Genomic DNA, 57,671 nt, shown 5'->3' on the forward strand with positions numbered 1-57,671 from the left:
AATGAGAAAAAAAATTAAAAATAAACGTTAACTTCAGCACCAAAATGAGTCGATCTCGTGCACTTGATTTGCACTGCTCACTTTCATCCGCCGCAGGTGGTATACATTGACCGCCCTATCCACCTTGCGGCCTTATCGATATTTCTGACTTCCCGTATATCGCATAGCACCGGCATCGATTTACCTTCTTGTAATTCCATCCGATCCTTGACTATGAGTTGTGCCGCCTTACGGTTGATACACGGCACTTTCTTGTAGATAATATGTAAAAGATCATCAGTCAACAGATATATGGCATAGCTGTTTTCATGTGTTTTTTTCATCTCCGGAAAACTGGTTAGCGCAATCAATTTACAAAATTACTGCAATTGATTTTTTTACAGGAGAGCTATTGACGTTAATAAAAGGATTTTGGTTATCTGAAAAGGAGTATTTGTTATCTGAAAGGGATTAAATAGAATAAGTATGATTTATCAACTTACAAAATCCGTTTCTTTTTATCACAAATAATATCAAATAAAATGGCCAAGATCAAACACCACAATTTTTTGAACACTGTACATGAGGTATTCACTGATGCAAAACAAGCTGGGGTATTGCACCTTTATGCCGGCGGAAAGTCTTTTTCGGGAAGGACGATAGAAGTTGGCGGAAGGGAACTGTACCATTTTGGGACCACGGGTTATTTAGGGTTGGAACTGGATCCCAGATTGAAAAAGGCCGCCAAGGAGGCCATTGATAGCTATGGGACGCAATTTCCCTTATCCAAATCCTATATCTCCAATCCGTTATATGAGAAATTGGAAAACTCGATTTCCGAAATGTATGGCTATCCCATTGTCATTACCAAAAACAGTACCCTTGGGCACTTAGGTGTCATTCCAAGTGCCGTGGATGATGACGACGTAATCATTCTGGACCACCAGGTCCATTGGAGTGTACAGAATGCGGCCAAAATGCTAAAGACCCGGAGTGTTCCCATCGAAATGATCCGGCATAACCATTTGGAAATGTTGGAGGACAAGATCAAAAAGTACCAACATTCCAAAGGCAGGATTTGGTATATGGCCGATGGCATTTATTCCATGTACGGGGATTATGCCCCGGTTAAGGAACTGATGGGGTTGGCAAAGAAATATTCCCAATTGCATTTTTATTTCGATGATGTTCATGGCATGAGTTGGGTGGGAAGGAATGGTACCGGATATGTGTTGGACCAATTGGGGGAATTGCCCGAAAATGTATTGCTCTTCGGTACCCTGAGCAAGACTTTTGGGGCCAGTGGTGCAGTATTGGCCTGTTCCAACCCACAACTATATGATAAGATCAAGACCTTTGGTGGACCGTTGACCTTTTCTGCCCAATTGGAACCAGCCTCGGTAGCTGCTGCCATGGCCTCGGCACAAATCCATCTATCCCCGGAGATTTATGTGCTTCAACAAGAATTGAGGGAACGTATCGATTATTTCAATGATTGCCTTTTGATAACGGAACTTCCCTTGATCGATAGAAATGAATCACCGGTGTTCTATATCGGGACCGGTATGCCCAAGACCGGGTACAATTTTGTGAACCGTTTGATGGGGGAGGGCTTCTTTGTCAATCTCGGTATCTTTCCAGCAGTACCTGTAAAGAATACAGGTGTAAGGATTACGATTTCAAGGCATAACCAAAAAGAGGAAATCAAAGCATTGGTGGACGCCATGGAATATCATTTTCCAAAGGCATTGGAAGATACCCAGACAGATGCCCAAAGGGTATTCCACGCCTTTAAAATGGAACCAAGGACCCTAAGTGGACCGAAAGTATCCTCTGAACTTACCGTTGAAGTATTCGATACCATTGATCAAGTTGAAAAGGAAGAATGGAACCAAAGTTTAGGTGGGCAGGGGGTTTACGATTGGGAGGGGCTGAAGTTTTTGGAAGAGGTATTCCAGGGTAACCCAAGAAAGGAACATAATTGGTTGTTTCGATATGTGGTCATCAAGGATGCTGATGGGGTACCAGTATTGATGACCTTTGTGACGCTTTCCCTTTGGAAGGATGATATGTTGGCACAAGCACAAATTTCTGCTGCCATTGAGGAGGAAAGGAAAACAAATCCCTACCATTTGTCATCCATGGTCCTGTCCCTCGGTTGTCTGTTCACTGAAGGTGATCACCTGTATTGGAATGCATCACATAGGTTGGGCAAGGAGGCCAGGGACAAGCTATTGGCAACCATGGAAAAACTGGAACAGCAGTTTGGAGCCAAAATGACCGTGTTACGTGACTTTGGTGAAGATACTTCATGGAACGAACCGCTTTACGGGCAGGGATTTTTAAGGGTGCAAATGCCCAACTCCTGTTATGTTGTCCTGGACGAGGTGGATTCCATGGAAGATTATTTGCAAAGATTGTCCTCCAGAAACAGAAGACATTTTCGAAAGGATGTCCAACCCTATCTCGATAGGGCAAAGACAGTTGTTCTCCCATCCATGTCAACAAATCAAATTGAACAGGTCAAATCCTTGTTCGGGGAAGTACAGTCCAGAAATTTGGGGCTCAATACCTTTTCCTTTCCGGACTCCCTGTTTGAAAAGATGAACGAAAACCATTTGTGGGAGTTTATTGTCCTTTGTTCATTATACCAACCTGAAAAGATAGTGGGTGTAATGTTCTGCTATACCAACTTGAAGCAAGTCTATGTGCCGGCCTTTGTGGGTATGGATTATGACGGTCTGGAAGAGTTTGCCATTTATCGCCAGTTGCTCTACCGGACCATTGAACGGGCCATTGGATTGGGCATTCCCAAAATCGATTTTGGGTTGACCGCTGCCTTTGAGAAACGGAAACTCGGTGCAACGGTAGAGAAAAAATATGCCTATCTCCAGACCAATGACAATTTCATCCTGGAATTGCTCGGAATCATGGAAGGCCAGCATTAATGGAAAATCGTCATGAAATACCAAAAGCTGCTATCAGAATTTGAAGGCCAATTGGATTCGTTGGAAAGCGGGAACGGGGATATCCTTTTCAAAGCGGAAAAGGGAATCGTACTTGTGGAGAAGAGCATCCGAAAACTACAAAAACAGATTACGGGCAAGACCTTTGATACCCAAGCAGACGAAATCTACTTCTTTAAGCATGTCAAACCCCAAATTTTTAGTAAGCTGATCTATTATGTAAAATTGTTCAATATCGAGAGCAAGCGGCCTAGGGGAAATGATACGGCACAGATCAAGTACCTACAACTTCAGATTGACAAGTTCCAGACCTTTTTTAACGATAATCTGGAGTTTTATAATTATTACCGTCGTGGGGCGATGTCCCTGGACGAACAATATTTTGTTAGGGGGAACCGAGATCTAAGGCTTCCCCTTGAATCCTTCCACTTTTTGATCGATGACCAGTTTTCCACCTGTCAGGATGGTACCGTGGCCACGATTATGGCCTATGACATGCTCATCGTGTACCTGAGAAAGGAGGTGGATGACCTACAAAACAATTTAGAACCCCAAAAGAACATGACCATGGAAAAACCTTCAAAACTCTTCTGGACCGGAAACAAGACCGATTTGATCGAACTTTTATATGCACTCCAATCCAGCAAATGCATCAATAGCGGTACCACGGACATCAAGGAGTTGGCCTCGCATTTTGAACATTTTTACAATGTGGACCTCGGTAACTACTACCACACTTTTATTGATATCCGGTCCCGAAAGACCAGTAAGACCCGCTTTTTGGACAAGCTCATTGAGATGCTCAACCAACGGATGGATTCCCTGGATGAATGAGTTTTAGTTTTTCCCAAGTTGGTACCAACTTGGGAATTTGCATTTTGATGGGCCATAGTGCCAGGATTATGGGTTTTCTGAGGTTTTCAATAGGTTTACAAAGGTCAAATTCAACCAAATACCATCAAATCCTATGCATTGAAAAAAACACCCACCTTGGTACCAACTTGGGAAGTTTTTTCAATTTTGTTTTTGAGTTTTGTCCCAGAAAGTCAAATCAGTGGATGGGTCACCAAATGACATGAAAATCATGTAGTGGCCCTTCCTATTAAATCACAAAACACATGGGAGCGACCATCATTACCACCGAAGATTTAAGGGAGTTCAAGATAGAACTGTTGGAGGACATCAAGGACCTTTTGCAGAACGAAAAGGGACAACGCAACAAAAAATGGCTCAAATCAAATGAGGTGCGGGACCTCTTGGGCATATCCCCGGGCACCCTTCAAAACCTAAGGATCAATGGGACCCTGCCCTATACAAAGATAGGAGGGGTGCTCTATTACGAATACCATGAGATCATGGAAGTACTGGAGCAGAACAAGGTCCATAACCGCATCTAAGATGGAGGACATCAATTATATCAAACACCTGAACGGGGTGTTTGTCCAGTTTGCCAAGGACAACCGGTTGAACCCGACCCATATCAGCCTGTACATCGGACTGTTCCAATTATGGAACCAAAATTATTTTGTGGCCGAGTTCTTTATCAGTAGGGAAGAGGCCATGGCTTATGCCAAGATCGGGTCCAAATCGACTTATCACCGTTGCATCCGCGAGCTCAGTCACTGGAACTATATTCTGTATACTCCATCCCATAACCCCTACAAGGGCAGCCGGATCAAGATGTTCGATTTTGGGACAAGTACTGGACAAGCTATGGACAACCACCGTACCAAATTCGGGACAAGCAATGGACAAGCATTGGTACCTATAAACAAACATATACAAACAACTAAAAACAATACAAACGGGAAGAAACAAAAGAAAATGAAAAAGAAAGTTTTTGAGATCGAAGAAAACAATGCCAAACGCACCCCCACTGTCCCATATCTGGACAACTTGCGGACCAGCAAAGACAAGGACTACAATGAGCCGTTATGAATTTTAAGGCCCCACATATCATCACCGAAGGTGACATAAGTTATGAACTGGGCTCCCTGAAGGGCAGGGAGATCAAATACGATTTCGAGAAGATACTGGTCTATCTCGATGCCAAGGGAAAACTCCTGTTCGGCAAAAAGTTCAGGATCCATAGGGAGGACCGGGAAATGCTGTACAAGCTCAGTCTCTACTTTATCCGGGACAGGGAACGTTGCAAACAGTTGGGCATCGATGTGGATAAGGGCCTTCTCCTTTCAGGTCCGGTAGGCTGTGGGAAGACCAGTTTGATGAAACTGTTCAAGTTCATGGTGCCCCACCAAAGGCCTTATGAAGTCATTCCCTCCAGGAACATTGTCTTTGGCTTCAACCATTTGGGCTATAAGATTATTGGGGACTATGGAAACACCCAATCCTTTTGTTTTGACGACCTGGGTGTGGAACCTGATGGGGTCCATTTTGGAAAGGAGTGCAATGTCATGGGGGAGATCTTATTGTCCCGCTATGAGCTGTTCACTGACCATAAGATCAAGACCCATGCCACCACCAATCTCAATGCACAGGAACTCGAATTAAGGTATGGGAACCGAGTAAGGTCAAGAATGCGGGAACTCTTTAACCTAGTGGGATTCGATAAGGACAGTAAGGACAAAAGAAAATAAGGTTTTGTGGCGGTGTAGTATGTAGCTTTGAATTTTGGCGAATTGCAACACTTTTTGATGGGCCGATCAGCCACTTTTGACGTTTTTGGGCTGGAGGGATTGGAACCAGATGGCACTTATCAACAGGGAGTGTTCGCTTTTTCATTAAATCTGCATGGATTCCAGACCAATTGAACCTGTTTCAATGCAACTATAATGATATTCACAAATAACTGATTATCAATTATTTGTGATGTGTATTCCATTAATTTTCACATATCAATAATCGTCTAACCCTTAAACGTTTACGATATGCGAAAATCTTTCTTCATCACCTTAATGTTGCTTTTTACCTCCAGTGCCCTTTTGGCCCAGATCGGGGGTATTGAGGATTCGGTCAACGATATTTCAGACACCATTCGGGCCATATTTCCCATCATATTGGGGGTCATCTTTTTAGTGGGCTTCCTTTTTAATGCCGGACATTTCTTTGGAGAGAATGCTGACCTAAAAAGGGGCATTACCCGGGTCTTGGTCTTTGTGTTGATTGCCGGGGCCGTTGTGGGCATCTTTACCTATCTCATCGGAATTGTGGTCTGATGAAACAGTTCGAGGTCTATAGAAATATACGAAAACGGGCCATGATCATGGGACTGTCCATTTCCCTGTTTGCCTTGATGATGGTTGCTGTCATCGGTTCGCTTTTGATCATCATTTTTTCTTTTCATTTTGGTGTCATCGTGTGCCTACTGCTCTTCAATGCCCTGCTCTATGGGGCATTGTTGCAGTGGGTGAAGAAACCCTTCCAATTCAAGGTAGTGCAAACCTTTCCCAAGATTATAAGCCTCAAACAATTGAATCCCATTGACTATGTCTAAGCTCAATTTCAATGCATATCACCCAATCCTGGATATCCAGAACCATGTGGTTTTTGGGAGCAATGGCGATGTGGTGTTGTGTTATCAAGTGGAATTACCTGAGATATACTCCCTTTCTGAGACGGATTTTGAGGAGCTGCACGGGATGTGGTTCCAGGCCTTTAAATCCTTGCCCGTGGGTGCTATTATCCATAAGCAGGATAGGTATCAAAAGAAAGGTTATGATGCTAGGAACCTTCCAAAGGAAACCTTTCTGGCCAAGGCCACCCATGATTATTTTGTGGGTAGGGAGCATTTGGACCATCAGAGTTATCTCTTCTTTGTACTTCCTCTTGATAAAGCCCTTAATGCCACCAAATATGTCAATCCCTTTCGAAAAGTAGAGAAAGGGTTGCACCGGAAACTGGATGTGCAGGTAGCGGAATTTGTGACCGCCGTCAACGATGCGGTATCCTATATCAACAACTCCAAAAGCGTGTCCATGGTACCCATGGAACCTGAAGCCATATTGGAGCATACCCATGCTTATTTCAATGGATACAATCTTGATTTTGATACGGATATCCAGTTTGGGAAAGGCCCCATAGAAATTGGTGACCATTATTTTGATGTGATGGCCATCAACCATGAAGAATGTTTTGGAGAAACCGTGCAAAGCAGTGTGCCCAACGGGAAATTCAGTTCGGACGGATTCAGTTTTCATAAAGGTTTTTTGGACGGTCTGGGACTGGAATTGGGGGAGAACCATATCATCAACCAAATCCTATATCTAGATGATACCCATCAATGGCGTAAACTATTGGATAAAAAAATTGAGGAACTCTCCAAGAGCTCCAATTTTGGTTCCCAGAACAAAGTGGTCCGCAACAAGGTCCAACATATCTTGGACAGGATCAATGGGGATGATACCGCACGAATAATTCGTGGCCATGTGAATATTGTTTATTGGCATACGGAAGTTGGGGTGTTGAAGCGAATTGCTTCTGGCATCAAGGCGCAATTGAAGGAACTGGATATACGACCCTATCATCCCCATGGGGAGGAGCGCAAACATTATTTTTTGAACTCCTATCCCAGTTATGCTTCCAACTTTTCCAATGAAGATCTTTTTGTGATGGACCTGAAGGCAGCCCTTTGTCTGTATATCAACAATACCAATTATCGCTCTGATGAAACAGGAATCGTTTTTAATGATAGACAGTACAATATTCCTGTGGTCAAGGATGTATGGGACGAGGGGAAAAGGCGTATCAAGGCCCGGAACTTTGCCATTTTTGCCCCGACAGGAGAAGGGAAATCCTTCTTGGCCAATAATATCCTACGTCAATACTTTGAGGCGGATGTACGACTGGTCATTATCGATTTAGGGGGTTCTTATGCCAAATTTGCCCAATTGTATCCCGATGATCACGTGGTCCTTCGCTATGAGCAAGGCAAGAATTTGGGTATTAATCCCTTTTATATCGCCGATCCGTCCGATTTGACCCCTGAACGACTGGAAGATCTGGCCCTCTTTCTTTTGGAGCTCTTGGCTGAAAACCAGGTGACCAAATCCAAGGAAGTGGCCTTGAAAAAAGTGTTGTTGCACTATTATGATGCTGTCAGGGCGGGGCATTCCTTGGCTTCCCTATATCAGTTTGTTGATAAGCACAAGGATACCTTGATCGAGGAGACCCGAGTTCATGAATCCGATTTCAATGTCTATGGATTTTTGCACATTCTTTCCGAATATGTGGATGGGGGACTGTACAGTTTTCTGTTCCATGTGGCAGAAGACCAGACCTATAAAATAGAGGACAAGCGCCTGATTGTCTTTGAACTGGACGAAGTGCGAGACAATAAGGAAATCCTGTCCGTAATGCTCAAATTGATCAAGTCCGCCATCCAACGCACCATTTGGAGGAACAGGTCGGAACGGGGCATTATTCTTTTCGATGAGTTTGCCAAGCAGCTTAAATTTCCCCATGTATTGGAGAGTGTGGAGTTCTATTACCAGGCCATCCGAAAGCAAAACGGGGCCATTGGTATCATCCTGCAATCCATCAACCAATTACCGGAAAATGCCACTTCGGCAAGTATCCTGGAGAATACGCAGGTCGTGTACAGTTTACGGAACGAGAAGGGCTATGATGAATTGGTTAGACGGTTGCACCTCTCCAACCATGATCTCAATCAATTGAAGTCCCTTAGAAACAACCTTACCGGGGTGCGCAAATACACCGAAATCTTTATCAAAATCGGGAAGGAAAGCAATGTCTTTCGCTTGGAGGTGCCCCCAGAGGTCTATGCCGCCTATCTCACCGATGGGGTGGAACATGGCCAGCTTATGGAGCTCTTTGAACAGTTTGGGAATATGGAACGGGCCATTACTGAATTTATAAATCAACAAAAGAAAATGATATGAGAGTAACAATAAAACAAACCCTTTGGAAGAATCCCAAGACTTTGATATTTGCACTGATCTTGGCCATTTCCTTGCCCGGCCGTGCTACGGCCCAGGGGATGCCGGTGTATGACAATACGAACTTTATCAGTATGACCAAGTCCTTGTTGGAATCGGCCAAACAGACCTCGGAATTATTGAAGACCGTGGAGTTTTTAAAGGAACAGAAGGACAATATTGTCAAGGTCAACAATACCATCAAACAATTGAAGGCAGTCCGGGAACTGGCCCGTAACAATGAGATTTTGTTTCGGACGGTGCAAAATGATCTAAGTGACATTTTGAACTCCCCCTATATCAAGGCAGGAGAGGTGGAACAGGTATCCAAAGCCTTTGAACAGATTATGGATACGGCCATTGATGACCTGGATTTTGTGAACCAGATCTTGTCCAGTGATTTTTTGAAGATGACCGATGCGGAGCGTACCGCCATTTTGATGGAAAAGAAAGTCCAGTCCCAGGAAATGGTGGCCGAGCTTGAGGTCAAGACCCGTCGCTATCGAGAGATCATCTCCTTTCGGAGGATGCAGGATATTATCAATAATCGGGAAACGGAATACTGATGGCGGGATACTTTTTGGGCATAGGATTGGAATATGTGGATGCGGTCTTTCAGACCATCAAGGACAGTGATTTCTCCCAATATACCATTGTGGGGATGAAGACCTTGGCCGTCCTGTTCTTTTTGATAAATATATTGAAGAAATACAATGAGGGCATCGCCACCATCGATGGCCATACCTGGGGATTGACCCCAACGGAACTGGCCAAGAATTTTTTGGTGGTGCTGCTGGTCATTTTCTCCACAGAGGTATTGGGAGTCTTCGATGGCATTTTGGTGGCCATTGAGGTCCAATACCGGGACACGGCTCCGGCACTCCTCCCATTGCAGCTGCAGGATGTAGATCTGGAACGGGATGTGGGTGCCTTGGAAGCCGCCAAAAAGGCCATGGCACTGTTGTATGAGGCCCTGGTGACCCCTTTGTACGGTTTGAAGGTCTTGGCCTTTATCATCGGGGTCATTCTTTGGTTGATGGACCTGTTCATCTATCCTTTGTTCCTTGCGGAGCGGTATTTCCTGTTGGGAATCCTACAGGCCTTTTTTCCCTTGGTCATCAGTTTGGCCGTCTTTGAGAAATTCAGGCCCTTGGCCTATCAGTTTTTTAAGTTGTATGCAGCTGTATATATGCTGGTGCCCGCCTTCTTTTTGGTCAATGTCTTCGTCAACAACCTTTATACGGAGATCAGTACCAACTTCTGGGGGAACCTCTTTGGTTTTGATTTTGGGAGTGAATTCTTTGCCCCGATCATTGAACTCGGGACCATTGGCTTTATTGTCTTGCTCAAATTTAAATTGTACCGAAGGGCGACCAGTTTTACCCTTCGATTGTTCACCGGTTAAATTGAAGTCTATGAAAACACCTTTTAAAAGTATTGTTCATGTGCTGCGGCTCAACCGTTTTGTGGTTCTTGCCGTGGTTATCGCCTCGGTTTTGGTCTGTATGGTTGCTATGGTCCTAGTGGGCAGGATATACCGTGAATCGTTGAACGGGGCCTTCGTGGTCAATGGGGAAGGGGAGGTCATACCGCTTTCCTGGGCCGAACAACGGGATCATCTGGAAGTGGAGGCCCTGGCCCATTTGGAACAGTTTCATAGGTGGTTTTATGGGGTGGATGCCGGCAGTTATGAGAAGAACATGGAAAGGGCCCTTTGGTTGGGCAATGCCTCCGTTGGTGCTGTCTTTCAACAGAAAAAGGCAGACGGTTTCTATAACCGGTTGTTGCAATATTCCCTTGTGCAAGAGGTCATCCGAATCGATACAGAGCTGGATTGGGATGGGTCTTCCTTTGCGTTTAGGACCCAATTGCATATACGGATCAATCGGGGAACCGTCACCGATACCTATGAACTGGTGACCTCGGGACATTTGATCCAGGTGGAACGGAATTTTCCCCATAATCCTCATGGATTGTTGATCACTGATTTTTTTGAAAACTCACTTCGTAAACTAGAAACTCATGAAAACACAGAAGAATAAAATAGTTTTTGTGCTGGTACTGGCATGTATGGTACTCTTTATCACCATATATAGCATCGTCACTTTTGGTAAGCCAAAAAAGGAAAGCCTTGATGTAGGGAGGATCCCCATGCCGGATCTGGAGGACACTTCGGTGGAGTTTGAAACCAAACTGGAAGCCGTGGAAGCCATCAAGGTGGAAAAACAATCCACGGCACCACAAGTGTATCCCGACCACATGGTGGATGATAAAGGGTATTTCAATCCCGATTATATGGAATATGAAAAGCAGCGTATCATAGACAGTGTCTTTGATACCAATGCCTTTACTGCGAAAAAAGTTTCTGTGTCGGATGCAGGCGTAATGCCCAGGTTGGGGACTGTAAAGAAGGTAAAGGTAGACGATGAAAAGTTGACAATGGGTTCCCCAAGGACGGAAACGGAGCTAGGATTGGTACATCAACTGTTCTTTGCCTCCAATCCAAAAAGGAACCGTTCCGATGGAAATTTACCAACTACTGCTGTGGCCAAGGTGTATGTGGATGGGGACCAGACCCTTCGGGATGGACAACGATTGGACTTGCGACTCGCCCATGACTATGTTGTGGATGGGAAAAGGATGCCAGGAGGTACCCGCCTCTATGGCTTTGTAAAGATAAGGCCCAACCGGGTGATGGTGGAACTTACCCGATTGGGGACAACCCTTATGGATATGCAAGCCTATGATGCCCAGGATGGGCAGGAAGGGATTTATGTGAAGAACCATCTGCGGGGTGAAGTGGTGGATCGGTCTTTGGATGAGGGCCTTGGAGAGATCAATGTGCCGGGTGTGCCCCAGTTCAATGGGATCAAACGCATATTTCAGCGTGATCAACGTACCGTTAAAGTTCAGATTTCCGACCATTATCAATTTTTCTTAATACCTAGATCATGAAAACACTAAACGTCATCATTGCAGTAATGCTAATGGCCTATGGGCACACCGTATCGGGCCAAAAGGTTTTGGACACCATCCAAGCCAATTCACAAATGAACGTGGCCCTCTTTTTTCCCAGTCCCATCAAACAGGCTATAACGGGAAACACTAAAGCGATCTTTACCTATAACCGGGAAGAAGCTCAATATTTTGGGCTATTGCAGTCCACAGCCAACACCATTACCAACCTTTTGGTGGTCACCATGGACGGACAAGCATATGAATTTAAGGTGGCCTATAGGGAAAACGTTGCCCAAACCCATTTTTTTGTGGACAAGGCGCATAGCATTGGTCCAGTACAGCCATTACCTGGTAAAAAAGGGGATTCCTTGGCTTCCCACACAGCTCGATTTGCTTTTTTAAGTGGATTGCCATCAAGTGATGGGAATGGTGCCTTGGCATCGGTGCGAAGAAAGGGAATCCGATTGCTGTTGAAAAGGTTGGTCTACCGAAACGCTCAAGTATTTATGGTTGTAGAGGTGCGCAACCGATCAGGCATTGATTTTGAAGTAGGCACCCTTGAGGCCCTAAGGATAAATGGCAGCTTGAAACGGAGATCCTCGTATCAAGAAACCAGGTTGGAACCCCACTATATCTTTGAACGACCCAAAATTATTAAAACCGGGACTTCCCAACGATTTGTACTTGTGCTACCCAAATTTGTCCTATCCCATAAGGAGCATCTAAGACTGATTCTCTTGGAAAGCCGTGGAGGCAGAAGGTTGGAGCTCAACTATTGACCTATCGATAAAGAGAAGTGGAATCCCTTATAGGGTATATAATTTAACATGAAAACAAAATTTTGCCATAACAAAGGTTATAGTGTTGGCCAAGAAAGGAAATGAAATAGGAATGGTACACCTCAGGAAAAATGGAACTGGCTTCCAGCTGTATTAAAAGCATTGGCACATCAGCATATCATTGTCATCCAACCGTCCGATTCAAGTCATGGATAGTTTGTTAGTGAAGGAATGAAAGGGACATCAGTCGCAACAACCTGATCCATTGCTGGAAGTGTAGATGGCGACTTTAGAATTCCTAAAGATTTGAGATCTATTTTTATACCATAAATTTATGGTATGAAGATCCTTATTGCAGAAGACGAGACCGAACTCCAGAAATCCATTGCCACCTATTTGGAAAGGGATGGCAATGTCTGTGAAATGGCTTCAGACTACCACGAGGCCCTCTATAAGATTGACCTCTATGAATATGATCTGTTGGTCCTGGACATCAACCTGATCACCGGTAGTGGATTGGATATCCTAAAACTGTTGAAGCGCAACCGTTCGGAGACCCCGACCATCATCATCTCCGCCAACAATTCCTTGGACGATAAACTGGAAGGATTGGATCTGGGTGCCGATGACTATTTGACCAAACCCTTTCATTTGGCCGAACTCAATTCGAGGATAAAGGCGGTTTTGAGAAGGGGCAAGTTTGGGGGCAATGACCGTTTGGAGTTCCACGAGATTTCCATTGATACGCGCTCTAGGACCGCTTATGTCAATGAGCAAGCCCTTTCCTTGACCCGTAAGGAATTCGATCTCTTGCTTTTTTTTGTCACCAATAAGGGACGGGTGCTTTCCAAAGAGATCATCGCCGAACATTTATGGGGGGATCATAGCGATCTTGCGGATAATTTTGATTTTATTTATGTCCATATCAACAACCTGCGCAAAAAATTGACCGAAGCAGGGGCCAAGTATATCAAAACGGCCTACGGAAGTGGGTATAAGTTCGTGGAAGAGTGATCTATGGGGGATACCTTGAAAAAAATACGATTGATCAGAAAGACCTCCAAAACTTTTTTGGGGATCAGTGCCCTGTTGATGTTGGTCAGTACGGTGGCCCTTTATTTCTATCTGAGGAACCTGCTCCAGTCTGAAGTGGAGGAAGAGCTCCGTTCGACAGAGGCACGGATCGAAAGTTCCCTGATCGAAAATCCGGAGCCTTTTCAATTGTCCCCGGTGGTCGAGATCCAAAAGGTATCCCGGTTGGGCAATGAGGTGCTAAAGGATACCATCATCTATGATCCCTCACAAGATGAAATGGAAGAGTTCAGGGAACTGTCCACCTTCTCCGCCATCAATGGTGAAAATTATAGGATCACGGTCCGCGCACTTGTGGTGGAATCGGAGAATATCCTGATCGCCGTGGTCATTTCCTATTTGGTGATCATCCTTTTGGTATTCCTGTTCCTGTTTTATGTGAATCGTTCGAGGAACCAAAAACTGTGGACCCCTTTTTTCCACAACCTGGAGCAAATGAAACGGTTTTCGCTCAGCTCCGATGCTCCCATCGCCCTGATGGACAGTGGAATCCTGGAGTTCTCCGAATTGAATTCAGAGATCAAGATCTTGACCAATAAGGTCCGTTCGGATTATCGGAACCTGAAACAATATACGGAGGATGTATCCCATGAGATGCAGACCCCCTTGGCCATTATACAGGCAAAGATCGAGAACGTGATCAATATGGAGGAACCATTGGACGACCAGCAGTTCGAACAACTCACTTCCATCCAAAGGGATATACAGCGACTCTCCCAAATGACCAAGCGCTTGACCTTGTTGACCAAGATCGAGAACAACCAGTTCGCCAATATCGAGCAACTGGAAACCCAGATCCAAGGGGTGGTCATCAGTAGTATAATTGAAAGGGAGCAGGTAGTGAATATCCGGTTGGTATTTCCCGGCACCAACACCAATTCGGTTTCCGATATCCAACAAATGACCCTGCAATTGCCCAGTGGGGATATTGTACCCTTACAAAAAGTGGCGAAAATTGAAATAGGGAAGGGAGTGGCAGAGATCAATCGGGAAAACCAAAAATCCATAGGGGTCGTTACGGCTCGCTTGAACAACAGGGACCTTGGGTCTACCTTGACCGATATCCGAAACAATCTGTCCACGAAGATCAGCCTTCCCCCGGGGTATCATATTGAATATGGAGGGGAATACCAGCAACAACAACAGGCTTTTAAGGAATTGATGCTCATTTTGATTGCCGCGGTACTGTTGGTCTTTACCGTCATATTGTTTCTGTTCAGAAAGATCAAGATTGCTCTTGCCATCATATTCATTGCCATTTTAGGGGTTGCAGGTTGTCTGTTGAGTCTATTATTGACAGGAACACCTTTGAATGTAGGAAGTTACACAGGTATCATTATGATAGTTGGGATTATCGGGGAGAATGCCATTTTTACCTATCAACAGTACCAAGAATGTGATGTTTCGTTATCACACCCACAAAAGATCGAATATTCCATAGCGCAACGATTGCGGCCCAAATTAATGACAGCCACTGCCGCAATCATGGCCTTGATCCCCTTGGCCCTGGGTATCGGAGCAGGGGCCCAGTTGCACCAGCCCTTGGCGATTGCCGTCATCGGAGGGTTGGTCTTCGCATTGCCATTGTTATTGGTGGTACTTCCAATTATACTTAAATTGTTGAAGGAGTAAAAACAATTTAAAAGATGCCATTGATTGGAATTGCTTTGTCAGGAGGAGGTGCAAGGGGAGCTGCCCATATAGGGGTCCTTCAGGCCCTTAACGACCACGGGATATTTCCGGAAGATGTTTCCGGATCCAGTGCGGGAAGTATCATCGCGGCATTGTACTGGTTTGGATATACCCCGTTGGAGATTCTAGACCTGTCGCACAAAAAGGAGTTTTTGAAGATCTTTAAATTGGGAATCTTCAATAAGAGATTCACTTTACTGAAGTAACACAAATATGATTTATGTTTTTGTATTAATAGTTATTCTTCTATTTTTTGTTTATAACTATAGAAAGTCGCAACGGCGTAAACCTCGGCCTTTTCCTGGTCACTGGCATGAGCTGGCAATGGCTTATGTGGTTTACTACCGAAATCTTCCTGGAAACAAGCAAATGCTATTTCAACGCAGAATGATGGAATTTCTAAGTGAAGTCTACATTGAAGGTGTGCGATTGGAATTACAAGATCTTGATAAGGTTTTGATTGCGGCAAGTGCAATTATACCTGTTTTTGGATTTGAAGAGTGGCATTATACCAATTTAAGTGGAATCTTGTTATATCCCGATTACTTCAATGCGGACATGCAATTCAATGGTAAGGCAAAAACACGGAATATTGGTGGAATTGTTGGTAACGGACGTTTTGAAAAACAGATGATATTATCAAAAAAGGCATTATACCATGGTTTTGTGAACCAAAGTGATAAAAGCAATACCGGCATACACGAATTTGTACACCTTTTAGATAAGCTTGATGATTTTGCAGATGGTATTCCGGAAAGATTATTAGAGCATCAATATACCATACCTTGGATAAATTTGATCCATAAGGAAATGGAAGCGATAAACAGTGACCATTCTGATATTCGAAAATATGGTGGAACAAACGCTGTTGAATTTTTTGCAGTTGCTTCAGAGTATTTTTTTGAACGTCCAGATTTACTCAAAAAAAAACATCCAGAACTTTATAACATGTTGGTTGTGTGCTTTATGCAGAATCCTGAGGCCTGAATTCATAATTGAATTATATCATTTGCAATTGATCAATTTTAAAAGCTGATTCGTAGATGCCCCAATCTTTTTATGCTTACCTCCCAAACCAGGATCGTTTAATAGTATAATAACCTTAATTTTAAGCAGCAAGGGCAAATGTGATTAACAGTTAAGAGTGATTTCTCTAAATTTTGCGTGAATTTGGGTTCTGTTTGTGGTTATGAATCCTTTCAGGAGATAATAGGTCAGATTTGGTGTCGGGATCCAATATAATGTTCCGATCTATTGCTTTAGGGTCATTAAAATGTCCCAGAATGGTTTTGCCACAATACGCCGTGAGCTTAATTTTCTTCAATTATTAGATTAGAGATTACTTAGACCTTAAAAATCGTATTCCAATTTTAAACGAATTTTGGCCTTGTTTAATTTTTTTTAACCACGTTAAAATCTTTTCGTTTCTCATTTCGGAATCCTATGATTCAAAAAGATGGTCTCTTTTTGAAATCTATCTTTTATTTTTTTCTTCTTTTACCCGACATTTCTAGTATTTTGATTTGAAAGACGACTGGAATGCCATTAGCAGATGATTTACTGGAAAATTCATTGATGAACCCTACCTCTCTGTTTTTCTTTTCTACGGATAATGTCCTTCACGCCTTCGGTGAATAGATGTAATTTTTGTTTGGCACTACTGCCTCGAATTTCTTCGAATGTACCTTGTAACATGACCGATTCCCAATTGGATATGGATTGCACTTGTTCGACTTGAACGGCAACCGATTTGTTGGCTCGCATCGCATCGATTTTATGGCCTTCCGAGGTATAGCTAATGATCGTATTGTCCGTAGGGTCAAAATAATAGGTAAAGGGAATCACATGGGGCTTCCCTTGCCATAGATAGGCCAAGTGGCCGAGGTAATTGTTCCTGAGTATGCGTTCGATCGCGTTTGGTGTTAAATCTGTCATTATTAATGTATTTCAATATTACTAATCGTTTTATATGTATGGTGCCTAGCGCAGTTACAGTTTGCATTCCGCCACTGATTGTATATTTCCTTATTTTAGGTTCTTGTGCCGTATGGTTTGCTGCTCGGGTCGTAAAGACAGATAAACGAGCCCAACCATTTAACCACTTGCCAACATATTATAACCTATAATTTTTCAAAAACCTTAAATGCGGAAGAAAGGTCAGAAAAAGCATAATCGTTCGTACCATTTGGTAAAAAATCCAATTACCCAACTTATTGAATATACCGGCTCTTTGTCTTAGACTCCCCTTTGTAATTTCGCTACACTCGCTTATAACTATTTCAAAGTCAGCCCGAAGGTTTTCGGCAAATTCTACTGAGTGAACCTCTACGTTCATTTCAATGCTGCCATAGCAACTAAGACTGTTCAAGTTAAATGAGCCTATGGTAGACCATTTGTTATCAACCACCGCAGCTTTACCGTGTACTACGGATCTGTTCCATTCAAAAATTCTCATATGATGGTCCAAAAAGGAGGAGTACAAATGTTCGGTTGCCCGCCGCACCAACGGCACATCGCTAATACCCGCTAAGATCACCGTTGTTCTTATTCCTCTTCTACAGGCCTTTTTCAAAGCCTTTGCCAATCTGCTTCCAGGCAAAAAATACGAGCCCACGATTACTATTTCCTTTTCGGCATGAATGAAGGCGTTCGTGTAGGCATCACAGACTTCTGTTTTTCGCTGCAGCCAGTCGTTTTGTAAAATTCCCACCAGTGCGCTACCGGCCGAATGTAACACTGGCGGTATTTTTTTTGAACTCCCCTTTTTGAAAAAGTAATCGCTACATAATATTTGTAGATTTTCAGCTGCCGGGCAGTTCAACTGAACGGCATAGTCCAACCAAGGTTCCGAACCTGTCGTTCCGTGGTATTTATCGGCAATATTGATTCCGCCTATCAATGCCATTTTTTCATCGGCGACCACAATTTTATGGTGCATCCGCCTACCGATATAAAAATTGTTCAGAGAGAATAAAGGCGAAAAAAAACGAAGTAAAATACCATGCTGCACCAAATCTTGGGCAAAACTATTGGGTAATGCAGCGCTACCATAGGCATCCAATAAGACATATACCTTTACCTTTCGTTGAGCGGCTTTCTTCAAACAGGAGGCTATACGGTTTCCCGTATCATCGTTTTCAAAAATGTAGGTCTGTATATGGATTTCTTTTTCTGCCTTATCGATTAGCTTTTCCAGCCTTAAAAAATAGTCTTCTCCCGAACGAACCAATTCAACATATTTCGAATTGTCAGCAGCATTTTGAAGTGCTGTTTTACTACATTTTCTATGATCCATCCCTATAGTTTTTTATGCTGGTCAGCCAATAAGGGCGCGTCAATCCCTTTATTTGGTCGCTTCAAAAAGTAAACCAGTCCCATAGCACCAAAAATGGTTGCACCGGCAATAATAAAAGGGTAATAAAACCCACCAGCTATCAGCCAAGTCCCCAATACCGGGCCCAAAATCTGTCCGATGCTGTTCGTGGAACTTTGAATGGATATATTCCTTCCCGTATTATCCCGGGAAATCAAAGAAACTGCCGAAAGCAGGTTTGGTGTCACCATGGCTCCCCCAGCTGCGAAAATTATTATGGTACCGTAAATGTATAGTTCACCGCTCACAAAGGGGAAGACAATTAACGAAACACCGGATATTAATAACCCTAATGTTATTTGCTGTTTTGAGGTCAGCATTTTTTCGCCATAGGTCGCGAACACAGGCTGCAAAATGGCCATTACAGAACCACAGAGCATAAAACCGATACCCACCTGATTGGTTGTAAATGCCAACTCATCCTTCCCATAAATTGAAAACACGGTCTCAAACAGGGTAACCACAAACTGTATCGCAAAGGATAGGAGCAACAAAATGATAAAATAGTTACTCAGGGAAAAACTGAATTTGACCGCCTCAGAAACAATACGTTTTTTTATTTCGGTATTCTTCAGCCATTTTATGATTATCAGTAATACCACAAAGCCCAAAAGAGCGGCCAAAATAAAGGGAACCGAAAAACGGTCTAAGTGGAACACCCCAAAAGAGTATGTATAATGTAGGTTCGTTTGCGACAGAAATCCCCCCAGAACAGGGCCAAATATCACCCCGGAACTGATAGCGACCCCAGACCAGGCCATTATTTTGGTCCTTCGCTTTTCAGAGGTAATATCACTTAAATAGGCATTACTGACCGGAATGACCGCTGACGTAAAGATGCCCCCTATGATACGGCCTATATATAGCATCGACAGAGAAGTGGCAAGACCGGTTAGCAAGTTCATCACGACAAAACCTACAAGCCCTAATAGTATTATAGGTTTACGGCCGTGTTTATCGGAAAGCTTGCCCCAGACGATAACGAACAAGAGCTGGAACAACGGATAAATACTGGTCAACATTCCGATATGGAAGTTGATAAGGTCCGTATCCAGATTGTCTTTTAAAGCCAGCCTTTCGGTATAATATGGGAGGGTAGGCAATAAAATGCCGTAGCCCAACATCACTACGAACAAACTCAATAAAACTAGGAATATTCTACCGAGTTTTTCTTTCCTGTTCATCAGTTGCTTCCGATTTTTCTTTTTAACAATTGAGCGTTTATGGCAACAATGATGGTACTCAAGCTCATAAATACGGCACCTACTGCTGGCCCCAACACAAATCCTGAAGAATATAAAACCCCAGCGGCCAACGGTATGGCCACAACGTTGTAGCCTGTTGCCCACACCAAATTCTGGATCATTTTGTTATAGGTGGCTTTACCGAACAATATCAGATTGGCGATATCTTTTGGGTTACTGTTTACCAAAATGATATCGGCGGTTTCCGCGGCAACATCGGTACCGGAACCAACAGCAATTCCTACATCAGCTTTTGCCAATGCAGGTGCGTCATTGACCCCATCTCCCGTCATGGCCACAAACTCTCCTTTGCTTTCCAGCTCTTTTACGATTTCCACTTTTTGATGGGGTAGCACCTCGGCATAATACCCATCCAAACCAAGTTTGTCACTCACAGCCTTTGCGGTTTTTTCATTATCGCCCGTAGCCATTAAGACTTTGATGTTATTCTTTTTGAATACTTTGATGGCATCGGCAGATTCTGGCCGTATTTCATCGGCCAGTGCAATATATCCTGCTAATTTTCCATCTATCAGAACAAAAACTACGGTCTCTGCGGCATCACTATAGGCATCTTCGGTAATTTGGATTTTTTCATCCCGAAGATATCCCGGACTTACTACCTTGACCTTCTTACCCTCTACGATTGCCTCTACACCCTTGCCCGTTATGGCGTTGAAGTTTTTGGGCTTTGGAATCTCGATGTCCTTTTCTTTGACCTTTTTGATGATCCCCACGGCGATGGGGTGTTCGGAGCTTAGTTCCAGAGCACTGGATAACCTCAGAATTTCATCTCTGGTGTACAATTCGTTCACTGATTCAATTCGGGTCACCCCAAAATCACCTTTGGTCAATGTTCCTGTTTTATCAAACAATAAAGCCGATATTTTTCGGGATTCTTCAAAGGCCGTTCTGTTCCGGATCAATAAACCATTTTGGGCAGATACCGCTGTAGATATAGCGACAACCAACGGAATGGCAAGACCGAGCGCGTGTGGACAGGCAATGACCATGACCGTTACCATTCTTTCCAATGCAAAAACAAATGGGAAACCTAAAATCAGCCAAACCGCGAGTGTCCCAAAGCCAATGGCCAATGCAATATAGGTCAGCCATTTGGCCGCCCGATCTGAAAGGTTCTGCATCTTCGATTTCGTGCGCTGTGCCTCATCGACCATCTTGATCACCTTGTTCAGGTAACTGTCCTTTCCAGTATGCTCTACCTTTACCCTTAAGGTACTATTGCCATTTATGGAACCTCCGATGACCTTATCCTGTACTTCTTTTTTTACCGGTTTTGACTCGCCTGTCAGCATCGACTCGTTCAGGTAGCTAGATCCTTCGGTGATGATGCCATCCGCGGGTACTTTCTCGCCGGGTTTAACCAATATGATGTCATCTTTTAATAAATCCTCTAGTTTTACATCTTGAATTTTATCACCCACAACTTTATGGGCCTCAGCGGGCAGCATACTGACCAAAAGTTGGAGTGCCTTGGATGCGCCCAGCACCGATTTCATTTCCAACCAATGTCCCAACAGCATGATGACAATCAAGGTGCTCAGTTCCCAGAAAAAGTCCTCCCCAGGGAGTCCGAAAACTGTAGCGGCACTATAGAAATAGGCCACACTTATAGCCATTGAGATTAGGGCCATCATGCCCGGACCCTTGGATTTTATTTCATTATAAAATCCCTTTAAAAATGGCCAGCCGCCCCAGAAATAGACAAATGTTGATAGTGCAAATAGGATATACGGATTTCGGGGGAGCAATAGGTCATACCCAAAAAACTCCTGTATCATTGGCGATAAGAACAATATTGGGATGGTAACGATTAAAGATATCCAAAACCGTTTTCTAAAATCCTTGACCATCATTTTATGGTGGTCGTGCCCCATTTGTCCGTGAGCGGGGTTATGGCCCGAATGGTCTCCACTTCCGTGATCCATTTTAGAATGGTCTTCTCTTTGGTGTTGCTTTTTGGAGGAGTCCATCTTAGCATGGTCATGGTTACTGTGATCCATTTTTGAGTGATCCATCTTAGAATGGTCCATTTTTTTGTCCTTGTGCTCTTTGTGATTGTCCATAGTGTTCTATTTTTAGGTATTTGGATATGTTAAATTATGTTTTTTAAGGTGTTCCAATACTATTTTGGCAACGCAATAGTTGCGGTACCAACGTTTGTCGGCTGCAATAATGTGCCATTGAGGGTCGTTGCAGTTGTTCATTAACATATTATAAGCCTCTCTGTAAACTTCCCATTGGCTGGCCGCTTTTTCGTCTTCGGCACTATATTTCCAGCGTTTATAAGGTTTGGTCTGTCTTTCTTTGATACGTTCTTTCTGTTCTTCTTTGGAGATATGAAGAAAAAATTTGAGTACATGAATGTTATTTTGCCTAAGATGCTGTTCCATATATTTTAATAGCTTGCAACGGTGTTCAAGTATTTCTTCTTCGAGGGAATTGGTAACCTTGGGTACCAGGATATCTTCATAATACGAGCGGTTAAAAACTTGTATCATGCCCTTTTGGGGAAAGTGCGGATAGACCCTCCACAGAAAGTCGTGCCTGAGCTCCTCTTCGGTCGGCTTTTTGAATGATTTTACATGAACACCCTGTGGATTCATGCCCTTAAGCGCATTACGAATCGTACCGTCTTTTCCAGAAGTATCCATTCCCTGCAAAATAATCAACAAGCCAAAGCGCCCATCGGCATAAAATTTGTTCTGAAGCTCAAAAAGTTCTTCCCGTATCCCTAACAATCTTTTTTTGGATTGTTTTTTTGAGCTACCTGCGGGAGGAAGGGTTGAAATTGTATTTAAGTCTATCATAGGTTACAGTTTTATCGTAATTTTCTTCGCATTGCTTCCGAGATATTTTCAGCATAGACCCCATAGGCATCTACCAAAAGCCCCTTTATACCATCTTTTGATGAAATGGCATAAAGAACACTGTTATCGTCTGTACTGCTCATACCTTCAAAACGATGGGTTTCATCCACATCAAAATCTTCGGGCTGAATTTCCATTTTCAGTGAGGCACATTGCAAGCATTCTGGTTTCAAGTTGAAATCATAGGTATATCCCCTGATCTGTAAATCATTAATTGCTTCTGATAGGGTGTCATAGTTTCTCATAATTTATGGTTTGTATGTCATCGTAAAATAGCTGCCGTCTTTCTCGGTAAATTTCTGGAATGATAACAAGTTCTCATTTGTAAGTTTTTCACTTGCAACATAGTCCAATTGTTTAATTCGTATACCAATGGCGTAGGCTTTAATATTGATTTTGGATTTGATTGTTTTCCCATTACCATTGGATTCCAACACCCGGTCATAAATTTTTATTTTGCTGTTAGAACCAAAGAAATTCAACAATCCGGAGTCGAAACTCATTTCGAGTTCGACACTATCCAAGTTCGACAGATCATAGAGTTCCTTGAAATTTTCAGAGGTCGTACTGATTTCGGTTTCCTTGGATTTTGGGTTCGAAAACGGAAAGGCCATTACCATTATACTGGCTTCATCGGGCTTGCAGCGATACGTCATGGTGTATTTGTCAGTAGATTTTTTGTCCTTGTCAAACAGTTCGGCAACCACTTCAACCTCATAATATCCATCGACTTCTTTTAGCTTTCCCGCCTTAAAGGTCTGCTTGTTCAGAAAGTCTCCATTTTTATTAAAACTTTCCCGTTCCACCCATCTATCGGACAATTGTCCGATCAACATTTTATTCTGTGCATATGCAGAAACGACCATAAAAATGAATACTGTAAAGTGCAATCCTATTTTCATTGATGGTGCATCAGTTCGTTTACTTCCTTGGCTATGGTATCGCTTAAATCAATTTTATTTGACTGATGTGGAATTGTATTGCAGGTAATGATATCCTTGACATGGGCATCCCAGAGATCTTGATAGGCATTCCCTGAAAATACGGCATGAATGCCAATGCATATTGCAGGTTTCATTCCCGTACTCTTCAAATGCTCCGTAGTATCTATCATGGTACGGGCCGTAGAGATGATATCGTCCACCAAAACAGGGGTCGCGTCCTTAAATTTGTCAACTTCAGGCACGGAGACTTCAACATCACGGTCACCATGGCGAGTCTTTTGTAAGACTGTGAAAGGTGCTCCCGCTTTTTTTGCCACATCTGCAACCCACTGCTCGCTTTCCGAATCGGGCCCGATCAGTACCGGATTATGGATATTTTCCTTGATGTATTTTGAGATTTCGTCAGCGGCATGGATGACTCTGTTCGGAATTCTATATACTTCGCCCAACGAATGTATCCGATGCAAATGGGGATCAATGGTGGTGATGCTATCTGCGAAACCCGAAATCAATTTCCCAAAAAAACCAGAAGTTACACCTTCACCTTCATTAAAAATCTTGTCTTGCCGCATATAGGCAAGATAGGGTGCTACCAAACAGGTACACATCGCACCAAGTGATTTTGCTGTTTGGCTTAAAAAATAGAGCGGTAATAGTTTTTCATCTGGTTCGTGTAAGGTACAGACCAAAACTACACATTTATCTTTTACATCGGAAAGTATGCGTGTATAGGATTCACCGTCCGGAAATTTTCTTATGTTGCATTCCCCGATTTCCGCTTTCATTTTTTTAACCAACAACTCGGTGAGTTCCTGATTTCCGGGAAGACTGAATAATATAGTTTTCATTTTGTTTTTTATTTAATGGTTATGATATCGTTATGGCGATTTTTGTATTCTAAAGCATAGTTTAGCTCACCTTGTGATTCTGCAAAAAGCGTGTATAGTAAGCCGTCTTTTTCAACTTTATCATTTAAATGGACATTCAATGAAATTCCCGCAGATTTAGATTGGGGTGCACCTGAAAGTTTTGCGAGCTTCGCTATCTTTCTATTGTCAATACGCTTCAAAATCCCCGAAGTCTCCGCTCTGATTTCTGTTTTAAAAGGTGCCAAAACAGGTTGTGTAAAACGCCCCTGGGCTTTACAAATGGCAAGAAATTTTTCGTAGGCCTTACCAGATATAAGTACCTCTTTGGCGGTTTCCATTCCTTTTTCTTTTTCGACCTTTCCTGAAAGTTCTAACAGTTCTCCAGCCAACAGCACAACACGTTCCTTTAAGTCTTTGGGTGCATCTTCTTCATTTTTTAGCACATTCAATATGTCGATAGCTTCCAATGTTGGGCCGATGCCATAGCCTACAGGTTGAGAGCCATCTGTTATGATTGCTTTTACCTTCAGGCCGACAGCCTTACCGACATTTTCCAAATGATTTTTCAGCTTTTCAGCCATTTCCATACTACGAACTTTGGCAGTTTCACCTACAGGGATATCGATAACAACGTGAGTAGAACCAGCTGCAGCTTTTTTTGATAGTACGGAAGCTATTAGCTGCCCTTCACTGTCAATATCCAATGCTTTTTCAATTTTAATGAGCACATCATCTGCGGGACTTAGTTGGGCAGTACCGCCCCAAACAAAACAACCACCTTCTTGATTTACTACGTTCTCTATCTCGTCAGCAGAAAGCGCAACGTTGGTGAGAACTTCCATTGTGTCCGCCGTACCTGCTGGTGATGTAATGGCTCGGGACGATGTTTTGGGCATTGTAAGCCCGTAAGCGGCAACTATAGCCACTACCAAGGGGGTGGTTCGGTTTCCAGGCAATCCACCAATACAATGTTTATCCACAACTATTTCTTTGTTCCAGTTTAGTTGCTTTCCTGAAGCAATCATCGCTTTTGTTAGGTCGGATATTTCATCAATATCCATTCGGTCTCCTGCACAGGCTGTGATAAATGCTGAAAGATGGATATTTGAATAATCTCCCTCCACGATGTCTTTTATGATCTGATTATAGGCATCGTAATTGAGCTTTTGATTATAAATTTTTGCCCTTACGTGACTCAACGATTCAATAGGTTCCAAATGGGAAACATACAGCATATCATTTGGGGAAACATTCAGTTTTTTTGCAGCAGCGTCTGATAGACCTATCTCATTGGGCAACAGAATATCTGAATTTATGACGTTGAGGCTTGCCACTATTGAACGGGTTACTTTAGCAACCCTTATCCTTGTGAGTGCCTCAAACCCTTCCGAAATACACACGAGGCAATCATCACGCATATATACCACATTTTCGTTTTGGGTATAGATACCAAGATGTTTATATTTTAAAATATTTGAATGTTGTTCCATGGCCTATACTATTTCTTCAATGCTGTATAATTGCGGTATTTCTGCTTTCCAGCTATAAGTTCTCTCAATGTCGTTTTTCAATGCCTTTGCACCTTCATTTTCACCGTGTACAATAAAAATCCGTTCAGGCGTGTTCTGTATCTTACTCATCCAACCCAAAAGTTCTTTATGGTCTGCATGCGCTGAAAGCCCTTCAATTTCAACAACTTCCATGTTAAAAGGAACCCATTTTCCATAAACTTTGAGTTCCTTGTCACCTTCCAGTAACTTCCTGCCACGTGTACCTTCGGCCTGATAACCTACAAATAGAAGGGTATTATTGGAGTTTTGAGCTTGGGTTTCAAGATAGTTAAGCATTCTTCCTCCAGTAAGCATTCCGCTTCCGGCAATGACAATTTTTGGTTTATTATCAGTCCGCAATTCCATAGTTTCACGATAACTGCTTACAACGGTAAAGTGCGAGCACATTTCATCACATTCATTGTCTTCTAATCTGTGCCAATCCCTTGTGCGGTGGAATAGTTCTAGTACATTAGTCCCCATAGGGCTGTCCATTATCATTTGCACTTTTGGTATTTTATTTTCCTTGAGCAATCTCCAAAAAATAAGCATCATAAGTTGGGCACGTTCTACCGAAAAGCTTGGGACAAATAGACTGCCACCTCTATCAAGGGTGTCATTGACCAGTTTTTCAATCTGTGGAATGGCTTCTTCTTCCTCTGGATGAAATCTTCCGCCATAAGTGGATTCAATAAACAGTACATCGGCCTTTTTCGGGTTTAATGGTGGGTATAACAGTAAATCATGGGTTCTACCTATATCTCCTGAAAAGACATAGCGTTTTCCATGTACATCCAAATCGATATAAGTTGCTCCCAAAATATGTCCATTGTATTGGAAACGGGCTTTTACGCCATCAAACAATGGAATCCATTGTGATTGCGGAACGCCCTTAAAATGTGGAACGGTTTTTTCAACATCCTTTAAGTCGTATAGTGGCTCTGCTGGGCTGTGCTTGGAATAACCTTCTTTATTGGCACGTTCGGCTTCCTGTTCCTGTATTTTAGCACTATCGTTCAGAATGATTTTGGCAATATCCAAGGTTGGATTTGTACCGTAAATAAAACCATTAAATCCTTGTTTGACCAATCTTGGTAGATAGCCTGTGTGGTCCATATGGCCGTGTGTGAGCAAAACCACATCAATCTCTGAAACGTTCACAGGGAGATATTCCCAGTTTTTGAGACGTAACTCTTTTAAGCCTTGAAACAATCCACAGTCAATCAGTATTTTTTTGTTTCCAGTATCCACTAAATATTTGGAACCGGTTACTGTACCAACCGCTCCCAAAAAATGGATGTTTATTTTATTATTTTTCATTTTTATAATATTTTTTTAGTGGCCACCACAGCAAGAAGGTGTGTTACTTTTGTCTTGAGTCGATTTGTACAACTCTACTATTTCATTATAAAGATTTCGCGAATCCTCTTTGATAAAAAGGGCTAACTTTTTAATGGATAAAGGTTCAAAGTTTACCATTTCCAATAGTATTTCCAAGGCTTCTTCAAGCAGTTTTGGGTCATCTTCCAATGCTTCGTAAAATGGTTCTAAATCAATACTCTTTTGTTTCTTTAATTCTTCTGTTTTCATGATAGTTATTTTTAAGATTTTATTTTTTTAATGGTTTTTGCACAGTGCTTCGGAATCCTCCAAAATCTTTTTGTGCCTTGTTTTATCTATTCCGATTTCATTTAGCAAAGTAGGTGTTTCGTGAAGCTCTTTGCAGAGCACAATGCCTTTATCCAATAATTTGGATTTCTCGGCCTTCGTCAAGGTTGTTAAAGAGGTTAAGGGATGTAGGCCGGATTTGTCTATGCGTTCTTTCAGACCGTTTCCTTCCGGATAATCCCAACTTGTAAGCATCAGCCCAACACAGGTGCCATATTGTATAGCATCAGTTGTAAAACGGGTGTTGGTGTACACTCCACCCTGATGAAACTTTGTTTTGTGGCCTTGCTGTTTTTCCCATTGTTTTTCGACATCCAAAAATCTTGAATGTATATATAGTGGAATCTTGACATTGCAAAACCTGCCTTGGTCGCTATGGTATTTGCATTCAATCATATAATGTTTCTTATCCTTTTGGGCAATGACATCTACTTCATGGGTCACACAGCTTCCCTGTATGATGCTACTGACTTGTGTCTGAAATCCTTCGTGTTCCAGCAATTTGCCGACAAACTTTTCAAAGGGGTAGCCTGAAGGCCCCAGTTCCATCAGCGCTTTTTTGAGTTTGTATTTTGATGCGCTTACCCGAGATTTCCTTTTCAACATCTTAAAGGCCATTTGATATATCTTCTTGGTGGTCATTCCGTCGAAAACGATGTCCTCAATATTTTTGACAATCTCATTAATTGTTATTTCATTCGCACCGGCCCGTTCCAATGACCGCCTTACTTTTTCCATTTGAAAAGGTGCCTTCTCGCCGCTTGCTTTTATAATTGTTATCTTATCCATTAATGTGTATTTTTTTAATATTGGCCAAAGCAAAGACGACCAAGAAAAAGCTTAGGAATATTTCGAGCATGACAACAAATCTGGCTACGTCTGAAGTAGGAACAATATCGCCGTAGCCCACCGTTGAAAATGTGATCACACTGAAATAAAAAAAGTGATACAAATTGTAGAGATACGAGTTCGAATAATCAGGAACGCCTTCAAATGTGGTATGGTTAAATTGGAAAAGACAAGCATAGTCGGTCGCATAGGAGAAAATGCTAATGATGATAATCAATCCAAAAACCCAAAGCAATCTCTCCAATGAATGACAGATCTTGATCAATTTTGACAAGCGTTTCAGGGTAGTTGCCGTTATCACAATGGTCTTTCCAAGTGCTGCCGCAACGATAATTATGTGGAATGGAAAAGAGGGGTGGTCTATCATCGACATCAAAACGACATACAGGATGCCTATTCCCAAAATGGTAACCAGGGGCAATACCGTTCTGTCCAACAATAATTTGTAGAAGGCTATTTCTCGTATTTGACCTAAGCTATCGGACATAGTGTTATACTTTTCAAATTTTGATAGTCATTACCGGCAGTGATGAATGGTTTGCAACCCCTTCAGCTATACTTTTTGAGAACAAACTCAAAAAACCTGTATTGCCATGTGTGCGCATGGCGATCAGGTCAGCTTTGTTTTGCTTCAAATAAGTGTTGATGCCCGTCTCCACCGTCATTTCGTTATAGACGTTCATAGAGAAATTCTTGAGTTTGGGAAAACCCTCCAAAAACTTTCGAATAGGGTCTAGGCCGAGGGCAATACTGTTACGGTCCGATTCTGTATTGATGCGCAAAAGGTGAATTTTTGCATTGCATTTTACTGCGATGGATAGTACCTCTTTAAAGGCATTGCCCACATCCTCCACAAAATCTGAAACGAAGACGATATCCTTGAAAGGAAACCTTACATCATCTTCTTTTACCACAATGACCGGAACATCAGATCTTCTTACCAAACGTTCGACGTTGCTTCCCAAAAGTTCCCGTACAATGCCCTTGGTGCCACTACTGCCCGCAATAATGAAATCATGGTCATAATGGCCAGAATGTTTCAGTATGTTTTCCTGGTCCACCTGAAATTGCAAAAAGGTCTGACATTTCAGGTTTTCTTGTTCGGCCTTTTTTTCCAATGCACGTAATGAGGCTTTTGCTGCCCCAATTTTTTTGAGGGTCTCCGGATATCGCTTTTCTTTTTGCTTATCCAATTTTACCCAATCCACCGGTGTTTTCAGCAAATGGAAAAAATGGATTTCTGCCTCGAAGAGCTTGGCCATCTTGATTCCAAACTCCGCCGCCTTATTGCAGTTCTCTGAAAAGTCTGTGGGTACCAATATGTTTTTCATCTTAACTATGATTTTATGGGTTGTTTCACTTCGTTTTTATTTCATTTCCTGAAACGGTTCCATTTTCGAAACAATCAATGTTATAAATGGTGGTTTCAGCAATGTTGGTCAAAGCCGTATTGGTCAAAAAAGCCTGGTGACTGGTAATCAAGACATTGGGAAAGGTCATTAATCGGGCAATTACATCATCTTGTAAAATCTCGTCGGAGTGGTCTTCAAAGAACAGCCCTTCTTCCTCTTCATACACATCAATACCGAAATAGCCGATTTTCCTTGATTTCAGTCCCTCTATGACCGCTTTGGTATCGACCAGCGCGCCCCTGCTCGTATTGATAAGCATTACCCCTTTTTTCATGCGTTCGATTTGTTCGGCACTGATGATATGCCTCGTTTCGGGGGTTAAGGGAACGTGGAGGCTTATGATGTCCGATTCGCTGCAGAGTGTTTGGCAGTCAGTGAATCGTACACCATACATTTCTTTCAATTCCTTATCCTCCTCTAGGTCGTATGCCAGTATCTTACAGCCAAAACCATATAGTATTTTGACCAGGACCGCACCAATTTTTCCCGTGCCCAATACCCCGACCGTTTTGCCGTTCAGGTCGAACCCTGTGAGTCCGTTCAGCGAGAAATTCATATCCCTGACCCTATTGTGGGCCCTAACCAGTTTTCTGTTCAATGCAAGTATCAACGCTATGGTGTGTTCGGCAATGGCATAGGGGGAATAGGCAGGAACCCTAGCTACTTTTATGTCCAATTCGGTAACTGCTGCCAAATCAACATGATTAAAACCAGCCGAACGCAATGCGATATTTTCTACGCCAATGACTTTTAGTTTTTTTAGTACATTCTTTGAGGCATCATCACCTGTAAATAAGCTAACTGTTTTAGAACCTTTAGCTAGAACAGCCGTTTCTTCTGTCAATCGAACATCAAGTAGTATTAATTGATGTTTATTATTATTTGCTTGAATTAGATAATGTTCTTCAAACTTGTGTGTGCTATATACTGTTGTGTTCATTTTGGTTTCTGCTATTAAAATCTCAATTTATCCAAGAATTAAGTACAATATAAAGGATGCCAAGAAGGACGACCGCCCCAAAGGCATAGCCCACTAGTCGCCCTGTTTTTTGAGAGCCTTTGAAAAAGGCAATGCCCAATTTCACGGTCATATTGCTCAGGGTCGCTGCAATGATGACATTCGATGCCAAAATCAGCTTTTCATTCTGCAAGGCAAATTTTGCCATACTGATGGTTATGGCATCGGTATCGGCCAAACCTGCTATCAATGCCGAATAATAAAGACCACTTTCGCCAAAAAATTTGTTTCCATAAAAAACCGAGAACAGGATGGCCACATAGATGCCGCCAAAACCGATCGCATTCCAGATGTTAAGTGGATTTCCCAAATTGATGTCGGTGTTCGGCTGATCGTCATCCTTCCGTATCAAAAGCAGGGAAGCTACGAGACAGACCACCGTAAGCAGGGCAAAGGGAATTGTAAGATAGTTCAGGATAGCAATATTGAAAATATAGGCAAGAGCCGCAAGTCTAGGGAACATAATCGCCGATGCTATAATGATACCCGCTGCGTATTTTTTTGAAAGCTCGGGAGACTCCTTACTTCTGGAGGCATAGATCCAAGCTACCGCCGTACTCGATATTAAACCGCCCAGAATAGCCGTCAACAAGATTCCCTTTTTTGATCCAACATATTTGACCAAAAAGTAGCCGATAAAGTTCAAAAAGGAAACAATGACTATAATAGCCCCTATCTCAAAAGGGTTCAGAAGGCCCTCTGGCCCATAATCCTTATCGGGCAGAAACGGTAATATCAAAAGTGCAATGATTGAGAATTTGATAAAGGCAAACAGTTCTTCGGATGTGATATTCTTTATGAACGAGCGGAAGGTGGTCTTTAGGGATAACAACGTAACCACAATTACGGCCGTGGCAATAGACTCTTTGTACAAATGGCCCGAAACCATAACACCAAGAATAAATGTGGCAATCAAAGCGAGATTTGTGGTATTACCGGTCATGGAATGTTTCTGCACAATGGACAAATGGCTGATGGCAAAGAACAAAATAATGGTCGCCAAACTAACAATGACAAGCCAAGAGGTATAAGTCTCGTTCAAACTGCCCAACATAAAACCGATTATGGCCGTTATCGGAAATGTTCGAATACCGGCAAACCCCTGCTCATCCTTTAGCTTGTCATATTCCCTTTCCAGTCCAAGGATAAGACCTATACCCGTGCTTAGGAGTACCCCCAGAATGTAGGGGCTTAATAGCTCACTTATGTTTTGATGTGTTTGCATTATTTTTTTCTTTCCCTTGTAACTATTATCATTTCATTAATTCCTTTCAGGGTCACAATTCCTTTCAGCTGCCCGTCATCCAAGACCGTGGCAAACTGGGAATTGTTAGACATGAGCTTTTCGTACACCTGCTGTAGGGGCATATTTGTGTCTACTGTTACAAAATCTTTTCTCATAAGATCGGATACATAGGAATCATTGCCATATGAGGAAAGCCCCTTGATCAGGTCCTTTCGTGTCAGCACGCCATGCACATGATTATTTTCTGTGACCAAAAAAACCTCTTCTTGGGTACTTTGCAATATCTGCACCAGGTTTCCCAAGGTTTCCGTGGGCGATAAACAGGTATATTGTGCAATCAAAACATCCTTTACGGTAAATCCGACCAGAGCAGATTTGCCACTTTCGTGCATTTGCTCGACTCCGGCACCTAGATAGATGAACAGGCCAATAAAAACCAACCAGAAATTAGAGAAAAAACCAAGAAAAACGAATACTATGGCTAAAAACTGGCCTACCCGTGCGGCAATGGTCGTTGCTTTCAGCTTATCTAACCTGAATGCCAATAGTGCCCTCAACACTCTTCCACCGTCCATTGGAAAAGCTGGTATCAAATTAAAGACCGCTAGGATCAAATTCGCAGCCATGATGTTAAACCAGAAATCTTCACCGCTCATGTGGTCTATTTTCGAAATTGGCAACAGTTCATCGTTAACGTAGAGAAGAACAAAAAGGGTCCCGGCAATCACAATATTTACTACAGGGCCGGCCAGTGCCACCACCAGTTCCTGGGCAGGTTTATCCGGCATTCTATTGAGACTGGCGACGCCACCAATGGGATAGAGCGTAATATCACGCGTTGGGATATTATATTTTTTGGCCGCGAGCGCATGGCCAAATTCGTGTAGGACAACGCAGGCAAAGAGAACGATGATGAAAAATGCTCCCTTTATGCCTTCTGTCCAACCATGGCCCATTTCAAAATGCATCATGAATATCCATCCGACAATGATCCAAAACGTCCAGTGGACGAAGACCTTGATGCCCGCATAGCTTCCAATAAAGAGGGACCATTTTTTCATGTGTTCTGTATTTTAAGGGTTTTTGATCTGTACGCCAGCACTATCACCAAACCGTATCCTAACAGGGCAAGAAGGAATACAAATCTATAACCGTAAAGGATGGAAATGACAACGGCAAAGATCGAGGCGGCAACGCCTGCCACGCTTGATATACCCAATAAATAGGGAATGCTTTTCTTCTCTTTCAGGGAGGAGGCCTTTTTCAGCAATACCGGAAAAGGGATTCCTATAAAGAAAGACGGAAGCAGCAAAAATAGGGCGATCCAGAATTCAGATAGTTGTTTATACCATATAGGGAGCAGTACGTAAACGGTTAGTAAGGAAACCAAAATAACCAAGACCGTGTATGTGATGAGCTTTCGGGAAAGATTTTTTTTGAAAGCCCCCGTCACAAGGCTGCCCAAGCCATTGCCCAACAAAAATGTAAAAAGCAGCAATGAAAAAGACTGTGATGGATTGGAAAGTTTTAAGTTGAGTACCTGAAAAAGATATCCCTGTACGAGGATATATGAGAACCCCAACAAAAAGGAAACGAGTGCCCAGGCCCTAAATTTTCTTCGTATATATAAAGAGGTGCTTTCTGAAAAAGAGACCGATTTCCATCCGTTCATATGATTGAAAATGAACCACCCGATGATGAACAGACCAAGCCATAAAGGGGTGGTCATGGCATCGGGTAGGCCATTGTTGTAATTAAAAAAATAGGGGGAATCATCGGAAACCGGACTCAAGTTTATGGAAGCGGCTTTCCAAAGTTCATCATACGCATAAGATCCGTTGGAGATATCGTACAACAGTTTGTCGAACATGAACCATTGATAGTTTACGTTCTGCACGATGGTGTCCAAACTTTCCTGTCTGATATACGGAAAATAAAACGGCTCCTTGTCCAATCCATAATAGTGTGCGGTATTATGTGCCTCCTCCATTGTTTTTTGTTCAAAAGGGTTCTTTTTAATGACCAATACAGGGTTCATTTCGTCGGAATAGATATACACCTTTTTTAACGCCTCTATTTGATTGACCCCCATCCGATCCTGGAGCTCCAAAAAGTTCGCCAACATTTTATATACCTCCTGCCTTCCGTGCATCGTAAAATAGATGGCCCCGTCTTCCGTTAAACCATCCAAATAATCGGCAAGTGCCTCCATGGTGAACAGATAGTTCTCGGTAAGTCCATAAAAATCGGTGCCCCTTGAACTTTTGGTCACCGGAATGGTCAATATGATGGCATCAAATTTTCCCTTGTTCTCAATTATGAAATTTCTTCCTTCGTTCACATGTACCTTTATGTTCTCCTTATCGAGGAAGGTAGAGGGATTGTATTTTTCCATCAATGCTACAAAGGAAGGGTTGACCTCTGCTGCCTCGATATATTTAAAGCCCATGAAGTATGTTGTGGCAATATCTATTCCACCACCGGGACCTATTATCAGCACCGAATCCTTTTCCTTTTCGCTTAAAAAGTTCAAAGCAAATACGGCCGGAAATCCGGATAATACTTTTCTCATTTTAACAGTATCCTTTGCAAGTTCATCGATATCGATAACTTTGGTTCCCGCAGCAGCATCTATAAACATTGATTTGGACACGGTACCATCAGGATATGTGAACTTTACAAGATCCGTCTGACCAAAAGCACTCCAGCGGCTTTCGATTTTTTCGCTTTTAAAAGCGGGGTTGGCCATCAATCGGTACAAATCCTTGGACGGGTCTTTGGCAACGAGTATATCGAAGTTCAGGGCATCTTTTGCAAATCCCATTAGAAAAATAACGCCAAGCACTAAGGGGGCCAGTATTTTTGAATAACGGTTCTTGTGTGCTATCAAGGCTACTACCAGGGCCAGCAGCAGTAACCCTATAGCAATCGCCACCACCTGTGCCAAGCCAAACGTGTTGAGCAAAAAAACGGAGGTGAGTGCACCTGTGGCCGCCCCTATAAGGTCTAAGGCATATAAGGTTGACAAGTGCCGATTATCCGTTTCAAAAATATGGGCATAGACTATTCCGATGGCCATGAACGGAATAGTTGACAAGAATATAAAAATGGGCAGGCCAAAATCAGTGGACGACGAAACGCCCAGTTGTGAAAGGCTGAGCAAAAGGGCAAAACTGAGAAACATCGTGACGGACGGTAGTGCCATCCACCAAAGCCATGAATGATTAATCATCTTGGAATATTTGGCATACGTGATCTGGCCAATACCCAAACCCAGTATGGAAAATGCAATGATAATGAGGACGAAATGAAAACTAAGAAGGTACGAGAACAGTCTTGACAGACTTATCTCGAAGACTATGGTAGCCGCAGTCAGCAAGAAAATAATCGCTATGTTGGTCGACGCTCTTTTCATTGTAATTTTAGCTTCCGAAAATTTTCAAGAGACTCCGCAGTTCATCGTTCACTTGATGTTCCTTTACCACTTGGTCAAACGGGGTAAGGCTCAGTTGGTTGTTCAAGATTCCCGCCATGACATTCTTTCTTCCATGTAAAAGTGCCTCTACGGCAGCAGTGCCGAGCCGTATGCCCAACATTCGATCAAATGCCGAGGCGTTTCCACCGCGTTGTACATGGCCCAGTTTGGCAATGCGCAAGTCCACTTCAGGGTTTATTTCCTTTATCTTTTTGGCTGCCGGCTCGACCCCTAGTTCATCCCCTTCTGAAACAATCACAACAAAGGCCTCTTCACGATCGTAGCTTCCCGCCTTTTCCAACAATTGAGTAAAGTCATGCCCACTTTCAGGTATCAAAATGGCATCTGCACCCGTACCCAATCCGGAATGGATGGCAATATACCCGCAGTCCCTGCCCATTACCTCTATCAGAAATATTCGATTATGGGACTCCGCCGTATCCCTGATCTTATCAATGTTTTCAATTGCGGTGTTCACTGCAGAATCGAAACCGAGTGTAAAATCGGTACCTGCCAGATCATTATCGATGGTGCCGGGAATGCCCAAGAACGGCAGGTCACAGATTTCTGAAAATGCCAATAGCCCTTTGAAGGTGCCATCACCACCAATAGCAATCAGGGCATCGACCTTGTTCGTTTCAAGAATTTGCATAGCTCGTTGTCTTCCCTCCAGCGTCAAAAACCGCTTGCTCCTTGCTGTTTTCAACAATGTGCCGCCTCTGTGAACGTTCTTTTTCAGTTGACTGGAATCCAACTGTACTAGGTCACCGTCGATTAGGCCTTCGTAACCTTTTTTAAAACCGCTGAGCCTTAGGTTGTTCATCTCAGCCGTTTTGGCCACCCCGTGCAAGGCGGCGTTCATTCCCGGGGAATCGCCCCCAGATGTGAATACGCCTATGTGTTTAATAGTCTTCATACTCTTATTCTTCATAATTTTTTACAGGTATATTACAAGAAAATCACCCAGCCCGGTTTTCAACGCTTCGTTCTGACAAACGGATATTTAGCACCGGACCGGAACAGGGAAACCGGAATATTCTTTTTACCCATCCCATATGGTGAATTTGTCAATATTTTTTCGAGTGGAAACCCTTGGCCTTTTTTGCCCTCCCCTCTTTTGGGGTGAAATTACTTTATCATAACTTTTATCTTTAAAATATTGATTGGCCAAGCTCTCTGCAATAACCAATTCTTCATCGGCATGAATTACCATGACCAGCACTTTACTTTGCTCTTTAGAGATTTTAGATGAATTTTTTCTGTTTTGTCCCTCATCGAGCCCAATACCTAAAAAGTCAAGTCCTTGACAAATCCTGGATCGTATTATTGGGGAATTTTCACCGATGTCACCCGAGAAAACCAGCACATCCAAACCGCCCAAGACAGCGGTAAACGCCCCGATCCACTTTCTTACTTGATAGCAGAAGGAAGTTACAGCTTCCGCTGCCCTTCGGTCAACATCTTCTTTTAAAAGTAAATCAAGCATATTCGTACTTGTTTCGGAGATTTTTGGCGAACCGCCCTCATCATCTGTTAAGCTGTTGGGCTGTTTTGACCCCATCCGTTCTTTTTTCAGTAAATGCGCAAAATCGCCAAGATCTAAATCTCCGCTTCTTGTACCCATGACGAACCCCCCCAGTGGTGTAAACCCCATGCCGGCATCTATGCTCTTGCCCTCCTTGACGGCAGTTATACTGGCCTCTTTGCCAAGATGTGCAAGAATGAGCCTTCCATCGGCTTTTTGAATACCTATCCTTTTTTTAAGTTCCATCATGATATGGGAAAACGATTGCCCATGAAAGCCATGCCCGTGCGTGCGTGCCCGTTCAAAATGCCTTGGAATGAAAGGGGGTATCTTGGCAGCCTTGGGCAGGTTCACCAGAAAACTGGTATCAAAAAAAGCTACCTGCTGTAATGCCGGAAATCGCATTGTGAACGTTTCAACAATCTCAATCTCAGTTGAAAGACAGTTAGGAATATTATAGTCGGCAATCTGTTTCAGTTCGTTCAATAGGGCGGTATCGATTACTTTCGGCCCAGGATAGTTCAATCCATATGTTATCTTGTGTCCTATGTAACCAATACGATCGAAGCCGGGTTGGTTTTTTAGCCAACCTATTAAAAAAACGGTCGCTTGATAAAAGCCAGGAGCGTATATCCGTGAATTTTCCCTTTCATTGCCTTTAACATGGGTAACCCTGAAAACCTCTTTGCCGGATCCGAGGTGACGAATATCACCAAAAAGTTCCTTCACGGGATTTTCTGCCATTTCATACATTGTGAACCTAATATTTGATGGTCCGGCACTGATTGTTAAAAGGAGTGGGTTTTGCAGGTACATTTTAACTTGTGATTTTATTGGTTATCGTTATCTTCAAAAGCACAGCTCTTGTTTTCCATAAATTCGGCGGCCATCTTTTTGTATTCCTCGCCAAGGTGCTCTCCGCACCATTCAAGAAGGGCCGGCTGTTCGAAAGACGTGGTATTGCGGACCGCCTTTTTCAGTTCCATCCTCAACAACCTCTTGTCGAAGCTGACTTTTTTTAATATGGTTTCGTGATATTCCAGTGTTTTCATTTGTCCGATTATTTGAAATTTGATTTAATGCTGCCATAATATCAAGTTATTCTCCAACGGTACGGATACACCTTCGTAGTTCGGTGCAATACGAACCGTGTAGTGATCAATTGGCCGGTCAGTAATTACCTGTGCGTAAAAGTTATGTTCCCCTTCTTCGCCCATCCAATCAAATTTCATCGTGTTTCTTTCGGGCGTTTTGCCGTTAACACCTTCTGCGAAAAGTTCTACCTGAATATGCTTGGGGTCAATACCATTCAGCCAAATGGGTGCTCTAACATGATGTTTATGGCGCTCACTTTCAATCTGAACTTTTCCGAATTTTATGGTATCCCATCTTTTCATAAGTTCGTTTTGCGTGTCTAAAATCCTTTTTCCAGCAGCTCCCTTTTTTGCCGCACGCCTCTTGTATTTTTCTGCTGCAGGCAGATAAAATTGTTCTGTGTACTCCCTTACCGTTCGATTGGTCGAAAAACGGGGCGTTAGGGTCGCCATACTTTTTCGCATTCTCCCTACCCACTGTTCAGGGATGCCTTTTTTGTTACGTGAATAAAATTCGGGTACTATTTGTTGCTCCAGAATTTCATATAAAGCTATCGCCTCGGCAGCATCCAAAGCAGGGTCATCACCATGTTCTTGTCCATCACCCAATGCCCAGCCCACTTCTGGGGTGAATGCCTCGGCCCACCAACCGTCCAGTTCCGATAAGTTGAGGCCACCGTTTACAAGTACTTTCATGCCACTGGTACCACTGGCTTCCCAGGGCCGTCTCGGGGTATTGAGCCATACATCAACGCCCTGGACCAAATTTTCCGTCAACAGCATGTCATAATCACTTAGAAAAAGGACATGCCTGTACAAATTATGTTGTTGGATGAACTGCGCCCACTTTTGTATCAACCCTTTTCCCGCTTCATCAAATGGGGGCGCTTTGCCGGCCAAAACCAATTGTAACGGATGTTCCGAATTGGTCAGAATTCGGACCAAACGTTCGGGATCGTACAATAAGAGATCCGGTCTTTTGTAAGGCACAAACCGGCGGGCAAAGCCCAAGGTCAATGTGTCCGGGTCAAGAACTTGGTCGGCGATTTCGACCACTTCAGATGGTAGGCCCGAGACTATTGCCTGTCTCTCAAACCTTTCCCTTATAAAATCGACAAGACGATTTCTGGATTGGTTCCTAAACTCCCAAAGTTTTCCGTCGGATAGCTTAGAAATATGTGCCGAATGGTCATCGAGTTCGCCCCGCCAGCGATCTTTTCCGCAGGCTGCTGTCCATACCTTGTCCGCATATTCAGAATCCCAAGAGGGCATATGAACCCCGTTGGTGACATGGCCAACAGGTATTTCTTGTATCGGCCATCGCTTAAAGAGATTTCGAAAAAGATTTCTGCTAACCTCGCCGTGTAAACGACTGACGCCGTTCACCGCACCGCTACCGCGAATGGCCAGATAGGCCATGTTGAAGCTCTCCCAATGATTATTGGAATCTGCCCTGCCCAAGGCCATCAGGTCATTGAAATCGATACCCAATTCGTTTTTGGCGTATTGGCCAAGAAACTGTTCCATTAGCATTGGACTGAAATGATCAAAACCGGCAGCAACCGCTGTATGGGTGGTAAACAGGTTGCCTGCCCGGGTAACGGCAAGTGCCCGTTCAAAAGAAGTTCCATTCATCTTCATAAAATCGCTGGCACGTTCCAGCACGAGAAAGGCTGCATGGCCTTCGTTCATATGGCACACTTCTGGCTGGATATTCAGGGCCTTAAGTAATTTGTAGCCCCCGATACCCAGAACAATCTCTTGTTTTATGCGATGGTCGGGGCCACCTCCATATAGCTCGTCGGTAATACCACGATGGAGGGGCAAATTGGCGGCATCGTTGCTATCCAATAGATATAGCTTTGACCTTCCTACCTGTACCTGCCATGTCCTTAGCCATAGCGGGTGACCGGGCAACGATACCTTTATGCGAAGCCACTCCCCGTTGGGTAGGCGTAAGGGCGTAACGGGCAATTGCCCTGGGTCATTGTGCGGGAACAAGGCATTTTGTGAGCCAAATTTGTCGATTTCCTGACGGAAATACCCTTTGGCATAGAGTAGCCCCACGGCCACGACCGGTACGCCCAGGTCACTTGCCGATTTCAACTGATCTCCGGCCACGTTGCCCAGGCCGCCTGCATAAATGGGCAGTGCCTCGCTCAGCATATACTCCATGCTGAAATAGGCAACACACTTAAGCTGGGTCTTGGCATAGTTTTGTTGAAACCAGTTCGGGGCCGATAGTGCTTTTTCGTTCTCATTCAAAAGGCTTTTGATTTTCGCCCGGAATTCTGGATCGTTCAAATGCCCCTCAAGCCGGTCGCGTGAAACGGTCTGCAAGATTACCCATGGATTTTGGGTAAGTTTCCAAAGTTCGGGGTCTAATTGTTGCCATAGTTTATCCGAGGCATGGTTCCATGACCAGCGAATGTTCAGGGCAAGTTCCAAAAGGTCATCGATTCCCTCGACATCAGTGTGTATCAATCCGTAGAGTTGATCAATATGATTTTTTTGTTCTTTCATTTTCATTTTGTCCTTACATTTCTTCCAATATTGTTCATTGCGGTTAATGATCAAAAAAATCGCTTATCGCTTTCCAAACCTTAAAGGGCTCTTTTAGAAAGAGTTGGTGGTCACCATTCTCCACACGCATTAACTTACTCTTGGTAAATAGACTTGCAAAATTCTCTACATTTACGTAGGGTGCCAATTTATCGACTGTGCCTTGGATAAAGAGGATCTTCCGGTCACGTATGTTTTTGGCAAGTACAAATAAATTTGTGTTGAGAATTACTTCGTTCAACGAATTGTAATAGCTCTGCCAAGTATGTTTTTTTGAGTCCTTAAAAACGTCATCGGTCAGATTTTCGGGCTTGAACCATTTAACAATGTATAAGGGGTGTAGCATACAGAACAATTTTCCATATCGGCCTACGGCGAGCGTATCAAAATAAGAACCATCGGGCATCTGTTCCAAAAATTGATCCCTGCTTTCAAAGACGGGAAAGCCGATTACGGTCGCTCCCTTAAACCAGTTAGGATGTTTTTCGAATAATGCCAGCGATATTATGGCTCCCATGGAATGACCGACAATAAGGCTCCCTCCTTTGTCAAACCCCTCTGCCGAGATGACCTTTTCAAGGGCCGTAAGTTGAATTTCGAGGGTATATTCGCTTTGGGGCTTGGGAGAGTCGCCAAAGCCCAACAAATCGACCAAAAGAAGTCTATGCGTTCCGGTAATTTGTTCCAAACCCCTTTTCCAATAGTTTTTTGAACCTGCCAGACCATGGATCAAGACCATGTTTTTATCTCCCGAACCCACTATTTCATAGTTCAAGGGCATGGTTTCTGGATCATATTCAGGAGCTACGGCGACCGTAAGGTATTGGTATCCCGCTACCGACATGATGAGTGCCACAATCGCCAATACTGCCCAAAAGGTCTTTTTCGCTATTTTCATCATTGCATGTTTCATTATCCTATGTCGAACCCGACCTCGTTTTTTCTTACACCCAATTGTTCTTGAAGATCAAAAACTCCATGGGTCTTAGTTTTACCTTGATGAAAAGGCGATCGGTTTCTAAAGCTGTGTTTTTTTCGATTTTGACTTTTTTCTTGTTCCCATAGATACATTCCATTAGAAGATTTTCTTTGTTGATAGCGTTATCTATGGTTACGTATCCTTCTTTGGTATTCTTTGGAGAAGAATTATAGACGACAAGTATCTCGCCCTGATAAAGGATCCTTGAAAATGCCAAAAGACATTGTTCACAATCTGGAAACCGAAAATCGAGCCCATTTTCTGAAGTTTCCCTAAAATACATTCTACCGAATTTTAGAATGGCTTCCCTTTGCCTAAGATGTGCCAAGAACGAAATTCTCTTGAATAGCCATGACCTTTGGTTCAATACGTTGGTCTCCTTATCATCGGGATTGAACATGCCCTCCCTGATATACCGATCATCAGTACCGTTGCCCTCAAAACCTTGTTCGGTACCGTAATAAATACATGGAGCGCCAAGGGCACAAATGAGAAAGCCCATGCCCGCAACAATTTGCTCGGGAGCGGCATTGTGGCCCAAGCGGTGCTTAAAATCCATCCCAACCTGGTCGTGGTCGTCGATATAGGTCACCAGAAATTCGCCATACTCGCCACGGTGAAGGGCATTCTTTTGCAGTTCTTCATAGCGCCGTATCAATAGGTTCGGTGATGAATTGCCCTTTATCACTTCCGCCAGGACACTGTGCAGGGGGTGATCTAAGATAGAATCAAGCCCATAATAGATGTTACGGTCTTCAGGCAGTACTTTAGGGCCTATATAGGGATTGCTCATTTCATCGTTGCCGATAATTTCACCGAACAGGAAAAAGTTTCTTTTGCCCAAAGAGTAAGCATATTCCCGAATCCTCGAACAAAAACGGCTGATATCCTGCCCTTTCATATGTTTGACAGCATCCAAACGAAAACCATCAACATCCACCTCACGTATCCAGTAACAATGGATTTTGGCCAGTAGCTCCTGTAAGTCTTCACTGGCGGGGGAACCATCGTTCCGAAATGTTTTTAAGGTAAAGAAGTCGCCTTCCTGGGTCTCGGGATACGCATCGAAATTCTTGATCTGCCCTTTACGGTTATACATTTCGGGATTTCTCAGTTCAAGGGGTATCGGTCTGTCCTTTTCTCGCCAATCACCCAACGGAAAACGCTCTCCTTTGAAATAATAATAGCTGTAATCAAAGGGATAGGACCAATTATCGCCAGAATGATGCAGAACGATATCCAAAAAGACCCGTATATCAAGCCCGTGTGCCTTGTCAACGAGTTTTTCCAAGTCTTTCTTTGTGCCCAAGCGTTTGTCCACATCCATATAATTCTGAATGGCATAGCCATGGTAGGACTCTGGATTGTTTTCAAACACGGGGCTTAGCCAGATGGCCGTACAGCCCAAGTTTTTGATATAGTCAATGTTGTTGATGATCCCCTTAAGAGTACCGCCAAAGGGCTTTCGCAATTGATCTTCATTCCCGAAACCAGGGTGCCGGATATCGAAATTCTTTGAGTGCCGTGCATTGCTATCATGAAACCGGTCAACCATAAGAAAGTAAATGATCTCCTCACGCCATTCCCTATGGCAGTTTACCCAATATTTCTTGTCTGGGCGTGGTGAAAGTTCTATTTCCTCAATTGATTTTAACATCATCTCGTTTTTAAACATTCACATTGGAATATGGTGTATTTGTAGTTATATCTACCTCTTTGCTTTCTTGTGATCTTGCTCCATAAAAACGGTTGAAAACCATACAGGCCGTTAGGTCACCGGTAACATTGACCGCAGTTCTGAACATGCCGAGCAAGCGCTCCACCCCTATAATTATGATAATGCCTTCAGCCGGTATTCCGGCACTTGACAAAACGGAAGCCAAAATCACCACACCGCCACCGGGTATGGCAGGGGTGCCGATGGAGGCGGCAACTATGGTGACCACGACAACAATAATATTCAGAAGGCCCATTTCAAGGCCATAAGCCTGAGCGATGAACAAAGTCGTTATGGTTTGGTAAAGTGCTGTTCCATCCATGTTCACGGTAGCCCCTATCGGAATAATGAAATTGCTGATGGAGCCGTTCACTTTGAGCTCTTCTTCCGCTGTTTTTAAGGAAAGGGGCATTACTGCGGCAGAACTCGTGGTCGAGAATGCCAATAGTTGAACATCCGTGATCTTTTTCAAAAATTTAAACGGATTGCTCTGGCCCAATAGACTTACCAATAACAGGTAAACACCGACCAAAAGGAATAACCCTATCAGTACCACGAGCACATAAAAGCCCAAACCTGAAAGGGAGTTTAGACCAACACTGGATGTAAGTTGCGCCATTAAACCAAATACTGCGATGGGTACCAACAACATGGCCCATTTGACCACGGTCATGCAGATTTCCTGTACGGCACCCAAGAGCAGCTTGACAGGTTTGAGCAAATCGTCAGGCAGCGACAATACGGCAACCCCGATTATAATGGTAAAAATCACAATGCTCAACATTTCACCACTGACCATCGAGGCCAATGGGTTTTCAGGCAGTAGATCGGTAATGACATTCGGTATATCGTTTATTCCAAACGACAGTTCCGTACTTTCGTCCGTATTGGCCAAAGCATTTGCATGATCGACTTCCGCCTGTTGGTGGAGAAACTTTCCCGGTCTAAAGATCAAGGCCAGAACCGTACCTATGGTTACCGATATAATCGTTGTCGATATAAAATATAAGAGTACGCCCCCGCCCAATCTTTTCAGATTTTCCTTGTCGTTACTCGCTATGCCGGTGATGATGGAGGCCACGATCAGTGGTATCATGATCATCTGGACCAATTTCAAAAAGAGCATGCCCGGCAGGGCCAGCCAATTCCCCAGAACATCGGCGGTGCTTTTGGTGATCCAACCGTTTTGGGGACTTAACAACAGGCCTACTCCAACACCAAGAAACAAAGCAATGATAACTTTGAGCCAAAGCCGGTTCTCAACCAACCTTTGTAGGTAGTGGTTTAATGATTTTAATGATTTTATTTCCGTATCCAGCATTCTTTTATCAGATGACTTATGCTATTGTTATTCTTTCTTCAAGGTAAACGCCCTGCACGGCATGCAATAATTCCACACCGTCCTTAAAAGGTCTTTGAAAGGCCTTTCTCCCTAAGATCAATCCTGCTCCGCCTGCCCTTTTGTTGATGACCGCAGTTCTGACCGCATCCGACATATCTGACTCGCCTTGTGAACCGCCACCTGAGTTTATCAAACCTATTTTGCCCATGTAGCAATTGGCCACCTGCAACCGGCATAGATCTATGGGGTGCTCCGTGGTCAGTGTTTCGTACATGGCATCATCAAACTTGCCGAATTTCAGGTTCTTGAAACCAAAATTGGTCGTGGGCAACTTCTGTTTGATGATATCGGCCTGTATCGTTACCCCTAAATGGTTGGCCTGACCCGTTAAATCCGCGGCGGTGTGATAGTCCTCTTTGTCTGTTTTGAAAGCATCGTTGCGGGTGTAGCACCACAAAATTGTGGCCATACCAAGGCTATGGGCCTCGGCAAAGGCTTCCGCAATCTCCCTTATCTGTCGATTGCTTTCCTGGGACCCAAAATAAATGGTAGCCCCGATTGCAACCGCGCCCATGTTCCACGCTTCCCTGACTTTTCCGAACAGGTTCTGGTCATAAGTGTTGGGATAGGACAATAATTCATTGTGGTTTATCTTGACAATGAAGGGGACTTTATGCGCATATTTCCGAGAACAAAGGCCCAACACCCCAAAAGTGGAGGCCACACCGTTGCAACCGGCTTCGATGGCGAGCTTTACAATGTTCTCGGGATCAAAATAATCGGGGTTCTTGTAAAAAGAAAATAAGGCACTGTGCTCGATTCCCTGATCTACCGGTAAAATGCTGAGATACCCCGTACCTCCCAGATTACCATGGCCATATAATTGCGAAAGGCTTCGGAGTACTTGTTGATTTCGATTACTATTGACGAATACGTTGTCCACAATATTCTTATCGGGCAACTGCAGTTCATCTTTGGTGACCTTCTGGCTTACATGATCTAAATAGAAAGATGCTTTGTCCCCTAAATGCGCGACTATGTTATCATAAGTTTTCATAATGAAATTTTATCCGATTCCTAAACTTGCATTGGTTTTTTCGATGGATCTGTGTGCATCGGTCTCAATACCCGTGAGGGCCCGAATGGCATCAATGGTCTCAGGGATTACAATCGCTTGGTTATCGACCACGTAGGCATAAAAAAGTTCATCGCCCACAACCTTGAGCATGTCTTCCCATAGGGCCACCTCGTACATATCGCCCCAAGGCCTACCCATATCCAAAAACATTTCTTTGATGGTATTGTTGGAGACCAAGCCTTGATCATAGTGAATGAACTTGATTCTACTTGAGGTTTTGAGGGCGTTCAACACCTCTTCCTTTGAGGCTTTTTTTCGTAGCTTAACGTTCCAGTAATGCATATGGCTCAAAGTCTCGGGAACTTTGACCGCAGAAGTAATGACATCCAAATCCGGATCGACACTTTGCGCGTCGGGACCTTGATGGCTCGGGATGTCCTTTTCCGGCACCATGGTGTTCATGATGCCGCCCAAGTGGCTTTCCCATGGGTCGGTCGCCCTTCTTAATAATGTTCCCCGTGCATAATCCAATAGATCTGCCTTTTTTAAAGCGGTCAATGTCCTTAAGATAGATGTGGTGTTACAGGAAACCACCCGGGTAGCATCTAGATTTACCGCAGTGCTATAATTGTTCTCGGCACTAAAGGAGTGGCCTGTGGTCTTGTGTTTTTCACCTCCCTGTACGATAAACTTGATCCCTTGCCCTTTGTATATTTCCACATTTTTCACGGCGATGTTCTTTGGCGTACAGTCCACTACAAGATCTACTTTTTCTAAAATGTCTTGCATACTTCCTTCAATGGCAATATTGGCTGCTTTCATTTCTTTTTCGGCTTCGGGTGTGGCCGCATAAACTGCATACCCTTTTCGCACCGCATTTTGTATGCGCCAATCGCTGATGACATCACAAACCCCGATAAGGCTCATATCATCTTGTACATTAATGGCATCGGCCACTCTTTTCCCGATAACTCCGTATCCTACTACTGCAATGTTTTTCATGTTCTTTTATGTTTAACTGTTCTTAATTGTTTTCTGTTTCTGTATAATAATAGAGCACCCATTACCCCCGCTGTCAATGAAGCGAATAGGATGCTTACCTTGGCCGTAAATATTAGGGACTCGTCCGTAAAAGCCAGTTCGGTTATAAACAACGACATGGTAAAACCGATACCGCCAAGAAAACCTATACCATAAATCATGTTCCAATTCACGTTTTCCGGAAGCTTGGCGAGTTTAAATGCAACGAGTAGTCTTGAAAAAGCAGTAATACCGATAAACTTGCCAAAAATGAGACCTAGACCAATCCCCAAGCTAACCGGGCTGGATAGTACTTTCAGCAAATCTCCATGAAGATGTATTCCTGCATTTGCCAAAGCGAACAAGGGAAGAATTACAAAGCCCACTATTGGGTTTAAAGTCCTTTCCAATTTTTGGAGTGGAGTTTCGGCCTCGGAACTTGCAGTCTTTATATCCTCCAATATCTCCAATTGCGTTTTTGAGATAAGCGTCCCCTTTATGGACTTGGTTTCTTGAAATCTCTTATGTAAACGGTCTAAACGCTCTAAAAAGGTAGTCTCCTTAATTTTTACCCTACCAGGAATGGCAAATGCGGTCAGAATCCCGGCAATGGTTGGATGTACCCCTGAAAAAAAGAAGGTCAACCAAACACCACCGATGCCAATAATGGCATAGAACCATGTGCTTCTTACTCCCGCATAATTACCAATTATCAAAGCCGCGAAGAACAATAGTCCATGGAGTAGATCCATCTGCGAGATACCTGAGGTATAAAAGAGGGCAATGACCAAGACACCACCTAGATCATCCACAATAGCCAGTGTAATAAGAAAAACCCTCAAGGTCGAAGGAAGTCTTTTTCCGACAAGGGCCAGAACCCCTAATGAAAATGCAATATCCGTGGCCATGGGAATGCCCCAACCATTGGAAGCCTCGCCCGAGTTGTTGAACATAAAATAAATAAGGGCAGGGAGCACCATACCACCTATTGCTGCACCGATGGGCAGTATTGCATCCTTTGGGGACGACAGTTTACCACCGATTATTTCACGTTTCAGCTCTAGACCGACTTGCATAAAAAATAGTGCCATTAAGCCATCGTTGATCCATAACAGTAGCGACTCAGATAGCTGAAATGTACCCACACTAAAGGCAAATTCGGTTTGCATTAGGCCGACATAATATCCCTTCCATGGCGAGTTGGCCCACACCATAGCAATAACAACAGTGATAAAGAGCACAATGCCATAGTTGTGCAGTCTTTTGATCGAGCTGCCGAAGAATTTCATAATACTGTTATTTGAATAATGGCTAGGCATCAATGCTGGATTTTTTGGGATTTACATCCTTTTCCCATTCATTATTGGAACTATATTTTAAGGAGGCTTTCATATAAGCATCACGTTTGAAACTTCTTATGATTACCCGGTTGCTTTTTTCGTAGGTAAAATAACTGATGGCCCAATTGAAGCCCACCAAAAATTTGTTTCGAAACCCGCTGATGGAAAGCAAGTGAACCACGGACCATAAAAGCCAGGCAGCATACCCGCCGAAGTGGAGCTTTCCTAAATCAGCGACCGCTTTTCTTTTGCCAACTGTGGCCAATGAACCTTTATCTTTATACCTAAATGGTTTGGAAGGCATTGATTGAACGGTGTTCAATAGCACTTTGGCCAAATGACCGCCCTGTTGAATGGCGGTTTGGGCTACCTGTGGATGGCCCTTAGGGGTCTCGTCGGTGATTACCCCGGCAATGTCCCCAATGGCAAAAACATTATCCATGCCTTCCACTTTTAGATGGGTATCCGTTTTTAGACGGTTCCCATTAATTATATGTTTTTGATTGATGCCCGCTGGAACCTGGCCTGTTACACCTGCCGTCCAAATCAGGTTTTTCGCCATGATTTTCCTTCCGCTTTTGGTAGATACCACATTACCGTCGTAACCGCTCACGGCCTCGTTCAACAACACTTGCACATTTAGATTTTTTAGATACCGAAGTGTTTTTGTCGAGGCTTTGTTGGACATTGAGGCTAATAGTTCGTCCGATGCTTCGATCAGGTAGATGTTCATTATGCTATTCGGATACTCGGGATAGTCTTTTGGAAGGATGTACTTACAGAATTCCGCCAAGGCACCTGCCATTTCGACACCGGCCGGGCCACCGCCCACAATCACAAAATTGGTCAGCGCATCGCGTTCTTCATCATCACAGGTTATGGCTGCCTGCTCCAAGTTTTGCAACATCATATGACGTATGTTTAGCGAGTCCTTGATGTCTTTCATACCAAGACTGTTTTGTTCCACCTCTTTCATGCCGAAGAAATTGGTCTTGGTTCCGGTGGCCAAGACCAGATAATCGTAGGTGAGCTTGCCTTTGTCTGTTACAACTGTGTTGGAAGCGGGTTCGATTTGCGTCACTTCGGCAAACCTAAAGCTCACATTACCATAGCCCTTGAACTGTTTTCTGAAGGGAAATACGATACTGTCCGGTTCAAGACCGCTGGTGGCCACTTGATAGAACAAGGGCTGAAATTGATGGAAGTTGTTACGGTCTATCAGCACGACCTGTACCTCCTTGTTTTTAAGGCCTTCTACCAGGGCCAGCCCTGCAAAGCCACCACCCACAACCACTATACGCGGCAAAAATGTTTTGGGCAAACAAACAGACTCCATCACTTCACAGTTGGCATCGGTATTGTTCTTTGATATGCAGGTATTCTGATTTCCCATGATCTGCTCTTTTATTTTTCTACGGACAAAATTTATCCTGTCACATTGTAAGTGGCCATATTTTATTTTTGATGTTTTTTTCTGACAATCAAAACAGAACAATGCGCGTGCATGGCAATGGATTGGGCGACCGAACCAAGCAAAAAGCGCGAGAATGCGCCATGGCCTTGTGATCCCAATACGATAAGATCCACCTCCAAATCAGTTGCCTTTTCCAAGATTGCATTTTTGGGAAACCCTTCTACAATATTGGTCGTTATCGACAACTTGCCGTTCTTTTGTTTTAACGACTTTGCAGCATTGTTAACGATGGTTTCAGCCGATTTTTTCGCATTTGACATGGCTTCTTCTTTATAATGGCCGATACCACTTAAGGGGAAAGCCCCTGGTACAGTTAACATTGGATTTTCATAAACATTTAGAACATATATTTTAACTAATTTTGGCAGCGACATTGCCGCTAGTTCATCGATGGCATCTTTGCTGAATTCAGAGCCGTCAATTGCGAGTAATACTTTCATCTTCTTCGTTTTTATTTATAGACTTAACTTAAAAATTTTGATTCAAAACAATTGGTTTGATTAATTTTCTCCAATACAAATGCTCATAGAGGCCTGACCAATACATGCCAAAAGTGAAAGCGAACAAAAGCTCTTCGATTGGTATGCCGGCCACTAGAATATCACTCAGGTTTTCCAGATTCCAAAACAATGTTACGTAGTCGGGGTAAAACGGGAGAATACTTCCAAAATAAACAAAGTACAATGCCGTGAACAGAAATCCACTTATCCAGATTTTGGTCTTAAGGTCAGGGCGGCAGTATAACGTGGCCATTCCACCCAAGAACATGGCCAATATTCCACAGTAGATATGGTTCATGGGAGTGAAAAGGGCCAATATCAAAAACACGACCGCCGGTACGAAAAGGATATATAGATGCAACCTATGTCTATAATGGTTACGCTCGGTATGCGGTATTTTAACATACCTTCGCTTGAAAATAAGATTGTAAAGTACGGTGCCAATACCCCCGATGGCAAAAGAGAAAATGATGCTTTCAATATCGAACCCGGTCTTTATCGCCAAATCGAAGAGCGATGGCGGGTGCCAATATTCGGGAACGAACAGCGGCTCGGTTAGCCCAAAGGGCATGGTTATCCAACTCATCCTCAACATTTCTTTACGGGAATCCTTCTTCAAAAGATAGACCACGCCCCAAAGGGCCAGTATGATAAGGGACCATATAAACCAAACGTATTGCATAAGATTATAATTTTCTGGTTTCTAAATAATCAACCGCTTCCTTGACCGTCAAGGGGTAGGTGGCATTCCCCGTTCTGACATAAAAGGTTGTATTTTCGGTATCGCTGACATAGATTGGTTTTTTAGAAGGTTCGACAGCTATTACGCACACATCTTCACCATTTAATTTGTAAAATGAAATGTGATTGCTAAAACAAGCCTCGTGACCTAACTGTGTTGAAATTATCCTGAAAATTTCACGCTCATATCCATCTTTGTTCTTGTGCTTTAGGGTCTTGAAATCTTTTTCAAGGCCCACAATGTTGCCATCATCGTCAACGCCAATGATCAATTTTCCACCTTTTGCATTCATAAAACCAGTGATGGTCTTGGCAATGACTAGTTCCAGTTCGCGGTTCGTGGTTTTCCTAAAATAATCGTAACGAATAGATGACTTGAATTCTACCCGTTCATTCTCACCCGCCTCTATCAATTCTTCTAAATCACGCAGTAACAACTGCTGTTGTGTGCCTATAAGCTTGTTCTTTCGCCTGAGGGTTATGAAAAATAGACCGGAAACTATCCCTAGGAAAATGCCAAGGATTGTAAGCGAGACGCTCATCCCTCTCATATCAAAAGTGAAAGATTCTAAAAACTGCGACTTTAAGACGTCCCAAAACAGGGAAAATGAAAATGGTGTATTGCTAAATTCAAACCAATAGAGCACCATGGTAAAAGGATGGACAAGGAAATAGAAAATGCCCCCCCATATTGCCGTTTGGGTGAAAATTGTTTTGATATTTCTTGCAGTACTATTCACTTATTCTACTTTATATGGTTGTACTCTAGGTTGAATTCCGGGATTCTATTGTCAATTGCTCAGTTCTTTGGCACTTTCCGCCAACAAATTGCCTGTGGTCGATGCGACACCGGTTCCTAAAAAGTCTCTCCGATCTTTTGTTCAGATTATCTACTCTTAATCTGTGTGTTGTAAAATGCTGCAATCAGGGCACCTGTGAGCCAAGCAATGATAAATGTCTGGACAATGCCAATAAGTGCCTCCCAAATTGGCACGTCTACCCGTATTATACTGGTAGTGTCCAAGCCGTGCAGCAGGCTGTTGAAAAAGGTTATGCTTCCTTCTTGTCCTGCTGTCGCCAAAACAATCATGCAGCCGGCGTAGAGGATTGCAGCGGTCAGCCCCATGGCAAAACCGAATTTTTTTACATTGATACGATTCATGATTCTTGTTTTAATGTTTATTGTTGTTATTATTCATTTATGAGTTTGTTCATGTGCAAAAACCAAAGTTGGAGTCAATGGTTGCGCTCAAGGCTCTTTTTGTATTCCATTTTATTGTGCATGGCCTTGGCGAGATCCTCGTGTTCTAGCGTGTGATCACAAAAAGAATCGGTCAAAAGGCTGTCCGAAGCAATGACCGGCATAAAATGGTGGGTGGTCAGTAGCATAAGGTCAGGATATCTAGTAATCATATCGCTCAATTTGTTCGCTAGTATGGTATCCTTTGCCGCTGCTTTTACGAGTTCGTCCACCATCATTCCCATGGCATGGTCGTTATCCATCATGTTGGCAATGTATTTTTTGCCCAGATCGTGATTTTCGACAAGTGCGGACAATACCTCTTCTTGCTGAGAGTGGTCCTCGAGCATATCCTTTACAGAACTACCCTGTTTTTGTGAGCAGGCCGAAATGAGTAAAGTAGCCAATACCATTATGCCTGTCTTATAAACTTTTATCTTCATTTTGACTTTTTTTAGTAATTAATATTTGCCCTACATTCCTTAATTTGATTTCAAGATCTTTTTTGATTCTTCATATTCCTCCTTAGAGATTTCGCCATTGGCGAAGCGCTTTTTTAGAACTGAAAGTGGGTCTTCCTTCTTTGATTTTCTGTAAGGGATGTCATATGGCACCAAGAATATCCATATCAAGAGGATCAACCATATGACCCACCAGATGACGTGCATGCCGCCCCAATGTCCGTCGAAAAAATGCATAGTTTTAGTTTTAAAGGTTATACATTATTTGTTTTCGGACTATTTGTCCGATTGTAAAAGTTTCTTAGATTGCTCGTATTCTTCTTTGGAAATCTCGCCCTTCGCGAAGCGGATTTTGAGCAACATTAGTGGGTCATCTCCCTCAATCTCTTCATAGGAGGAACTGGTTGGGGCAAAGAAAATCCAGCCCAATGCCACAATCCAAATGGCCCACCAGATCAGGTGCATGCCCCAAAAAAATCCATCTTTGTAAAACATATTTTTAATTTGAAGGTTTTTATGATTTTAACTAATCTCTGCTATGGTATAGCCCTCAAGTTTGTTGAGTTGCCCTTGCAGTTCTTCTACCGTAAGCTTCTTGTTCATTGTTACAATGGTTGCGCCCATAGGCTGTAAAAAAACTTCTACTTGCTCTACTTCAGGATGTTCTTCCAAGGTCTTCTTGATTCTTGTGATACAGCCACCGCAGCTTATTCCGTTAATTTGATATCTGTACTTCATTTCGAAAGTATATTTTAATGGTGCCGATGCCCCCGGTGATCTTCTTGGGTCTCAGTGGAATCTTGCTCTTTGTCATGATCATGGTATTTACTGTTATCAGATTTTCCATGATCACCATGCCCGTGACCACCGTGAGGTATGAAAAGGTGTATCAAAAACATCACGATGATAAAGGAAAAAAGCCCATTGTACCCTGTAATGCCAAATGCAGGCGCAAAAAAAATCAACAATAGCGGGAGACCACAACCGATGACCATCCAAATCCAATGTCCTTTCATGATTTTTATTTTTTCGTTACCTATTATGTGTTAATGGTGCTCAGAATGGTCATCTCCTTTTGATTTCATTGTACCATCATCCATCATTCCCATTCCTTCCATATCCATTCCCTTTTCCTTCATCATATTCATGCACGACTCCATACAATCATTGCTCATCATCCCTTTGTCTTGCATCATTTGCATCATTTCGCCCATCATCTCGCCATCCTTTATCATTCCGTTCATCATGGAATGCATCATTTGTCTGTTGCCCATCATTTGGTTCATCATGGTGCTGTCGCCCATCATCATTTGCATGCCTTGTCCCTTCATCATGGTGCCCATCATTTTTTTGTTTCCCTGCATCATTTGCATGGCATGGTCGCTCCCTTGCATCTGTTCCATGAATTCCATCATATAATCATGGTTTTGTACCAGATCTTTAAGGATCTCGCTTCTGGTTTCCTCGTTTTGAAGCAAGGTTTGTACATTGGTTGATTGTTTGCAACCGTTCAAGGACAAAAGCCCTATCACAGAAAAAATAATTACTAAATTTCTCATTGTATATGAATTAAGGATTAATCGTCAATTGGCTGATTTCAGAAAGGATTCGATTTTGGTGATCTCCTCTTCCGTCAGATTGGCCCTAACCCGCATGTGCAGGCTTATGGTTTCCCAATCGGTATCGTTGTAATCCGCGGGTGAAGGGGCAATATGACATCGGTTGCACACCTCGCCCCAGAGCTGCGCCCCGGATTTTTCAATTTTGAAATCCACTTCACTCCCCGCCACCTCGGTCGCGGTATCCGTCGCAATGGGTTTTTTATTGGAGGAGCAGGCGACCATGATCGATGCCATGACGGACAGGATTATTGCTGCTTTAAAATTCGTTGTTGTTTTCATTTCACTTTCTTTTTTTGATTTTAAAATCCAATGGCCCAATGCACAAACAATCCATTGGTACGGGTCGTGCCATCACTGTCATGACCACCTTCCATCTTGGTGGTTTGATAGCTGAATTTGACCACGGAACGCCAACTCAGCCAATAGTTCAAACCAAAAGCGTACTGCGTTGACTTCTCTTCCCACTCCGCTCCTTCAGGTGCGTTGAAATCGGAATATCGACCCACAAATTCAAGTTGTTTCATAAAGTCGCTTCCCGACATGATGGGTCGATAGCTCAATTGTGTATAAAAGGAGCTGCTTTGGTTGTCAAAGGAGTAAGGTTCGGAAATCCCATCTTCGATTTCATAGTAGGTGGCGGTATCCACATTGGAACTGTTGTACTGGGCCTTGATGTCCACAACCCCTTGTAAGGGGGTGATCGATTTTACATAGGAAAGATCCAGCGCCCAAAGAAAGGCACCCACATCCTTGTAATCGGAGTCCTCTGCACCTGTACTGTTGGTGGTATAGGCGGAAATCCCCCATTCCATGGATGAATCCGAGAGCGGGAGTAGGCCGATCCTGCCACCCAAGGCCTTGGCCAGGTTCACATCTTCATAATAACCGAAATCCAGCATACCCGCTTCTTCAGGCTCCTCACTTCCATCTTTGATGCGCGGACCGTTGGTCACATAAACCGCATAGTTCAGTTTGGGACCACCCAGATCGAATGCCCCCCTGAGTTCGACGCCGATATCGGAGGCCGGTGCAATTCCGTCGTGACCAAATCCAAGGGGTCTGCTTGGAAGTCGGTTGATCCATGCAGGGTGCAAACGCTCCATAAAGGTTCCAAAGGGAAGCAGGAATTTACCGGCCCTTACGGTCATGTGCTTGTTGAGCACATACATCACATCGGCATATTCCAGTCCCGTTTTCAATTCATTTCCTTCGAGCTCAAACTCCAGTTCGGCCTCGAACATGAGCTTGTCGGAATGCTTGTAGAGGAATATAGGGGCGAATGTGGCCCCTAAAAAGGTGGATTCTTGTTCACCACCGGTATCCAAATATTCAAATCCGGTGTGTCCGTAACCACGCAGCATGAACTGCGTCTTACTGGGTTCAAAGGTGTTGTAGGTCTGGGCCAAAGCCGAAGATCCCAACCCTAAGATAATTAGGGTCATTAGTAGTTTTTTCATTTATTCAAGGTTCTGATATAGTTGATCAATTCCCATCTTTTGTTTTCGGGAAGTGCGGTTTCATAGGAAGCCATTGGGGGCTTACCATTGGTCAATTTCCAGAATAGGGCACCATCCGTTTGGGACTGCACCTCGGTACTGGTCAAGTCGGTGGGTTTTGGGGTCAATCCGGCTCCGCCCATGCCGTCCCCTTTGCCCTTGGCCCCGTGGCAGATCACACAGAGCATTCTAAAGGTCCGTTTGCCGCTTTCTGCCGCCGTGGCATCATTTTTTAAGGGATTGTTCAAATTGTCCGCACTGGCCGGGGCTTCCCATTGGGTCTGTGCTCTGGTTACCTGTAGAGCCAAAAGGGTCATTAGGAACGTTAGCATTATGGGTATCGATTTTTTTTGTGTAAGTTTCATTTTATTATTTATTAGGTTGTTGCGTTAAAACTACTGTTTGACCTGACAGGCCATCTTCATAATATTCCTGGATTTCTATATAATTTCGTCAAGAAAATCCCTTTGCCACAATTGTCCGTTTTTGTAATCCGTCATGCTCATCCCCATAATTTCCTTGAACTGTCCGGACAAATGGTTGACGCTGCTGTAATCGAGCATATAGGCGATATCGGAAAATGAATATTGTCCCAGTTGGATGAGCTCCTTTACCTTTTCGATCTTGAGCTTGATAAAGTACTTTTCGATCGTGATGTTTTCATTTCTGGAAAAAACCTTGCTCAGTACTTTGTAATCGCGATGCAATAAATCGACAAGGTAATCCGAGGTGTTCCCTTTGTGGTTAATCGGGACGTTGGTCACTAAGGAAATCAAGCCTATCTTGATTTTCTCAACGATCATTTCCTCTTCGCTTTTGGCTATTTCAAAGCCATTGGAATGTAGGACGTCCACGACTTTTTGGTCAACTTCGGCAATCCCTATTTCAGGAGCATTTACCGTAAGTTTTCCGAGTTCAAGGGATAGTACCTCAATGCCCGATTCATGCAATTCTTGTCTTATGACCTTGAGGCATCGCCTACAGACCATATGCTTTATCCAGTATTCCTTTTTGGAATCCATGGCGCCTGAGTTATTGTTAAGCGTAAATAATATCGGGTCAAAACCCGATAGGAGAATCGATCAGGATATGCCGTCGTGGAGATAGCACACGACAAAAAAGGTCAATTAGTGGCCATGACCAATGTGAAGAGCGAACGATTGCATTGACGTTCCGCCAGTGTAAAAATCAAATTAGGAAAGTTTCATGAAGGACAAGGAGATCCTGTTCGATCCACGGGGGATTGTAGTCTTTAAAAGGGATTACGTTTTCCTGTAGCCCTTCGAAACGATCGATATGGTAAAAGATAAAGGCATTAAGAAATACAAGTGTGCCGAAATCAAGGTCGAAGGAATGCACCATCAGGTCATCCTTGCCAATATTGGCATACGTATCGGTGCTGCAGCAATCCTTTTGCTCCAAAGAACACTTCCTTGAGGTGTCTTTGGGATTTTGAAGCTTTTGGTCGCAGGGTTTTGCCTTGCCGGTCGCAGAAAAACTGACCAACTTGTTACAGCAAAAATGGGCACTCGATGCAAAGGAAGTGGTACTGATCAATACAGAACAGGCCAAGAACAGAGA

At 43.3% G+C, this 57,671-nt stretch carries 62 protein-coding genes (1 of these 62 running past the window's edge); 17 read left to right on the plus strand and 45 right to left on the minus strand.

Annotated features, from left to right (window positions below):
* Window positions 1–83: 83 nt before the first annotated feature.
* The gene (locus GTK07_RS19530; protein ID WP_470300310.1) at window positions 84–323 is read right to left on the minus strand and encodes a DUF7793 family protein; all 240 of its coding nucleotides are present in this window, start codon (window positions 321–323) and stop codon (window positions 84–86) included.
* 198 nt (window positions 324–521) lie between these two features.
* Between GTK07_RS19530 and GTK07_RS17735 the strand changes: the two genes are divergently transcribed.
* The 17 genes from GTK07_RS17735 to GTK07_RS17815 all read left to right on the plus strand — a co-directional run bounded on the left by GTK07_RS17735 (window position 522) and on the right by GTK07_RS17815 (window position 16,347).
* Complete coding sequence (locus GTK07_RS17735; RefSeq protein WP_163636513.1) at window positions 522–2,927, plus strand: aminotransferase class I/II-fold pyridoxal phosphate-dependent enzyme; 2,406 nt, start codon at window positions 522–524, stop codon at window positions 2,925–2,927.
* A gap of 12 nt (window positions 2,928–2,939) precedes the next feature.
* Entirely contained in the window at window positions 2,940–3,779 is an 840-nt protein-coding gene (locus tag GTK07_RS17740; RefSeq protein WP_119618892.1) for an RteC domain-containing protein, read from the plus strand.
* A gap of 284 nt (window positions 3,780–4,063) precedes the next feature.
* Entirely contained in the window at window positions 4,064–4,342 is a 279-nt protein-coding gene (locus tag GTK07_RS17745; RefSeq protein WP_036379020.1) for a helix-turn-helix domain-containing protein, read from the plus strand.
* A 1-nt stretch (window position 4,343) separates the two neighbouring features.
* The gene (locus GTK07_RS17750) at window positions 4,344–4,883 is read left to right on the plus strand and encodes a hypothetical protein (RefSeq protein ID WP_163636514.1); all 540 of its coding nucleotides are present in this window, start codon (window positions 4,344–4,346) and stop codon (window positions 4,881–4,883) included.
* On the plus strand, window positions 4,880–5,542 hold the full coding sequence (locus tag GTK07_RS17755; protein WP_163636515.1) for an ATPase: 663 nt from the start codon (window positions 4,880–4,882) through the stop codon (window positions 5,540–5,542). Before GTK07_RS17750 ends, GTK07_RS17755 begins: the two co-directional genes overlap by 4 nt.
* A gap of 291 nt (window positions 5,543–5,833) precedes the next feature.
* Window positions 5,834–6,121 (plus strand): hypothetical protein, encoded by a 288-nt coding sequence (locus tag GTK07_RS17760; RefSeq protein WP_163636516.1) that lies wholly within the window; start codon window positions 5,834–5,836, stop codon window positions 6,119–6,121.
* Window positions 6,121–6,399 carry a hypothetical protein gene (locus tag GTK07_RS17765; RefSeq protein WP_163636517.1) on the plus strand — a complete coding sequence of 93 codons (279 nt, stop codon included), beginning with the start codon at window positions 6,121–6,123 and terminating at the stop codon, window positions 6,397–6,399. The genes GTK07_RS17760 and GTK07_RS17765 overlap by 1 nt, the downstream gene beginning before the upstream one ends.
* Window positions 6,392–8,803, plus strand: a complete 2,412-nt coding sequence (locus GTK07_RS17770) for a TraG family conjugative transposon ATPase (RefSeq protein ID WP_163636518.1) — start codon at window positions 6,392–6,394, stop codon at window positions 8,801–8,803. Before GTK07_RS17765 ends, GTK07_RS17770 begins: the two co-directional genes overlap by 8 nt.
* Window positions 8,800–9,405, plus strand: coding sequence for a conjugal transfer protein (locus GTK07_RS17775; RefSeq protein WP_119618900.1), 606 nt, complete (start codon window positions 8,800–8,802; stop codon window positions 9,403–9,405). Before GTK07_RS17770 ends, GTK07_RS17775 begins: the two co-directional genes overlap by 4 nt.
* On the plus strand, window positions 9,405–10,244 hold the full coding sequence (locus tag GTK07_RS17780; RefSeq protein WP_036379004.1) for a hypothetical protein: 840 nt from the start codon (window positions 9,405–9,407) through the stop codon (window positions 10,242–10,244). The genes GTK07_RS17775 and GTK07_RS17780 overlap by 1 nt, the downstream gene beginning before the upstream one ends.
* Before the next feature lie 10 nt (window positions 10,245–10,254).
* On the plus strand, window positions 10,255–10,881 hold the full coding sequence (locus tag GTK07_RS17785; protein ID WP_036379002.1) for a conjugal transfer protein TraK: 627 nt from the start codon (window positions 10,255–10,257) through the stop codon (window positions 10,879–10,881).
* Window positions 10,862–11,794: a conjugative transposon protein TraM gene (gene traM, locus GTK07_RS17790; RefSeq protein ID WP_090294854.1), complete on the plus strand. Its 933-nt coding sequence runs from the start codon at window positions 10,862–10,864 to the stop codon at window positions 11,792–11,794. Before GTK07_RS17785 ends, traM begins: the two co-directional genes overlap by 20 nt.
* Window positions 11,791–12,576: a DUF4138 domain-containing protein gene (locus GTK07_RS17795; RefSeq protein WP_163636519.1), complete on the plus strand. Its 786-nt coding sequence runs from the start codon at window positions 11,791–11,793 to the stop codon at window positions 12,574–12,576. Before traM ends, GTK07_RS17795 begins: the two co-directional genes overlap by 4 nt.
* A gap of 339 nt (window positions 12,577–12,915) precedes the next feature.
* Window positions 12,916–13,590 (plus strand): response regulator transcription factor, encoded by a 675-nt coding sequence (locus tag GTK07_RS17800; RefSeq protein ID WP_036378998.1) that lies wholly within the window; start codon window positions 12,916–12,918, stop codon window positions 13,588–13,590.
* A 3-nt stretch (window positions 13,591–13,593) separates the two neighbouring features.
* Window positions 13,594–15,300, plus strand: a complete 1,707-nt coding sequence (locus GTK07_RS17805) for an efflux RND transporter permease subunit (RefSeq protein ID WP_051947122.1) — start codon at window positions 13,594–13,596, stop codon at window positions 15,298–15,300.
* Window positions 15,301–15,314: 14 nt separating this feature from the next.
* Entirely contained in the window at window positions 15,315–15,566 is a 252-nt protein-coding gene (locus GTK07_RS17810; protein ID WP_081894152.1) for a patatin-like phospholipase family protein, read from the plus strand.
* A 7-nt stretch (window positions 15,567–15,573) separates the two neighbouring features.
* Window positions 15,574–16,347, plus strand: a complete 774-nt coding sequence (locus GTK07_RS17815) for a M90 family metallopeptidase (protein ID WP_036378992.1) — start codon at window positions 15,574–15,576, stop codon at window positions 16,345–16,347.
* Between the two features lie 582 nt (window positions 16,348–16,929).
* On the opposite strand, the gene GTK07_RS17820 is transcribed toward GTK07_RS17815, so the two are convergent.
* The 44 genes from GTK07_RS17820 to GTK07_RS18035 all read right to left on the minus strand — a co-directional run.
* Window positions 16,930–17,295, minus strand: coding sequence for a pyridoxamine 5'-phosphate oxidase family protein (locus tag GTK07_RS17820; protein ID WP_235932918.1), 366 nt, complete (start codon window positions 17,293–17,295; stop codon window positions 16,930–16,932).
* 178 nt (window positions 17,296–17,473) lie between these two features.
* Window positions 17,474–18,655 carry a phospholipase D-like domain-containing protein gene (locus GTK07_RS17825; RefSeq protein WP_136565978.1) on the minus strand — a complete coding sequence of 394 codons (1,182 nt, stop codon included), beginning with the start codon at window positions 18,653–18,655 and terminating at the stop codon, window positions 17,474–17,476.
* Between the two features lie 2 nt (window positions 18,656–18,657).
* Window positions 18,658–19,917, minus strand: a complete 1,260-nt coding sequence (locus GTK07_RS17830; RefSeq protein WP_136565979.1) for an MFS transporter — start codon at window positions 19,915–19,917, stop codon at window positions 18,658–18,660.
* Window positions 19,917–22,064 (minus strand): copper-translocating P-type ATPase, encoded by a 2,148-nt coding sequence (locus GTK07_RS17835; RefSeq protein ID WP_163636520.1) that lies wholly within the window; start codon window positions 22,062–22,064, stop codon window positions 19,917–19,919. The genes GTK07_RS17830 and GTK07_RS17835 overlap by 1 nt, the downstream gene beginning before the upstream one ends.
* 12 nt (window positions 22,065–22,076) lie before the next feature.
* Window positions 22,077–22,808 carry a PPK2 family polyphosphate kinase gene (locus tag GTK07_RS17840; protein WP_036378977.1) on the minus strand — a complete coding sequence of 244 codons (732 nt, stop codon included), beginning with the start codon at window positions 22,806–22,808 and terminating at the stop codon, window positions 22,077–22,079.
* 11 nt (window positions 22,809–22,819) lie between these two features.
* Complete coding sequence (locus GTK07_RS17845) at window positions 22,820–23,113, minus strand: hypothetical protein (RefSeq protein ID WP_036378974.1); 294 nt, start codon at window positions 23,111–23,113, stop codon at window positions 22,820–22,822.
* 3 nt (window positions 23,114–23,116) lie between these two features.
* Window positions 23,117–23,770, minus strand: coding sequence for a hypothetical protein (locus GTK07_RS17850; RefSeq protein WP_051947118.1), 654 nt, complete (start codon window positions 23,768–23,770; stop codon window positions 23,117–23,119).
* Entirely contained in the window at window positions 23,767–24,660 is an 894-nt protein-coding gene (locus tag GTK07_RS17855) for a ribose-phosphate pyrophosphokinase (protein WP_136565981.1), read from the minus strand. Before GTK07_RS17855 ends, GTK07_RS17850 begins: the two co-directional genes overlap by 4 nt.
* A gap of 8 nt (window positions 24,661–24,668) precedes the next feature.
* Window positions 24,669–26,171, minus strand: coding sequence for a thymidine phosphorylase family protein (locus tag GTK07_RS17860; protein WP_036378969.1), 1,503 nt, complete (start codon window positions 26,169–26,171; stop codon window positions 24,669–24,671).
* A 3-nt stretch (window positions 26,172–26,174) separates the two neighbouring features.
* On the minus strand, window positions 26,175–27,551 hold the full coding sequence (locus GTK07_RS17865) for an MBL fold metallo-hydrolase RNA specificity domain-containing protein (protein ID WP_036378967.1): 1,377 nt from the start codon (window positions 27,549–27,551) through the stop codon (window positions 26,175–26,177).
* A 15-nt stretch (window positions 27,552–27,566) separates the two neighbouring features.
* Window positions 27,567–27,821: a hypothetical protein gene (locus tag GTK07_RS17870; protein ID WP_036378966.1), complete on the minus strand. Its 255-nt coding sequence runs from the start codon at window positions 27,819–27,821 to the stop codon at window positions 27,567–27,569.
* A gap of 27 nt (window positions 27,822–27,848) precedes the next feature.
* On the minus strand, window positions 27,849–28,688 hold the full coding sequence (locus GTK07_RS17875; protein WP_036378964.1) for an ATP cone domain-containing protein: 840 nt from the start codon (window positions 28,686–28,688) through the stop codon (window positions 27,849–27,851).
* Window positions 28,681–29,235: a potassium channel family protein gene (locus tag GTK07_RS17880; RefSeq protein WP_051947117.1), complete on the minus strand. Its 555-nt coding sequence runs from the start codon at window positions 29,233–29,235 to the stop codon at window positions 28,681–28,683. Before GTK07_RS17880 ends, GTK07_RS17875 begins: the two co-directional genes overlap by 8 nt.
* Before the next feature lie 13 nt (window positions 29,236–29,248).
* A complete protein-coding gene (locus tag GTK07_RS17885) occupies window positions 29,249–30,079 on the minus strand; it encodes a universal stress protein (protein WP_036378961.1) in 831 nt (276 codons plus the stop codon).
* A 25-nt stretch (window positions 30,080–30,104) separates the two neighbouring features.
* Complete coding sequence (locus GTK07_RS17890; protein ID WP_036378959.1) at window positions 30,105–31,100, minus strand: 2-hydroxyacid dehydrogenase; 996 nt, start codon at window positions 31,098–31,100, stop codon at window positions 30,105–30,107.
* A 22-nt stretch (window positions 31,101–31,122) separates the two neighbouring features.
* Entirely contained in the window at window positions 31,123–32,403 is a 1,281-nt protein-coding gene (locus GTK07_RS17895) for an MgtC/SapB family protein (protein ID WP_036378956.1), read from the minus strand.
* Complete coding sequence (locus tag GTK07_RS17900) at window positions 32,403–33,485, minus strand: site-2 protease family protein (RefSeq protein WP_036378954.1); 1,083 nt, start codon at window positions 33,483–33,485, stop codon at window positions 32,403–32,405. Before GTK07_RS17900 ends, GTK07_RS17895 begins: the two co-directional genes overlap by 1 nt.
* Complete coding sequence (locus GTK07_RS17905) at window positions 33,482–35,839, minus strand: hypothetical protein (RefSeq protein WP_163636521.1); 2,358 nt, start codon at window positions 35,837–35,839, stop codon at window positions 33,482–33,484. The genes GTK07_RS17900 and GTK07_RS17905 overlap by 4 nt, the downstream gene beginning before the upstream one ends.
* Window positions 35,840–35,846: 7 nt before the next feature.
* The gene (locus tag GTK07_RS17910) at window positions 35,847–36,830 is read right to left on the minus strand and encodes a 6-phosphofructokinase (protein ID WP_225604853.1); all 984 of its coding nucleotides are present in this window, start codon (window positions 36,828–36,830) and stop codon (window positions 35,847–35,849) included.
* Window positions 36,831–36,941: 111 nt separating this feature from the next.
* Complete coding sequence (locus GTK07_RS17915) at window positions 36,942–38,240, minus strand: acetate/propionate family kinase (protein ID WP_051947116.1); 1,299 nt, start codon at window positions 38,238–38,240, stop codon at window positions 36,942–36,944.
* Window positions 38,241–38,254: 14 nt separating this feature from the next.
* Window positions 38,255–38,476: a hypothetical protein gene (locus GTK07_RS17920; protein WP_036378951.1), complete on the minus strand. Its 222-nt coding sequence runs from the start codon at window positions 38,474–38,476 to the stop codon at window positions 38,255–38,257.
* A 24-nt stretch (window positions 38,477–38,500) separates the two neighbouring features.
* Window positions 38,501–41,041: an alpha-glucan family phosphorylase gene (gene glgP / locus GTK07_RS17925; RefSeq protein WP_036385906.1), complete on the minus strand. Its 2,541-nt coding sequence runs from the start codon at window positions 41,039–41,041 to the stop codon at window positions 38,501–38,503.
* 43 nt (window positions 41,042–41,084) lie between these two features.
* Window positions 41,085–41,981: an alpha/beta fold hydrolase gene (locus tag GTK07_RS17930; protein ID WP_235855480.1), complete on the minus strand. Its 897-nt coding sequence runs from the start codon at window positions 41,979–41,981 to the stop codon at window positions 41,085–41,087.
* Between the two features lie 43 nt (window positions 41,982–42,024).
* Complete coding sequence (locus GTK07_RS17935; protein WP_203583842.1) at window positions 42,025–43,719, minus strand: alpha-amylase family glycosyl hydrolase; 1,695 nt, start codon at window positions 43,717–43,719, stop codon at window positions 42,025–42,027.
* Window positions 43,720–43,726: 7 nt separating this feature from the next.
* Window positions 43,727–45,097: a dicarboxylate/amino acid:cation symporter gene (locus tag GTK07_RS17940; protein WP_036378947.1), complete on the minus strand. Its 1,371-nt coding sequence runs from the start codon at window positions 45,095–45,097 to the stop codon at window positions 43,727–43,729.
* Window positions 45,098–45,113: 16 nt separating this feature from the next.
* Entirely contained in the window at window positions 45,114–46,175 is a 1,062-nt protein-coding gene (locus tag GTK07_RS17945; protein WP_036378945.1) for a class I fructose-bisphosphate aldolase, read from the minus strand.
* Between the two features lie 9 nt (window positions 46,176–46,184).
* Entirely contained in the window at window positions 46,185–47,198 is a 1,014-nt protein-coding gene (locus GTK07_RS17950; protein WP_163636522.1) for a type II glyceraldehyde-3-phosphate dehydrogenase, read from the minus strand.
* Window positions 47,195–48,505 carry a Na+/H+ antiporter NhaA gene (gene nhaA / locus GTK07_RS17955; RefSeq protein WP_235932919.1) on the minus strand — a complete coding sequence of 437 codons (1,311 nt, stop codon included), beginning with the start codon at window positions 48,503–48,505 and terminating at the stop codon, window positions 47,195–47,197. Before nhaA ends, GTK07_RS17950 begins: the two co-directional genes overlap by 4 nt.
* A 22-nt stretch (window positions 48,506–48,527) precedes the next feature.
* On the minus strand, window positions 48,528–49,892 hold the full coding sequence (locus GTK07_RS17960; protein ID WP_051947539.1) for an NAD(P)/FAD-dependent oxidoreductase: 1,365 nt from the start codon (window positions 49,890–49,892) through the stop codon (window positions 48,528–48,530).
* A gap of 119 nt (window positions 49,893–50,011) precedes the next feature.
* Window positions 50,012–50,470 (minus strand): universal stress protein, encoded by a 459-nt coding sequence (locus GTK07_RS17965; protein WP_163636524.1) that lies wholly within the window; start codon window positions 50,468–50,470, stop codon window positions 50,012–50,014.
* Window positions 50,471–50,498: 28 nt separating this feature from the next.
* Complete coding sequence (locus GTK07_RS17970) at window positions 50,499–51,212, minus strand: lycopene cyclase domain-containing protein (protein WP_163636525.1); 714 nt, start codon at window positions 51,210–51,212, stop codon at window positions 50,499–50,501.
* 4 nt (window positions 51,213–51,216) lie between these two features.
* A complete protein-coding gene (locus GTK07_RS17975) occupies window positions 51,217–52,011 on the minus strand; it encodes an AlbA family DNA-binding domain-containing protein (RefSeq protein ID WP_051947114.1) in 795 nt (264 codons plus the stop codon).
* Window positions 52,012–52,157: 146 nt separating this feature from the next.
* Window positions 52,158–52,433, minus strand: a complete 276-nt coding sequence (locus GTK07_RS17980) for a DUF5676 family membrane protein (RefSeq protein ID WP_036378938.1) — start codon at window positions 52,431–52,433, stop codon at window positions 52,158–52,160.
* A gap of 74 nt (window positions 52,434–52,507) precedes the next feature.
* Complete coding sequence (locus GTK07_RS17985) at window positions 52,508–52,954, minus strand: hypothetical protein (protein ID WP_036385892.1); 447 nt, start codon at window positions 52,952–52,954, stop codon at window positions 52,508–52,510.
* Window positions 52,955–52,993: 39 nt separating this feature from the next.
* A complete protein-coding gene (locus GTK07_RS17990) occupies window positions 52,994–53,209 on the minus strand; it encodes an SHOCT domain-containing protein (RefSeq protein ID WP_036385890.1) in 216 nt (71 codons plus the stop codon).
* A gap of 39 nt (window positions 53,210–53,248) precedes the next feature.
* Window positions 53,249–53,467: an SHOCT domain-containing protein gene (locus tag GTK07_RS17995; RefSeq protein ID WP_036385889.1), complete on the minus strand. Its 219-nt coding sequence runs from the start codon at window positions 53,465–53,467 to the stop codon at window positions 53,249–53,251.
* 27 nt (window positions 53,468–53,494) lie between these two features.
* Window positions 53,495–53,710, minus strand: coding sequence for a heavy-metal-associated domain-containing protein (locus tag GTK07_RS18000; protein ID WP_036385886.1), 216 nt, complete (start codon window positions 53,708–53,710; stop codon window positions 53,495–53,497).
* A gap of 14 nt (window positions 53,711–53,724) precedes the next feature.
* Window positions 53,725–53,988, minus strand: coding sequence for a hypothetical protein (locus GTK07_RS18005; RefSeq protein ID WP_081894146.1), 264 nt, complete (start codon window positions 53,986–53,988; stop codon window positions 53,725–53,727).
* Between the two features lie 30 nt (window positions 53,989–54,018).
* Complete coding sequence (locus GTK07_RS18010; RefSeq protein ID WP_163636526.1) at window positions 54,019–54,531, minus strand: hypothetical protein; 513 nt, start codon at window positions 54,529–54,531, stop codon at window positions 54,019–54,021.
* Window positions 54,532–54,555: 24 nt separating this feature from the next.
* Window positions 54,556–54,873 carry a hypothetical protein gene (locus GTK07_RS18015; RefSeq protein ID WP_147378303.1) on the minus strand — a complete coding sequence of 106 codons (318 nt, stop codon included), beginning with the start codon at window positions 54,871–54,873 and terminating at the stop codon, window positions 54,556–54,558.
* Window positions 54,874–54,893: 20 nt separating this feature from the next.
* Window positions 54,894–56,051 carry a hypothetical protein gene (locus GTK07_RS18020; RefSeq protein ID WP_036385884.1) on the minus strand — a complete coding sequence of 386 codons (1,158 nt, stop codon included), beginning with the start codon at window positions 56,049–56,051 and terminating at the stop codon, window positions 54,894–54,896.
* On the minus strand, window positions 56,048–56,455 hold the full coding sequence (locus GTK07_RS18025) for a c-type cytochrome (protein ID WP_136565991.1): 408 nt from the start codon (window positions 56,453–56,455) through the stop codon (window positions 56,048–56,050). The genes GTK07_RS18020 and GTK07_RS18025 overlap by 4 nt, the downstream gene beginning before the upstream one ends.
* Window positions 56,456–56,530: 75 nt before the next feature.
* Window positions 56,531–57,112, minus strand: coding sequence for a helix-turn-helix domain-containing protein (locus tag GTK07_RS18030; protein WP_136565992.1), 582 nt, complete (start codon window positions 57,110–57,112; stop codon window positions 56,531–56,533).
* A gap of 166 nt (window positions 57,113–57,278) precedes the next feature.
* Window positions 57,279–57,671, minus strand: the 3' portion of a protein-coding gene (locus tag GTK07_RS18035; RefSeq protein ID WP_163636527.1) for an HYC_CC_PP family protein. Its footprint extends 27 nt past the window's final position; only the last 393 of its 420 coding nucleotides appear in the window; its start codon lies beyond the right edge, outside the window; it ends in the stop codon at window positions 57,279–57,281.

Source organism: Flagellimonas sediminis (assembly GCF_010500845.1).
GTDB classification, from domain to species: domain Bacteria; phylum Bacteroidota; class Bacteroidia; order Flavobacteriales; family Flavobacteriaceae; genus Flagellimonas; species Flagellimonas sediminis.

Bases quoted from the DNA above. Each gene is read 5' to 3' on its own strand.
- GTK07_RS17860 (WP_036378969.1), bottom strand. From the start codon at position 26,171: ATGGAACAACATTCAAATATTTTAAAATATAAACATCTTGGTATCTAT.
- GTK07_RS17945 (WP_036378945.1), bottom strand. From the start codon at position 46,175: ATGAAAACTTATGATAACATAGTCGCGCATTTAGGGGACAAAGCATCT.
- GTK07_RS17805 (WP_051947122.1), top strand. From the start codon at position 13,594: ATGGGGGATACCTTGAAAAAAATACGATTGATCAGAAAGACCTCCAAA.
- GTK07_RS17850 (WP_051947118.1), bottom strand. From the start codon at position 23,770: ATGAAAATAGGATTGCACTTTACAGTATTCATTTTTATGGTCGTTTCT.
- GTK07_RS17780 (WP_036379004.1), top strand. From the start codon at position 9,405: ATGGCGGGATACTTTTTGGGCATAGGATTGGAATATGTGGATGCGGTC.
- GTK07_RS18000 (WP_036385886.1), bottom strand. From the start codon at position 53,710: ATGAAGTACAGATATCAAATTAACGGAATAAGCTGCGGTGGCTGTATC.
- GTK07_RS17980 (WP_036378938.1), bottom strand. From the start codon at position 52,433: ATGAATCGTATCAATGTAAAAAAATTCGGTTTTGCCATGGGGCTGACC.
- GTK07_RS17965 (WP_163636524.1), bottom strand. From the start codon at position 50,470: ATGAAAGTATTACTCGCAATTGACGGCTCTGAATTCAGCAAAGATGCC.
- GTK07_RS17785 (WP_036379002.1), top strand. From the start codon at position 10,255: ATGAAAACACCTTTTAAAAGTATTGTTCATGTGCTGCGGCTCAACCGT.
- GTK07_RS17795 (WP_163636519.1), top strand. From the start codon at position 11,791: ATGAAAACACTAAACGTCATCATTGCAGTAATGCTAATGGCCTATGGG.
- GTK07_RS17960 (WP_051947539.1), bottom strand. From the start codon at position 49,892: ATGGAGTCTGTTTGTTTGCCCAAAACATTTTTGCCGCGTATAGTGGTT.
- GTK07_RS17990 (WP_036385890.1), bottom strand. From the start codon at position 53,209: ATGCATTTTTTCGACGGACATTGGGGCGGCATGCACGTCATCTGGTGG.
- GTK07_RS18005 (WP_081894146.1), bottom strand. From the start codon at position 53,988: ATGAAAGGACATTGGATTTGGATGGTCATCGGTTGTGGTCTCCCGCTA.
- GTK07_RS17875 (WP_036378964.1), bottom strand. From the start codon at position 28,688: ATGGATAAGATAACAATTATAAAAGCAAGCGGCGAGAAGGCACCTTTT.
- GTK07_RS17800 (WP_036378998.1), top strand. From the start codon at position 12,916: ATGAAGATCCTTATTGCAGAAGACGAGACCGAACTCCAGAAATCCATT.
- GTK07_RS17865 (WP_036378967.1), bottom strand. From the start codon at position 27,551: ATGAAAAATAATAAAATAAACATCCATTTTTTGGGAGCGGTTGGTACA.
- GTK07_RS18015 (WP_147378303.1), bottom strand. From the start codon at position 54,873: ATGAAAACAACAACGAATTTTAAAGCAGCAATAATCCTGTCCGTCATG.
- GTK07_RS17970 (WP_163636525.1), bottom strand. From the start codon at position 51,212: ATGCAATACGTTTGGTTTATATGGTCCCTTATCATACTGGCCCTTTGG.
- GTK07_RS17930 (WP_235855480.1), bottom strand. From the start codon at position 41,981: ATGATGAAAATAGCGAAAAAGACCTTTTGGGCAGTATTGGCGATTGTG.
- GTK07_RS17905 (WP_163636521.1), bottom strand. From the start codon at position 35,839: ATGAAAAGAGCGTCGACCAACATAGCGATTATTTTCTTGCTGACTGCG.
- GTK07_RS17890 (WP_036378959.1), bottom strand. From the start codon at position 31,100: ATGAACACAACAGTATATAGCACACACAAGTTTGAAGAACATTATCTA.
- GTK07_RS17845 (WP_036378974.1), bottom strand. From the start codon at position 23,113: ATGAGAAACTATGACACCCTATCAGAAGCAATTAATGATTTACAGATC.
- GTK07_RS18025 (WP_136565991.1), bottom strand. From the start codon at position 56,455: ATGAAACTTACACAAAAAAAATCGATACCCATAATGCTAACGTTCCTA.
- GTK07_RS17995 (WP_036385889.1), bottom strand. From the start codon at position 53,467: ATGTTTTACAAAGATGGATTTTTTTGGGGCATGCACCTGATCTGGTGG.
- GTK07_RS17940 (WP_036378947.1), bottom strand. From the start codon at position 45,097: ATGCTGGATACGGAAATAAAATCATTAAAATCATTAAACCACTACCTA.
- GTK07_RS17870 (WP_036378966.1), bottom strand. From the start codon at position 27,821: ATGAAAACAGAAGAATTAAAGAAACAAAAGAGTATTGATTTAGAACCA.
- GTK07_RS17950 (WP_163636522.1), bottom strand. From the start codon at position 47,198: ATGAAAAACATTGCAGTAGTAGGATACGGAGTTATCGGGAAAAGAGTG.
- GTK07_RS19530 (WP_470300310.1), bottom strand. From the start codon at position 323: ATGAAAAAAACACATGAAAACAGCTATGCCATATATCTGTTGACTGAT.
- GTK07_RS17765 (WP_163636517.1), top strand. From the start codon at position 6,121: ATGAAACAGTTCGAGGTCTATAGAAATATACGAAAACGGGCCATGATC.
- GTK07_RS17735 (WP_163636513.1), top strand. From the start codon at position 522: ATGGCCAAGATCAAACACCACAATTTTTTGAACACTGTACATGAGGTA.
- GTK07_RS17755 (WP_163636515.1), top strand. From the start codon at position 4,880: ATGAATTTTAAGGCCCCACATATCATCACCGAAGGTGACATAAGTTAT.
- GTK07_RS17880 (WP_051947117.1), bottom strand. From the start codon at position 29,235: ATGTCCGATAGCTTAGGTCAAATACGAGAAATAGCCTTCTACAAATTA.
- GTK07_RS17770 (WP_163636518.1), top strand. From the start codon at position 6,392: ATGTCTAAGCTCAATTTCAATGCATATCACCCAATCCTGGATATCCAG.
- GTK07_RS17835 (WP_163636520.1), bottom strand. From the start codon at position 22,064: ATGGACAATCACAAAGAGCACAAGGACAAAAAAATGGACCATTCTAAG.
- GTK07_RS17775 (WP_119618900.1), top strand. From the start codon at position 8,800: ATGAGAGTAACAATAAAACAAACCCTTTGGAAGAATCCCAAGACTTTG.
- GTK07_RS17885 (WP_036378961.1), bottom strand. From the start codon at position 30,079: ATGAAAAACATATTGGTACCCACAGACTTTTCAGAGAACTGCAATAAG.
- GTK07_RS17815 (WP_036378992.1), top strand. From the start codon at position 15,574: ATGATTTATGTTTTTGTATTAATAGTTATTCTTCTATTTTTTGTTTAT.
- GTK07_RS17915 (WP_051947116.1), bottom strand. From the start codon at position 38,240: ATGTACCTGCAAAACCCACTCCTTTTAACAATCAGTGCCGGACCATCA.
- GTK07_RS17825 (WP_136565978.1), bottom strand. From the start codon at position 18,655: ATGGATCATAGAAAATGTAGTAAAACAGCACTTCAAAATGCTGCTGAC.
- GTK07_RS17935 (WP_203583842.1), bottom strand. From the start codon at position 43,719: ATGATGTTAAAATCAATTGAGGAAATAGAACTTTCACCACGCCCAGAC.
- GTK07_RS17740 (WP_119618892.1), top strand. From the start codon at position 2,940: ATGAAATACCAAAAGCTGCTATCAGAATTTGAAGGCCAATTGGATTCG.
- GTK07_RS17920 (WP_036378951.1), bottom strand. From the start codon at position 38,476: ATGAAAACACTGGAATATCACGAAACCATATTAAAAAAAGTCAGCTTC.
- traM (WP_090294854.1), top strand. From the start codon at position 10,862: ATGAAAACACAGAAGAATAAAATAGTTTTTGTGCTGGTACTGGCATGT.
- GTK07_RS17830 (WP_136565979.1), bottom strand. From the start codon at position 19,917: ATGAACAGGAAAGAAAAACTCGGTAGAATATTCCTAGTTTTATTGAGT.
- GTK07_RS17810 (WP_081894152.1), top strand. From the start codon at position 15,315: ATGCCATTGATTGGAATTGCTTTGTCAGGAGGAGGTGCAAGGGGAGCT.
- GTK07_RS17840 (WP_036378977.1), bottom strand. From the start codon at position 22,808: ATGATAGACTTAAATACAATTTCAACCCTTCCTCCCGCAGGTAGCTCA.
- GTK07_RS18020 (WP_036385884.1), bottom strand. From the start codon at position 56,051: ATGAAAAAACTACTAATGACCCTAATTATCTTAGGGTTGGGATCTTCG.
- GTK07_RS17910 (WP_225604853.1), bottom strand. From the start codon at position 36,830: ATGAAGAATAAGAGTATGAAGACTATTAAACACATAGGCGTATTCACA.
- GTK07_RS17745 (WP_036379020.1), top strand. From the start codon at position 4,064: ATGGGAGCGACCATCATTACCACCGAAGATTTAAGGGAGTTCAAGATA.
- nhaA (WP_235932919.1), bottom strand. From the start codon at position 48,505: ATGAAATTCTTCGGCAGCTCGATCAAAAGACTGCACAACTATGGCATT.
- glgP (WP_036385906.1), bottom strand. From the start codon at position 41,041: ATGAAAGAACAAAAAAATCATATTGATCAACTCTACGGATTGATACAC.
- GTK07_RS17820 (WP_235932918.1), bottom strand. From the start codon at position 17,295: ATGACAGATTTAACACCAAACGCGATCGAACGCATACTCAGGAACAAT.
- GTK07_RS17985 (WP_036385892.1), bottom strand. From the start codon at position 52,954: ATGAAGATAAAAGTTTATAAGACAGGCATAATGGTATTGGCTACTTTA.
- GTK07_RS17900 (WP_036378954.1), bottom strand. From the start codon at position 33,485: ATGAAAAAATGGTCCCTCTTTATTGGAAGCTATGCGGGCATCAAGGTC.
- GTK07_RS18010 (WP_163636526.1), bottom strand. From the start codon at position 54,531: ATGAGAAATTTAGTAATTATTTTTTCTGTGATAGGGCTTTTGTCCTTG.
- GTK07_RS17760 (WP_163636516.1), top strand. From the start codon at position 5,834: ATGCGAAAATCTTTCTTCATCACCTTAATGTTGCTTTTTACCTCCAGT.
- GTK07_RS17855 (WP_136565981.1), bottom strand. From the start codon at position 24,660: ATGAAAACTATATTATTCAGTCTTCCCGGAAATCAGGAACTCACCGAG.
- GTK07_RS17895 (WP_036378956.1), bottom strand. From the start codon at position 32,403: ATGCAAACACATCAAAACATAAGTGAGCTATTAAGCCCCTACATTCTG.
- GTK07_RS17750 (WP_163636514.1), top strand. From the start codon at position 4,344: ATGGAGGACATCAATTATATCAAACACCTGAACGGGGTGTTTGTCCAG.
- GTK07_RS18030 (WP_136565992.1), bottom strand. From the start codon at position 57,112: ATGGATTCCAAAAAGGAATACTGGATAAAGCATATGGTCTGTAGGCGA.